This window comes from Siccirubricoccus soli, from assembly GCF_024178315.1.
GTDB classification, from domain to species: Bacteria; Pseudomonadota; Alphaproteobacteria; order Acetobacterales; family Acetobacteraceae; genus Siccirubricoccus; species Siccirubricoccus soli.
This window is the reverse complement of sequence record NZ_JAMZIK010000123.1, coordinates 1-55,682: the sequence shown is the minus strand read 5'-3', so window position 1 is coordinate 55,682 and position 55,682 is coordinate 1. Positions and strand designations below refer to the sequence as shown.

General features: G+C 72.1%; 52 protein-coding genes (1 of these 52 running past the window's edge). 13 read left to right on the top strand and 39 right to left on the bottom strand.

What is annotated here, in order from left to right:
* From NJ376_RS19370 to NJ376_RS19350, 5 genes are all read right to left on the bottom strand, one after another.
* Positions 1 to 722: the 5' portion of an isocitrate lyase/PEP mutase family protein gene (locus NJ376_RS19370; RefSeq protein ID WP_252954932.1), read on the bottom strand. 106 nt of this gene lie to the left of the window's left edge; the window shows 722 of its 828 coding nt (coding positions 1-722); it begins with the start codon at positions 720 to 722; its stop codon lies off the left edge, out of view.
* 333 nt (positions 723 to 1,055) lie between these two features.
* Complete coding sequence (locus tag NJ376_RS19365; protein WP_252954931.1) at positions 1,056 to 1,595, bottom strand: 3'-5' exonuclease; 540 nt, start codon at positions 1,593 to 1,595, stop codon at positions 1,056 to 1,058.
* Positions 1,596 to 1,678: 83 nt separating this feature from the next.
* The gene (locus NJ376_RS19360; RefSeq protein ID WP_252954930.1) at positions 1,679 to 2,536 is read right to left on the bottom strand and encodes a MaoC family dehydratase; all 858 of its coding nucleotides are present in this window, start codon (positions 2,534 to 2,536) and stop codon (positions 1,679 to 1,681) included.
* Positions 2,537 to 2,743: 207 nt separating this feature from the next.
* A complete protein-coding gene (locus NJ376_RS19355) occupies positions 2,744 to 3,454 on the bottom strand; it encodes a response regulator transcription factor (RefSeq protein ID WP_252954929.1) in 711 nt (236 codons plus the stop codon).
* Positions 3,455 to 3,619: 165 nt separating this feature from the next.
* Positions 3,620 to 3,952, bottom strand: a complete 333-nt coding sequence (locus tag NJ376_RS19350) for a DUF1491 family protein (protein ID WP_252954928.1) — start codon at positions 3,950 to 3,952, stop codon at positions 3,620 to 3,622.
* A 99-nt stretch (positions 3,953 to 4,051) separates the two neighbouring features.
* On the opposite strand from NJ376_RS19350, the gene NJ376_RS19345 reads away from it, so the two are divergent.
* The gene (locus NJ376_RS19345) at positions 4,052 to 4,273 is read left to right on the top strand and encodes a hypothetical protein (RefSeq protein WP_252954927.1); all 222 of its coding nucleotides are present in this window, start codon (positions 4,052 to 4,054) and stop codon (positions 4,271 to 4,273) included.
* A gap of 229 nt (positions 4,274 to 4,502) precedes the next feature.
* Here the strand turns inward: NJ376_RS19345 and NJ376_RS19340 are convergent, their stop codons facing one another.
* Positions 4,503 to 5,042, bottom strand: a complete 540-nt coding sequence (locus NJ376_RS19340) for a cytochrome b (RefSeq protein ID WP_252954926.1) — start codon at positions 5,040 to 5,042, stop codon at positions 4,503 to 4,505.
* A gap of 47 nt (positions 5,043 to 5,089) precedes the next feature.
* Between NJ376_RS19340 and NJ376_RS19335 the strand changes: the two genes are divergently transcribed.
* Entirely contained in the window at positions 5,090 to 6,070 is a 981-nt protein-coding gene (locus NJ376_RS19335) for a hypothetical protein (protein WP_252954925.1), read from the top strand.
* On the opposite strand, the gene NJ376_RS19330 is transcribed toward NJ376_RS19335, so the two are convergent.
* From NJ376_RS19330 to NJ376_RS19305, 6 genes are all read right to left on the bottom strand, one after another.
* Complete coding sequence (locus NJ376_RS19330) at positions 6,030 to 6,827, bottom strand: ChbG/HpnK family deacetylase (protein WP_252954924.1); 798 nt, start codon at positions 6,825 to 6,827, stop codon at positions 6,030 to 6,032. The genes NJ376_RS19335 and NJ376_RS19330 overlap by 41 nt on opposite strands.
* 177 nt (positions 6,828 to 7,004) lie before the next feature.
* Positions 7,005 to 7,850 (bottom strand): VOC family protein, encoded by an 846-nt coding sequence (locus tag NJ376_RS19325; protein WP_252954923.1) that lies wholly within the window; start codon positions 7,848 to 7,850, stop codon positions 7,005 to 7,007.
* Between the two features lie 2 nt (positions 7,851 to 7,852).
* Positions 7,853 to 8,842, bottom strand: a complete 990-nt coding sequence (locus NJ376_RS19320; protein ID WP_252954922.1) for a ketopantoate reductase family protein — start codon at positions 8,840 to 8,842, stop codon at positions 7,853 to 7,855.
* Positions 8,839 to 9,834, bottom strand: a complete 996-nt coding sequence (locus NJ376_RS19315) for a ketopantoate reductase family protein (protein WP_252954921.1) — start codon at positions 9,832 to 9,834, stop codon at positions 8,839 to 8,841. Before NJ376_RS19315 ends, NJ376_RS19320 begins: the two co-directional genes overlap by 4 nt.
* On the bottom strand, positions 9,831 to 10,619 hold the full coding sequence (locus tag NJ376_RS19310; protein ID WP_252954920.1) for a creatininase family protein: 789 nt from the start codon (positions 10,617 to 10,619) through the stop codon (positions 9,831 to 9,833). The genes NJ376_RS19315 and NJ376_RS19310 overlap by 4 nt, the downstream gene beginning before the upstream one ends.
* A complete protein-coding gene (locus tag NJ376_RS19305; RefSeq protein WP_252954919.1) occupies positions 10,616 to 11,800 on the bottom strand; it encodes a M20 metallopeptidase family protein in 1,185 nt (394 codons plus the stop codon). Before NJ376_RS19305 ends, NJ376_RS19310 begins: the two co-directional genes overlap by 4 nt.
* A gap of 691 nt (positions 11,801 to 12,491) precedes the next feature.
* On the opposite strand from NJ376_RS19305, the gene NJ376_RS19300 reads away from it, so the two are divergent.
* From NJ376_RS19300 to NJ376_RS19285, 4 genes are all read left to right on the top strand, one after another.
* Positions 12,492 to 13,094 carry a hypothetical protein gene (locus tag NJ376_RS19300; RefSeq protein WP_252954918.1) on the top strand — a complete coding sequence of 201 codons (603 nt, stop codon included), beginning with the start codon at positions 12,492 to 12,494 and terminating at the stop codon, positions 13,092 to 13,094.
* Between the two features lie 27 nt (positions 13,095 to 13,121).
* Positions 13,122 to 14,621 carry a tripartite tricarboxylate transporter permease gene (locus NJ376_RS19295; protein WP_252954917.1) on the top strand — a complete coding sequence of 500 codons (1,500 nt, stop codon included), beginning with the start codon at positions 13,122 to 13,124 and terminating at the stop codon, positions 14,619 to 14,621.
* Positions 14,622 to 14,833: 212 nt separating this feature from the next.
* Positions 14,834 to 15,592, top strand: coding sequence for an SDR family NAD(P)-dependent oxidoreductase (locus tag NJ376_RS19290; protein ID WP_252954916.1), 759 nt, complete (start codon positions 14,834 to 14,836; stop codon positions 15,590 to 15,592).
* A gap of 352 nt (positions 15,593 to 15,944) precedes the next feature.
* Positions 15,945 to 16,100, top strand: a complete 156-nt coding sequence (locus tag NJ376_RS19285; protein ID WP_252954915.1) for a hypothetical protein — start codon at positions 15,945 to 15,947, stop codon at positions 16,098 to 16,100.
* Positions 16,101 to 16,414: 314 nt separating this feature from the next.
* Here the strand turns inward: NJ376_RS19285 and NJ376_RS19280 are convergent, their stop codons facing one another.
* Positions 16,415 to 17,329 carry a S1C family serine protease gene (locus tag NJ376_RS19280; RefSeq protein WP_252954914.1) on the bottom strand — a complete coding sequence of 305 codons (915 nt, stop codon included), beginning with the start codon at positions 17,327 to 17,329 and terminating at the stop codon, positions 16,415 to 16,417.
* 108 nt (positions 17,330 to 17,437) lie between these two features.
* Between NJ376_RS19280 and NJ376_RS19275 the strand changes: the two genes are divergently transcribed.
* Positions 17,438 to 19,084, top strand: a complete 1,647-nt coding sequence (locus tag NJ376_RS19275; protein ID WP_305880000.1) for a Na+/H+ antiporter — start codon at positions 17,438 to 17,440, stop codon at positions 19,082 to 19,084.
* A 315-nt stretch (positions 19,085 to 19,399) separates the two neighbouring features.
* Here the strand turns inward: NJ376_RS19275 and mscL are convergent, their stop codons facing one another.
* Positions 19,400 to 19,861, bottom strand: coding sequence for a large-conductance mechanosensitive channel protein MscL (gene mscL / locus NJ376_RS19270; protein WP_252954913.1), 462 nt, complete (start codon positions 19,859 to 19,861; stop codon positions 19,400 to 19,402).
* A gap of 103 nt (positions 19,862 to 19,964) precedes the next feature.
* Between mscL and NJ376_RS19265 the strand changes: the two genes are divergently transcribed.
* Positions 19,965 to 20,372 carry a VOC family protein gene (locus NJ376_RS19265; protein ID WP_252954912.1) on the top strand — a complete coding sequence of 136 codons (408 nt, stop codon included), beginning with the start codon at positions 19,965 to 19,967 and terminating at the stop codon, positions 20,370 to 20,372.
* Between the two features lie 212 nt (positions 20,373 to 20,584).
* Positions 20,585 to 21,112, top strand: a complete 528-nt coding sequence (locus NJ376_RS19260; RefSeq protein WP_252954911.1) for a hypothetical protein — start codon at positions 20,585 to 20,587, stop codon at positions 21,110 to 21,112.
* 95 nt (positions 21,113 to 21,207) lie between these two features.
* Here NJ376_RS19260 and NJ376_RS19255 read toward each other — a convergent pair whose 3' ends face one another.
* From NJ376_RS19255 to NJ376_RS19230, 6 genes are all read right to left on the bottom strand, one after another.
* Positions 21,208 to 22,512, bottom strand: coding sequence for a TRAP transporter large permease (locus tag NJ376_RS19255; RefSeq protein WP_252954910.1), 1,305 nt, complete (start codon positions 22,510 to 22,512; stop codon positions 21,208 to 21,210).
* A gap of 4 nt (positions 22,513 to 22,516) precedes the next feature.
* Positions 22,517 to 23,050 (bottom strand): TRAP transporter small permease, encoded by a 534-nt coding sequence (locus NJ376_RS19250; RefSeq protein WP_252954909.1) that lies wholly within the window; start codon positions 23,048 to 23,050, stop codon positions 22,517 to 22,519.
* A 1-nt stretch (position 23,051) separates the two neighbouring features.
* Positions 23,052 to 24,023: a TRAP transporter substrate-binding protein gene (locus tag NJ376_RS19245; protein WP_252954908.1), complete on the bottom strand. Its 972-nt coding sequence runs from the start codon at positions 24,021 to 24,023 to the stop codon at positions 23,052 to 23,054.
* Positions 24,024 to 24,192: 169 nt separating this feature from the next.
* Positions 24,193 to 25,185, bottom strand: coding sequence for a TRAP transporter substrate-binding protein (locus NJ376_RS19240; RefSeq protein ID WP_252954907.1), 993 nt, complete (start codon positions 25,183 to 25,185; stop codon positions 24,193 to 24,195).
* Positions 25,186 to 25,262: 77 nt separating this feature from the next.
* Positions 25,263 to 27,644, bottom strand: a complete 2,382-nt coding sequence (locus NJ376_RS19235; protein WP_252954906.1) for a PAS domain S-box protein — start codon at positions 27,642 to 27,644, stop codon at positions 25,263 to 25,265.
* 573 nt (positions 27,645 to 28,217) lie between these two features.
* Positions 28,218 to 28,655 carry a CBS domain-containing protein gene (locus NJ376_RS19230; RefSeq protein WP_252954905.1) on the bottom strand — a complete coding sequence of 146 codons (438 nt, stop codon included), beginning with the start codon at positions 28,653 to 28,655 and terminating at the stop codon, positions 28,218 to 28,220.
* A gap of 239 nt (positions 28,656 to 28,894) precedes the next feature.
* Between NJ376_RS19230 and NJ376_RS19225 the strand changes: the two genes are divergently transcribed.
* Positions 28,895 to 29,128, top strand: coding sequence for a hypothetical protein (locus NJ376_RS19225; RefSeq protein ID WP_252954904.1), 234 nt, complete (start codon positions 28,895 to 28,897; stop codon positions 29,126 to 29,128).
* A gap of 325 nt (positions 29,129 to 29,453) precedes the next feature.
* Positions 29,454 to 31,490, top strand: coding sequence for a DUF4139 domain-containing protein (locus tag NJ376_RS19220; protein ID WP_252954903.1), 2,037 nt, complete (start codon positions 29,454 to 29,456; stop codon positions 31,488 to 31,490).
* Positions 31,491 to 31,830: 340 nt separating this feature from the next.
* Here NJ376_RS19220 and NJ376_RS19210 read toward each other — a convergent pair whose 3' ends face one another.
* The 7 genes from NJ376_RS19210 to NJ376_RS19180 all read right to left on the bottom strand — a co-directional run bounded on the left by NJ376_RS19210 (position 31,831) and on the right by NJ376_RS19180 (position 39,996).
* On the bottom strand, positions 31,831 to 33,765 hold the full coding sequence (locus NJ376_RS19210) for a hybrid sensor histidine kinase/response regulator (RefSeq protein ID WP_305879999.1): 1,935 nt from the start codon (positions 33,763 to 33,765) through the stop codon (positions 31,831 to 31,833).
* Positions 33,766 to 33,892: 127 nt separating this feature from the next.
* Positions 33,893 to 34,906: a D-2-hydroxyacid dehydrogenase gene (locus NJ376_RS19205; protein WP_252954902.1), complete on the bottom strand. Its 1,014-nt coding sequence runs from the start codon at positions 34,904 to 34,906 to the stop codon at positions 33,893 to 33,895.
* A 162-nt stretch (positions 34,907 to 35,068) separates the two neighbouring features.
* Entirely contained in the window at positions 35,069 to 35,854 is a 786-nt protein-coding gene (locus NJ376_RS19200; protein WP_252954901.1) for a class II aldolase/adducin family protein, read from the bottom strand.
* Positions 35,855 to 36,144: 290 nt separating this feature from the next.
* Positions 36,145 to 36,411: a hypothetical protein gene (locus NJ376_RS19195; protein ID WP_252954900.1), complete on the bottom strand. Its 267-nt coding sequence runs from the start codon at positions 36,409 to 36,411 to the stop codon at positions 36,145 to 36,147.
* Between the two features lie 93 nt (positions 36,412 to 36,504).
* On the bottom strand, positions 36,505 to 37,953 hold the full coding sequence (locus tag NJ376_RS19190) for a sensor histidine kinase (protein WP_252954899.1): 1,449 nt from the start codon (positions 37,951 to 37,953) through the stop codon (positions 36,505 to 36,507).
* Positions 37,954 to 38,074: 121 nt separating this feature from the next.
* The gene (locus tag NJ376_RS19185) at positions 38,075 to 38,755 is read right to left on the bottom strand and encodes a winged helix-turn-helix domain-containing protein (protein ID WP_252954898.1); all 681 of its coding nucleotides are present in this window, start codon (positions 38,753 to 38,755) and stop codon (positions 38,075 to 38,077) included.
* Between the two features lie 155 nt (positions 38,756 to 38,910).
* Positions 38,911 to 39,996, bottom strand: a complete 1,086-nt coding sequence (locus tag NJ376_RS19180; RefSeq protein WP_252954897.1) for a trypsin-like peptidase domain-containing protein — start codon at positions 39,994 to 39,996, stop codon at positions 38,911 to 38,913.
* A 149-nt stretch (positions 39,997 to 40,145) separates the two neighbouring features.
* On the opposite strand from NJ376_RS19180, the gene NJ376_RS19175 reads away from it, so the two are divergent.
* On the top strand, positions 40,146 to 41,135 hold the full coding sequence (locus tag NJ376_RS19175; protein WP_252954896.1) for a Bug family tripartite tricarboxylate transporter substrate binding protein: 990 nt from the start codon (positions 40,146 to 40,148) through the stop codon (positions 41,133 to 41,135).
* Positions 41,136 to 41,167: 32 nt separating this feature from the next.
* Here the strand turns inward: NJ376_RS19175 and rsmA are convergent, their stop codons facing one another.
* The 6 genes from rsmA to NJ376_RS19145 form a co-directional block, all read right to left on the bottom strand.
* Positions 41,168 to 42,010 carry a 16S rRNA (adenine(1518)-N(6)/adenine(1519)-N(6))-dimethyltransferase RsmA gene (rsmA, locus tag NJ376_RS19170; protein ID WP_252954895.1) on the bottom strand — a complete coding sequence of 281 codons (843 nt, stop codon included), beginning with the start codon at positions 42,008 to 42,010 and terminating at the stop codon, positions 41,168 to 41,170.
* Positions 42,011 to 42,036: 26 nt separating this feature from the next.
* Positions 42,037 to 43,335 carry a peptidylprolyl isomerase gene (locus NJ376_RS19165; protein WP_252954894.1) on the bottom strand — a complete coding sequence of 433 codons (1,299 nt, stop codon included), beginning with the start codon at positions 43,333 to 43,335 and terminating at the stop codon, positions 42,037 to 42,039.
* 288 nt (positions 43,336 to 43,623) lie between these two features.
* A complete protein-coding gene (locus NJ376_RS19160) occupies positions 43,624 to 44,382 on the bottom strand; it encodes a lysophospholipid acyltransferase family protein (RefSeq protein WP_252954893.1) in 759 nt (252 codons plus the stop codon).
* Positions 44,379 to 45,014 carry a YdcF family protein gene (locus NJ376_RS19155; RefSeq protein ID WP_252954892.1) on the bottom strand — a complete coding sequence of 212 codons (636 nt, stop codon included), beginning with the start codon at positions 45,012 to 45,014 and terminating at the stop codon, positions 44,379 to 44,381. The genes NJ376_RS19160 and NJ376_RS19155 overlap by 4 nt, the downstream gene beginning before the upstream one ends.
* Positions 45,011 to 45,904, bottom strand: coding sequence for an FtsX-like permease family protein (locus NJ376_RS19150; protein WP_252954891.1), 894 nt, complete (start codon positions 45,902 to 45,904; stop codon positions 45,011 to 45,013). The genes NJ376_RS19155 and NJ376_RS19150 overlap by 4 nt, the downstream gene beginning before the upstream one ends.
* Positions 45,897 to 46,580, bottom strand: coding sequence for a cell division ATP-binding protein FtsE (locus NJ376_RS19145; protein WP_252954890.1), 684 nt, complete (start codon positions 46,578 to 46,580; stop codon positions 45,897 to 45,899). Before NJ376_RS19145 ends, NJ376_RS19150 begins: the two co-directional genes overlap by 8 nt.
* Positions 46,581 to 46,667: 87 nt before the next feature.
* Here NJ376_RS19145 and NJ376_RS19140 point away from each other — a divergent pair, with 87 nt between their 5' ends.
* Positions 46,668 to 47,063, top strand: a complete 396-nt coding sequence (locus NJ376_RS19140; protein ID WP_252954889.1) for a zinc-ribbon domain-containing protein — start codon at positions 46,668 to 46,670, stop codon at positions 47,061 to 47,063.
* A gap of 244 nt (positions 47,064 to 47,307) precedes the next feature.
* Here NJ376_RS19140 and NJ376_RS19135 read toward each other — a convergent pair whose 3' ends face one another.
* The 6 genes from NJ376_RS19135 to infB all read right to left on the bottom strand — a co-directional run.
* Positions 47,308 to 48,708: an NAD(P)H-dependent flavin oxidoreductase gene (locus NJ376_RS19135; protein ID WP_252954888.1), complete on the bottom strand. Its 1,401-nt coding sequence runs from the start codon at positions 48,706 to 48,708 to the stop codon at positions 47,308 to 47,310.
* Positions 48,709 to 48,868: 160 nt separating this feature from the next.
* Positions 48,869 to 51,085: a polyribonucleotide nucleotidyltransferase gene (pnp, locus tag NJ376_RS19130; protein WP_252954887.1), complete on the bottom strand. Its 2,217-nt coding sequence runs from the start codon at positions 51,083 to 51,085 to the stop codon at positions 48,869 to 48,871.
* 570 nt (positions 51,086 to 51,655) lie between these two features.
* On the bottom strand, positions 51,656 to 51,928 hold the full coding sequence (gene rpsO / locus NJ376_RS19125) for a 30S ribosomal protein S15 (protein ID WP_252954886.1): 273 nt from the start codon (positions 51,926 to 51,928) through the stop codon (positions 51,656 to 51,658).
* A gap of 49 nt (positions 51,929 to 51,977) precedes the next feature.
* Positions 51,978 to 52,943 (bottom strand): tRNA pseudouridine(55) synthase TruB, encoded by a 966-nt coding sequence (gene truB / locus NJ376_RS19120; protein ID WP_252954885.1) that lies wholly within the window; start codon positions 52,941 to 52,943, stop codon positions 51,978 to 51,980.
* Positions 52,944 to 53,021: 78 nt separating this feature from the next.
* Entirely contained in the window at positions 53,022 to 53,447 is a 426-nt protein-coding gene (gene rbfA / locus NJ376_RS19115; protein WP_252954884.1) for a 30S ribosome-binding factor RbfA, read from the bottom strand.
* 156 nt (positions 53,448 to 53,603) lie between these two features.
* On the bottom strand, positions 53,604 to 55,682 hold a 2,079-nt coding region (gene infB, locus NJ376_RS19110; protein WP_252954883.1), incomplete at its 5' end, for a translation initiation factor IF-2.

Genomic DNA, 55,682 nt, shown 5'->3' with positions numbered 1-55,682 from the left:
GCGGCATAGGCGGCGCGCGCCAGGGCGCCGCCGACCGAGACGCGGCGCACGCCGGCGGCCGCCAGCTCCGCCAGCGGCACCAGCCCGCTGCGCGGGCCGGCCAGCACGTTCACCGGCTTCGGCGCCACCGCCTGCACCACCCGGCGGATGGCGTCCATGTCCGGCAGGGCGGGGGCGTAGAGGCAATCGGCGCCGGCCTCGGCGAAGGCGGTGAGGCGGCGGATCGTGTCCTCCAGATCCGGCCGGCCATGGAGGAAATTCTCGGCCCGCGCCGTCAGCACGAAGGGCCGGCCCAGCCCCCTGGCCGCGGCGACGGCCGCCTGCACCCGGGCCAAAGCGGCGTCGAACTCATGGATCGGCGCGGCGGGGTTGCCCGTCGTGTCCTCGATGGTGCAGCCGGCGAGGCCGGCCTCTCCGGCGGCGCGCACCGTCAGGGCGCAGTCCTCCGGCGAAGGGCCGTAGCCATCCTCGAGGTCGCCAGAGACCGGCAGATCCGTCTCGGCCAGGATGGCGGCGGCGTTGCCCACGGCCATCTCCCGCGTGATGGCGCCATCCTGCCGCCCGAAGGTCCAGGCGGCGCCGGCCGAGGTGGAGGCGAGCGCCACCGGCCCGAGCGCCGCCAACAGCCGGGCGGAGCCGGCATCCCAGGCATTGGGCAGGACGAAGCAGCCTGCGGCATGCAGGGCGACGAAGCGCTCGGCACGTTCGGCGAAACTGGTCATGGTGCGTATTCCTCCCGCAAACGGTTAGAGCCGGGGCATAGCGAAGGGATGGCCCCGGCCTGGCTGGCACCCTGCCATGATGCCCCGCCCCGGCGTCCACCGGTTCGGGCGTGGACGAAAGGATCGACCGGACCCCAGTCCCAGGACGGCCGGACCGCGCCGCCGATCTGCGGCCTGGGCGCCCCCGCCTCCGCCAGCCATGCCGAAACCGCGCCCAGGCCAGTGTCCTGCCCGCGACGTTGACTGGACCCAGCGAAAGGGGCGGACGAGCATGCTACTAAATGAAAGCCTCGCAGCCGAACACGACATCCGCGAGGCTTCGGGATCGGGACCCTAGCCATCCCCTGGCCCGTTGGTGATGCCGTGCAGCTGCATCAGGGCGGGCGGCAGACCATGCAGCGCGCGCAGGATCTGCACGGCCAGCCAGGCATCCTCCAGCGCGCCATGCAGCGTCCCCTCCCGCCCCAGGCCGCATGCGGCGGCGGCATGGGCCAGGCCGGCGCGGCGGCCGGGGCGGGCCCGGCGCCAGGCCTGCAGGGTGCAGAATTCCGCGCCCCAGGGGGCGGGCAGGTGCAGCCGCTCGAACTCGCCGCCCAGCATCCGCCGGTCGAAGGCGAGATTGTGGGCGCAGCCCATGGCGCCGGCGAAGAAACCGGCGATCTCCCCGGCATGGGCGGCGAAGGGCGGGTGCAGCGCCAGGAAGGCGTCGGACATGCCGTGCACCCGGGCGGCGCCCCAATGGCAGGGAATGCCGGGGGCGAAGGCCAGGTGCAGCGTCGCCTCCGGCTCCAGCGCCGCATCCAGCCGCACCGCGCCGAGGGAGACGACGCGGTCGCCGCAGCCGACCCCGGTGGTCTCCGTATCGAAGACCACGACGGGACCACCCGCCCAGACCAGAGCGGACGGTTCCAGGGCGGACGGCCCGGCCTCCGCCGCGGCGCTTCCCCGGCGGTGCATCAGGCGAAGCGGAACAGCCCGTTGCTGACCACCACCTTGTCCCGCTCCACCACCCGGGCGCGGAAGGCGGCGCCGCCTTCCTCCTGCCAGATCTCGGTGCGGATGGTCTCCCCGGGATAGACGGGCGAGGAGAAGCGGAGGTCCATCCGCCCGAAGCGCGCCGTGTCATAGCCGCAGAGGGTGCGCAGCAGGGCGTGGCAGACCGTGCCGAAGGTGCAGAGTCCGTGCAGGATGGGCCGCGGGAAGCCGGCCGCCTTGGCGATGGCGGGGTCGATGTGCAGCGGATTCAGGTCGCTGTTCAGGCGATAGACCAGCGCCTGCTCCGGCCGGGTGGCGAGGTCGAGCGTCAGGTCCGGCGCCCGCTCCGGCTCCGGATGCGGCCGCTTCACCGGGCCGTCCGGCCCGCCGAAGCCGCCATCGCCGCGGAGGAAGCTGGTGGAGGTGGCGGTGGCCAGCACCTCGCCGCTGGCGGCATCGATGATCTCGCGCTCCGAATACATCAGCGCGCCCTTGCCGGCGCCGCGATCGACCAGGCCGGTGACGCGGGAACGGCCGATGATCTCGCCCTCGGTCGGCAGCGGCTTGTGCAGGACGAGGCCCTGCTCGCCATGCACGATCTTCACCCAGTCGATGCCGGTGTCCGGGTTGCGGGACCAGAAGCCGGGGGAGCCGAGCACCACCGGCATGGAGGGCATGACCTTCAGCCGCGGCTCATAGACGAAGTCGAGCTGCTGCTCGTCCATCGGATCCTGGCCGAGGCCGATGGAGAAATTATACAGCGCCACATCCTGCCAGCGGAGCGTCTGGCGGACCTCCGGGATGGGGTAGTTGAGCAGCTTTTCGTAGACGATGGGCATCGGCATTCCCCCGGTTATGGGCGGGCAGTTTCCCCGCAGCCATCCGAAGGGGCAAGGCCGGGCCGGAGCGGGACCGTTCAGGGGGACGCCTGGCCCGGGGGAAGGCCCGGCGTCACCTGGTGCCCTGTCGCGGCCATGCCCTGCGAGGCCCGGGGGTCCGGCGCCTCCGGGGCTCCCTCGACGCCGCATGGCGGCGCCGAGGGAAGGTCAGGCCGCCTGGGCCAGCGGGTCCAGCTTGTAGCCGCCGCCCTCGGTCAGCAGCAGCCGGGCGCGGCTCGGATCCGGCTCGATCTTCTGCCGCAGCCGGTAGATGTGGGTTTCCAGCGTGTGCGTGGTGACGGCGCTGTTGTAGCCCCACACCTCGTTCAGCAGGATCTGCCGCGGCACCGGCCGACCGCCGGCGCGGTACAGGAATTTGAGGATGTTGCTTTCCTTGTCGGTCAGCCGAACCTTGCGGTTCCGGGCCGGCTCCAGCAGCAGCCGGGCGGCCGGGCGGAACATGTAGGGCCCGATGGTGAAGACCGCGTCCTCGGAATTGTCGAAGACGCGAAGCTGGGCGCGGACCCGGGCCAGCAGCTCATGCAACCGGAACGGTTTGGCGATGTAGTCATTCGCCCCGGCATCCAGGCCGCGGACGATGTCCTGCTCCTGGTCCTTGCCGGTCAGCATGATGACCGGCATCTTCCGGCCGTCCCGCCGCAGCTTGGCGCAGAAATCGCGGCCGTCGCCGTCCGGCAGGCCAATATCCAGCAGGATGGCATCGTAACGAGCATCCGCGCTGGACAATTTCTGCTCCGCTTCCTTGGCGCTTTCGGCCTCGTCGGCGGCAAAGTCGCCTTCCAGACTGAGCTGCTCCGCAAGTGTCGCGCGGAGCGCGGCATCATCCTCGACGATCAGGATAGGGCGGGGGGATGCCATGAAGCCTCCGGACAGACAGTAGGTTGCAAGAAAACGTGGGCTCGGCGCGGATGTTCCGCCGCCGTGGTTTGCACGCCGCGATTGAAACCATTGGGCGAGAAAACGCACCTCACGGGCGCGTATAGACAGCTACACAATATTGCGATAACGGGACAACGACTTGTGTTACAATACCTTCCCCTCAAACGGAGGTTGTAAATCCGGAGCGTCGAATTCCACTACCCACAGATCTGGGTCCCGCCGCAACTGCCGGTCTATATAGGCATCGGCGGCAGCCTGATCGACCGGGGCCTGCCCGCTGCCCCGCATCCAGGCCGGGCGGCCCGCTGCATCCCGCACCTGGCTGAGCACCACCAGCCCGTCCCGCCCCCGCAGCACGCAGAGGATGCCGCCCGAATCCGGGTCCCCCTTGCGCAGCACGGCACCGCTGCGGCCGGCGATATCCGCCAGGCGCAGCGCCATCGAGACCCAGATTCCAGCCTTCACGCGGGGTTCCATGGCCGCATAGGACTCCGCCGGGGGCAGGAAAGGCAAGCCCCATCCCCGCTTGCCCAAGCGCCCGGGCTTTGTCACATCTGCCCCGGCGTAGGAGTTCCCATGGACCAGCGGAAGATGAGTGAAGGGCAGCGCGCCTATGAGGCGAAACGCGCCGCCCGCGCGGGAATGAGCCTTGAGCGCTGGCTCGACCAGAAAGCGAAGGAAGCCGAGGCGGAGCGCGCCACGGCAGCGAAGGCGGTCGCCCCCGCGGCCGGGGCGGCGGAGAAGAAGAAGCCCGGCTTCTTCGCCCGGTTGATGGAGAAGGCGCAGAAGCCGCTCTGAGCCCTTCCCGCCCGGCGGCTCCGTGGGCCCCTGGAGCCGTCGCATTCCGGAGGCTTGGGCAGGGCTTCCGCGGCCGGATCGCGGGAGGGGACCGGGTAGCGGTGGGTTCGACAGGCGCGCCGACAGGACTCGCTGGCCGCGGCGCGGCGCCGGGCCGTCCCGGGATGCGGGCGTTCGGAGCCTGGCATGGCCAGCCATGGCGGGCAGCGCTGGCGGCCAGGGCATTACCCTACACCATGCGCAGCAGCAGCCCGTCCCGCCGGATGGCCTGGTGGAACACCACGCCGCCGACATGCAGGACCAGCAGCACCAGGATGGTCCAGCCGCCGATGGTGTGGAGCGTCTGCAATTGGCCGGCCAGGGCCTCGTTCGCCTCCATGAATTTCGGCAATTCGATGAAGCCGAGATAGGCGGTGCGCCCCTGCAGCGGGAAGCCCCAGGCATTGGTGGCGAAGAAGCCGAGCAGCGGCTGGAGCAGCAGCAGGGCGTAGAGCGCATGATGCACCGTGTTCGCGGCCAGGCGCAGCGGCGCCGGGATGCTGCCCGGCAACGGCGGCGCCCCGCGGCTCAGCCGCCAGAGCAGCCGGGCCAACACCACCAGGAACAGCGTCACCCCGGCGGATTCGTGGATGGCGTAGAACACCATCTTGGTGGCGCCTTCCTGCTTGTCCGTGACGTGCTGGATGACGAAGCCCACCGGCAGCGCCACCGCCATCAGGACCACGGTGACCCAGTGGAACCATTTCGAAACCGGGCTGTAACTCTCCATCCTGCCCCTCCCCCGATGCCGTCATGCTGCCACAGGGCGGCCCAGCCTTGCCCGACCTGATCGCCGCCCATGCTGATTGGAGCATCGACCCGCGCAAGCGCTGGCTGAGTCTCGCCCGGCGCCAGGGCCGCACCTGGCGGGCGGAGGTGCCGCGGCCGGTGGGGGCGGTGGCGGCGCTGCTGCCGGGGCTGCTGGCGGAGGGGGCGCCGGTGGCGCTCGGCCTGGACCTGCCGCTCGGCCTGCCGCGTGCCTATGCGGCGGGGTGCGAGGAGGCAGATTTCCCGGCCTTTCTCGCCGGGCTGGCGGCGCGGCCGGAATTCTTCGCGGTGAATGCCGGGCTGGAGACGGTCTGCGCCGCCAGCCCCTTCTACCCGGCGCGCGGGGTGCGGGGGATGACGCGGGCGGCGCATGCTGCGGCGCTGGGTTTTGCCGGGCCGGAGGGCCTCTCCCGCTGGTGCGACCGGGCGACGGCGGAGCGGCCGGCGGGCGCACCGCTGTTCTGGACGCTGGGCGCCAACCAATCGGGCAAGGCGGCGATCGCCGCCTGGCGGGACTGGCTGGTGCCTGCCCTGGCCACCCAGGGGCCAGGGGGCGCGCCGGTGCGGCTCTGGCCCTTCCAGGGCGGGCTGCACGCCCTGCTGGCGCCGGGCGTGGCGGTGCTGGCGGAGGTCTATCCGGCCGAGGCGCTGCGCCATTGCGGGCTGAAGCTGGCAGGCAGCAAGCGCGCCCAGGGGCCGCGCCTGGCCCTGGCCCCGGCGCTGCGGGAGGCGATGGCGGCACGACGCGTGGTGCCGAATGCGGGGCTGGAAGCCACCATCGCCGCCGGCTTCGGCACCGATGCGGCGGGGGAGGACCGGTTCGACTCGCTGATCGGGCTGCTCGGCCTGATCGGCGTGCTGGACGGGACGCGGCCGGATTTCGTGCCGGAGGATCCCTGGATCCGGCGCTGGGAGGGCTGGGTGCTGGGGCAGACGGCGCTGCCACGGCTCAGCCCGCCCGTTGCCGGTCTCGCAGCTGCCGGTAGCTGATGCGCTGGATGCCCTGCGCCTCCAGCAGGGCGGTCAGGGCGGGGTCCGCCATGCCGGCAGCATCCGCGGCGCGCAGCTCGGCGAAGCGGGGCGAATAGGCGCGCAGCTCCGGCCCATCCTCCACTGGATGGGCGAAGATCTCGGTGATGCCGGGCTGGAGATTGGGCGCGGCCTCGCGCAGCACCTCCGCCGCCGGGCGCGGCCAGGGGTAGAGCATGTGGTCGTTGCACAGGACGCCGCGCGCGGCGGCGCGGGCCCGGGCGGCCTCACCGCCGATCCTGGCCTCCGCCGCGCCCAGGATGCGGACGGGCAGGCGGTGGGCCGAAGCAAGGTCGAGATAGACCTCGAACAGATCCTCCCGCATCTGCAGCACGTTCATGTGCAGGTCGAGATGGGTGACGTCGACGCCCCAGGCGAGGGCGGCCGCGATCTGCGCCGCGCCCTCGGCCTGCGCCTCGGCGGCGTCCAGCGCGGCGATGGCGGCTTCGGTGGTAGGATGGCAGAAGCCCGCCGCATCGCGCAGCGAGGCGCCCGCGGTGAGCGGGCGCCAGCGACAGGCCGGGTATTCGCTGGTGTAGGTGAGGTGGATGCCGAGCGGATAGCTGCGGCAGAGCTGCACCGCCTCCGGCGCCCAGGGGCAGGGCACCATGAGCGAGGCGCTGGTGGCCACGCCCCGCGCCAGGGCGCGATGGATGGCGAGGTTGGCGGCGTGGCTGACGCCGAGATCGTCGCAATTGATGATCAGGAGACAGGACATGCGGCTCAGCCTTTCGAGACGGACACTGCACTCTCTCGCATTCGGCAACCATGCGCTTGGGCCTCGCAGGTCGAACCTGCAGACTCAAGGCTTCCAGGGGCCGCGCGGCCCTTTGCGGGGTTGGACGCGCTGCGTCCAACGTGAGAGGAAGGGGCAGAGCCCTTGCTCAGCACCGCCTCAGGCCACGAAGTCGATGGTCGTATTCACCGCCACCTTCGCCGGCACCCGCAGGATGCCCGCCGCCATCGCCGCCTGCACCCGCGCCATCATCAGGCAGCGCGCGGCTTCCGCCACATCCTTCACCTTCAGCCCCAGCAGCGCCATGTAGTCGCCGCGCCCCGCCGGGTTGGGCGCCGCGTTGCCGAGCTCCGCCGCCACCGCGGCATGCGGCGCGGCTTCCACCGCCGCATCCTTCACCCTCAGCACGGCGCGCCCGTCCTCGCGCATCGTCACCGCCTCGGCGCCGAACATGCGGCGGAACTGCGCCGCCTGGCGTTCCGGGTCCCGCACCGAGAGCAGCACGCGGGCAATGCCCAGCGTGCCGTTCGGATGCTCCTGCCATTCGGGGCGCCAGACATGCTCCGGCGTCATATGCTCGCACCAGTAGAGGCGGCCATCGAAAGCGGCGGCGCGGTCCAGCCGCACCACCTTGAACTTCGCATCGCCCTGGGTGCCATCCGGCAGTTCGACCGGGCGATTGAAGGATTGCGCCGGCTGCGCCGGCACGCCATTGGCGCGCAGCCGCGCCTCCAGCGCCTCCGACTCCCCGTCCCAGGCGCGGAAGACCAAGCCGTTCAGCCCCTGCGGGAAGGGCGCAATATCCGGCCGCAGCTTGCCGCCCGGCACGTCGGTGCCCAGCAGCTCCAGATAGTCCGTGCCGAACACCGCAAGATGGTTGGCCGAGCCCAGGCTGTGCTTCCCCATCGGCGTCAGCTGGAAGCCGAGGCGGCGGAAGGTCTCCGCGCCCTCCGCCATCCGGTCGCGGACATCGACGACGACGTGGTCGATCTGCAGCACGCCCATGCTCAGCCATTCCTTCGCTTGTAGAGCCCAGCCGCCTCCGCGGCCTGGGCCATCATCGCGACGAAGAGCTCCAGCGTCGGCACCTTCACGCCCTTCTCCCGCGCCAGGCGCAGCGGCACCTGGTAGAGAGAGTCGACCTCCATCGGCCGCCCTGCCTCCAGATCCTGCAGGATGGAGGGCTTGTGCGGCAGGGTGGCGGAGAGCGCGATCCAGTCCTCCGCCGTGCCCCGCAGCGTCCGGCCATGCGCGAGGGCGATCGCCATGCCTTCCTCCACCAGCCGGGTGCAGGCAGCGCGCAGCACGGGATCCGACAGCATGTCCTGCATGTGCCGCCGCGTGAGCATGCAGGCAGGACCGGAGGAGAAATTGTTCAGCAGCTTCGCCCAGACATCGCTGCGGATGTCCTGGCTGACGCTGCAGGCCATGCCGCCCGCCTTGAAGGCGCGCGCCAGCGCCTGGGCGCGGTCGCTCACCCTGCCGTCAGGCTCGCCGAGGATCAGCTTGCTGGTGCGGCTGGTCACTTCGACGACACCGGGCGCCTTCACATTGCAGGCAGAATAGATCACGCCGCCGATGGCGCGCTGCGGGCCGATGGCGTTCCACACGGCGTCGCCCGGATCGACCTCCGGCACGCGGCGACCGTCCTCCGGCCCGCCATGGGCGTGGAAGTACCACCAGGGAATGCCGTTCATCACGAAGGCGACGGGCGTCTCGGGCCCCAGCAGGGGCGCGATGCCGACGGCGACGGAAGGCAGGGCCGGCGCCTTGGTGCAGACCAGCACCGCATCCTGCAGCCCGAGCGCGGCGGGGTCGGACTCCGCGCGCGGCTGCACATGCATCTCCCGGTCGGCGGCCAGCACGCGGAGGCCATGGGCGCGGATCGCCTCGAGCTGCGCGCCGCGGGCGACGACCGAGACCTCCGCCCCGCCGCTGGCCAGCCGCCCGGCAAGGTGGCCGCCGATGGCGCCGGCGCCGTAGATGCAGATCTTCACGCTTCCGCCCCTTCCGGCAGGGCGTAGAGCCCGGCGGAGATGGCGGCGCGCGTCGCCAGCGCGACGATGCGGGTGAGGTTCGGCACCGCCACGCCGTTGCTGCGCGCGATGTGCAGCGGGGCGCGGAACATGGTGGCGACCTCCATCATCTTGCCCGCTTCCAGATCCTGCAGGATGGAGGGCTTGTGGGCGAGCTTCGCCGAGCGCTCGATGCGCGCTTCCGGCGCATCGCCTGGAATCTCGATGCCCTCGGAGGCAGCGATGGCGGTGACCTCCCGCATCATCTCCACCGCCAGGCCGCGCACCGAGGTGCTGCCCAGCACATCCGCCATGCCGGCGCGGCCGAGGATGCAGAGCGGGCCGGAGACGAGGTTGCCCATCAGCTTGGTCCAGACGGCCTTGCGGATATCCGGCACCACCGGCGCCGGCAGGCCGCCCGCGGCAATCGCCGCGCCCAGCCGCTCCACGCGGGGGGTGAGGCTGCCATCCAGCTCCCCAAGGATGACGCGGCCATCGGCGGTTTCCACATGCACCACCCCGGGCTCCAGCACCTCGCTGGCCGAATAGACCACGCCGCCGATGGTGCGCCGCACGCCGATGGCGGTGCGCACGGCATTGCCGGGGTCGAGCTCCGGCAGGATCTCGCCCTCGCGCGGGGTGCGGGCGCGGTACCACCAGGGGATGCCGTTCATCACGAAGGCGACGGGCGTCTCGGGCCCCAGCAGCGGCGCGATGGTGGCGGCGACGGAGGGCAGGGAAGGCGCCTTGGTGGTGACGATGACGTAGTCCTGCGGGCCGAGCTCCGCCGGATCCGCCGCCGCGCGCGGCCGGCACCGCAGCGTGCCGTCCGGGGCGTGCATCGTCAGCCCCTTGGCGCGGATGGCCTCCAGGATCGCGCCGCGGGCGAGGACGGAGACCTCCGCCCCGCCCTTGGCGAGGCGTGCGGCGATGACGCCGCCGATCGCCCCGGCGCCGAAGATGCAGACCTTCATGCGATGTGTTCCTTCAGCCGCGCCAGCATGGCGGCGCCAGCGGTGACGATGCGTTCCACGATGCGCGCGCCATGCGCGGCATTGCCCGGCCGGCTGTCGGCGCAGGCGACGCCGCCCGGCGCCACCTCCTCCACCTCGGTCGGCAGGGTGAAGGCGACGCCCTCGATCCTCACCGTGGCGAAATCCGCGACCGGCAGGCCGTAGATCGGCGGCACGGCCTGCTTCTCCCGCGCCTTCTCCGGCCGGCAGAGATCCGGCCGCAGATGCTGGGCGACGGACCAGACCGGGTCGCCGCCATGGCCGAAGCTTGCCGCCGCGCCGCCGAATTCCTGATGCAGCGCGCCGGCGACGCGCCAGAGATGCAGCACGGGCAGGCGCAGGTCATGCTTCCGCCGCAGCACCCGCACCGCCGCATCGCAGGGCGCGATGGAGCCGGCATGGCCGTTCACCAGCAGGATGCGCCGCGTGCCGGTGCGGATGAGGTTGCCGCACACCTCCTCCACCACCGTCTGCAAGGTGGCAGGGGTCAGCACGATCCCACCCGGGACGAACGAAAAGAAATCCTCGCCGCCGAAGGGGATGGGGGGCAGCACCAGCGCATCCGTGCCCGCCGCGCCGGCGGCTTCGGCGATGCGCAGCGCGATCTCCTCGGCCAGCAGGAAATCGCCCATCGGCGCCTGCGGCCCGTGCGTCTCCAGGCTGCCGAGCGGCAACAGCACGGAAGCGCCGGCGGCGAGGCGGGCGGCAACCTCGGGCGCGGTCAGCTCGGCGATGCGGCGGCTCACGCCAGAATCTCGAGCGCGATGCGCGACAGCGCCTGCACGCCAAGCCCGATGCAGCGCTCATCCGGCTGGTAGTCGTGATTGTGCAGATGATCGCGGCGCCCAGGCGCGCCGCTGCCGATGCGGAGCTGGAAGGCCGGCACGCGCTCCGCGAACTCCGCGAAATCCTCGGCGCCCATGCTCGGCTTGCCCTCCGCCACCACCTCGCCGAATTGTGCGCGGACGGCGGAGACGGCCGGGTCCAGCACGCTGTCCGCATTGATCAGCGGCGGTACGCCGCGGCGATAGGCCAGCGCGCAGCGGACGCGGTGCATCGCCTCCAGCCCTGCCGCCAGGCGCTTCAGCGCGGCCTCGGCGGTGTCGCGCGCCGCCGTGCTCAGCGTGCGCACCGTGCCGCGCAGCTCCACGCTCTCCGGGATGATGTTGGGCGCGGTGCCGCCATGGATCATGCCGATGGTGACGACGGCCGGGTGCAGCGGGTCGATCTCGCGGCTCACCACGGTCTGCGCATTGGCGATGAAGGCGCCGGCGGCGACGATCGGGTCGATCGCCACTTCCGGATGCGCGGCATGGCCGCTCTTGCCGGTGATGACCAGGTCGAAGCGGTCCGCCGCGGCCAGGGTGGCGCCGCGGACATAGCCGAAGCGGCCGACCGGCATGTCCGGCTGGTTGTGGAAGCCGAGCGCCATGTCCACGCCTTCCAGCACCCCATCCGCCACCATCGCCGCGGCGCCGCCCAGCGCCTCCTCGGCCGGCTGGAAGACCAGCTTCACCCGGCCGGCCAGCTGCGGCGCCAGCGCCTTCAACACCTCGGCAACGCCGAGCAGCGTCGTCGTGTGGATGTCGTGGCCGCAGGCATGCATCTTGCCGTCCACCTGGCTGGCGAAGGGCAGGCCCGTCGCCTCATGGATCGGCAGCGCGTCCATGTCGGCGCGGATGGCCAGGGTCGGGCCCGGGCGCCCGCCCTCGATCACGCCGACGACGCCGGTCCTGCCGATGCCTGTCCGGTGCGGGATGCCCATCCGGGCCAGCTCCGCCGCCACGATGCCGGCGGTCCGCACCTCCTCGAAGGCCAGTTCCGGATGGGCGTGGATGTCGCGGCGCAGCTCGACGAGGCGTGGCTCCAGCGCCTCGGCCGCGGCGCGGATGCGGGTTTCAGGGTCGTTCAGCAGCCGGTCGGCCATGGGATATCCTGCGCGGATGGGGTCGGGCGGCGAGGATTACGGGAAGCCTACTGGGATACAAGAGCCGGATTGTCGCAGCGCAACAAAGCCTTGCAACGCCTTGCGGGCCGCGGCGCCGCTTGCCCGTTGGGACAATCCCATGCCATAGGACCGCCACATCCGACCGGGGGGAAGATGTCCGGGACGCTGCCGCGCGAAGCTGTTGTAGCGGGCGGTGCCGCACAGGCGGCACTGTCGCCGCTGGCGTGCGGCCAGGCCGGTTCCGTTCGGCCGCTGCTTCTTCCCCGCGCCGCCGGCGGCATCGCGTGTTTCGTCACGCTTGCCCGCACGCCCGAGTTGCATCCCCGCTTCAGGCAGGCGAGGGGTGCCGGCAGGCGCCGCCCGGCACGGAATGCGGCCATGGCCGGCCCTGCCACTATGGCAGGGCTGCGCCGCGGCCTACGGGGCGGGATGGCCAGGCGCTGCCGTCCCGCCGAAGCCGTAGCCTTCCCCGGCGCCGCCCCGGCCCGCGGGATGCTCCCCCTCCGGGCCCCTGGGGCCGAATTCGCATGAGGCGGGGCGCGCCTTCCCTCTTCCCTGGTTACGCCAATGGCTTGACCGGGGCAGCATGCCAGGGTGTCGTTGCAAGGAAAGCCGGAACCCGGGCCCTACTACGCCCGGGCCCTGCCTGGGAGCCGAGGAAAGTCGACAAATGAAACTCAACGCAAAGGATATAGCCTCCGGGGCCTTTCTGGTCCTGCTGGCCGTCATCGGCCTATGGCTGAACCAGGAGCACGCGCTCGGCAGCGCGCGGCGCATGGGCCCGGGCTACATGCCCATGCTCGTGTTCTGGGTGCTGTTCGCCCTCGGCGCGATGGTGCTGGTCCTGGGCCTCTTCAGCGGACCGGACCCGCTGGAGAAATGGACGGGCAGGGATATCCTGGCCCTCGTCCTTGGCGTCGTGGTCGGCGCGGTGGTGTGGAAGGTCGCACCCGGCTTCGGCGGCTTCTTCGAGAACACCTACAACGCCGTCGGCATCGGCATGATGGTCGGCTTCCTGGTGGCCTGCATTTCCAGGGGATGGGCGCTGATCGGCTTCATCTGTGCCGCCATGTGCTTCTTCTCCCTGCTGCTCGAGCAGGGCGGGCTGATGCTGTCGCTGGTCGGCACCATCCTGATCGCCTGCACCGCGGAGCGGGAACACCTGCAGCGGCCGCTCGGCGTGCTTGGCATGATCATCTTCCTGCTCGCGCTCAGCTGGTGGGTGTTCATCAAGCAGCTCGACATCCGCGTGGCCGTCTGGCCGCAGTTCTGACCAGCGCCGGAAAGGGACAGAACGGCCATGGATATCTTTGCCAATCTGGCGCACGGGTTCGCCGTCGCGCTCAGTTTCCAGAACCTGCTCTTCGCGCTGATCGGCGCGCTGATCGGCACCGCCATCGGCGTGCTGCCGGGCATCGGGCCGGTTGCCACCATCTCCCTGCTGCTGCCGATCACCTTCGGCCAGCCGGCGACGACGGCCATCATCATGCTCGCCGGCATCTATTACGGCGCGCAGTATGGCGGCTCGACCACAGCCATCCTGCTGAACCTGCCGGGTGAGATCAGCTCGGTCGTCACCACGCTCGAGGGCTACAAGATGGCCCGCAACGGGCGGGCTGGCGCGGCGCTGGCCACCTCGGCGCTCGGCTCCTTCTTCGCCGGCTCCTGCGCCACCCTGCTGGTCGCCGCCTCGGGCCCGGTGCTGACCTCGGTCGCGCTGTCCTTCGGCCCGGCCGACTACTTCTCGCTCATGCTGCTCGGCCTGATCATCTCGGCGGTTCTGGCGCAGGGTTCGGTGCTGAAGTCGGTTGCCATGGTGGTGACGGGCGTCGCCCTCGGCCTCGTCGGCACCGACGTGCAGACCGGCCAGCAGCGCTTCACCTTCGGCATCCCCGAGCTGTCCGACGGCCTCGGCTTCGCCGCCGTCGCCATGGGCATGTTCGGCATCGCCGAGATCATCCTGAACCTCGAGAAGCCGGAAGCCCGCAGCGTCCTCAAGACCAAGGTCGACAGCCTCTGGCTGACCAAGGAGGAGTGGAAGCGGGCGACGCCCTCCGTGCTGCGCGGCACCCTGGTCGGCTCCGTGCTCGGCATCCTGCCGGGCGGCGGCGCCTCGCTCTCGGCCTTCGGCTCCTACATGATGGAGCGGAAGATCTCGAAGGGCCGGCACCTGTTCGGCCAGGGCGCCATCGAGGGCGTGGCCGGTCCCGAGGCGGCGAACAACGCCGCGGCGCAGACCAGCTTCATCCCGCTGCTCACCCTCGGCATCCCGTCCAACGCCGTCATGGCGCTGATGGTCGGTGCGCTGATCATCCAGGGCATCCAGCCCGGCCCCCGCATGGTGGAGGCCCAGCCGGACCTGTTCTGGGGCCTGATCGCCTCCATGTGGATCGGCAATGTCATGCTGCTGATCATCAACCTGCCGATGATCGGCATGTGGGTGAAGCTGCTGCAGGTGCCGTACAAGTTCCTCTACCCGGCGATCCTGGTGTTCTGCAGCATCGGGTCCTACTCCATCAACAACAACGTCTTCGACGTATACATGACGGTGGTGTTCGCCGTGTTCGGCGTGATGTGCGCCAAGCTGAAGATGGAGCCGGCGCCGCTGCTCATCGGCTTCGTGCTCGGCCCGATGATGGAGGAACACCTGCGCCGCGCCATGCTGCTCTCCCGCGGCGACCCCATGGTGTTCGTGCAGCGGCCGATCAGCGCCACCATGCTGGCGATCGCGGCCGTCGCCCTCATCGCCATGCTCATGCCGAACCTGCGGAAGGGCAAGGAAGCGGCGATGGCGGGCTAGGCTCTCGCGGCGTTGCAGGCGCAGCGCCGCGGGACCCCCGGGGCCGCTCGATGGGCGGCGCTCCGCACAGCCGGCCAGGGCGAAGCCCCGGCCGGCACCGGGCAGCCGGGTGGCGGGCCGGAACTTCAGGGAATAGCCGCTCCGGGAAGCCGGGGCGGCTTTTCTTTTGCCGGGGTGGGCCGCAGGCTGGGGCGGTCAGCGCGGAGGACCCCATGGACCTGCAGCTCACCGGGCGCGTCGCCCTCATCACCGGCGCCTCGGCCGGCATCGGCCGCAGCATCGCGCGCATGCTGGCCGGGGAGGGCTGCCGCGTCGCGCTCCTCGCCCGGCGCCGCCACCTGCTGGAGAGCCTGGCGGCGGAGCTGCCGGCCAGCGCCGAGCCGCTGGTGGTCGTCGAGGACATCACCGACCCCTCTGCCGCACCGCGCATCCGCGATGCGGTGCTCGGCTGCTTCGGGCGGCTGGACATCCTGGTGAACAATGCCGGCGGCAGCCGCCCCCAGCCGCCCGGGGAGCTGGGGGACGAGGCGGTATGGCAGGAGGCGATGGAGCTGAATTTCCACGCCGCCCGCCGCCTCACCCACGCCTTCATCCCGGCCATGCAGGCGGCGGGCTTCGGCCGCGTCATCAACCTGACCGGCCAGGACGAGCCGCACAACGTGAACCCGGCCAATGCCCCGAACGGCGCCACCCATATCTGGGCCAAGGCGCTGTCCCGTCAGGTGGGGCGGGATGGCATCACGGTGAACTCCATCCCGCCCGGCCGCATCCGCTCCGAACAGATCGATCTGCGGGTGATGCCGACGGAGGAAAGCCGCCGCGCCTGGGCGGAGAAGGAAGTGCCGGCCGGCTATATTGGCCAGCCGGAGGACCTGGCGGTGCTGGCGGTGTTCCTCGCCTCGCCCCTGGCCCGCTACATCACCGGCCAGGTCATCCATGTGGATGGCGGGACGCGGCGCTACAGCCACTGATAGGGGCCTCCACCGCGGCCCGCCCTGGCGATGGGACGCTCACGCAGGGCGGTGGCGAAGCCGCGGCGGCAGGAGGGCCGGGGGCGGCCGGGCGGGGCCCTGGCCGGCATGGGCGGGGCCAAGATGGGCGGCGCCCTGCCCAGAGATCCGTTCGCGTCCCATCCGAACCGGCCGCTCATCATCTTCCGAGGCCGGGTGCCGCGCGCCGCATTCCAGGCCGTGCGGCCGCGGGACCCAGGGGCCGCATGGGCTCGCATGGCGCGGCGCCGCTGCCGCCCCGCCGGATTGCGCCAGCGCAAGGCACATCGGCCAGGCCGACCTATGCTGCGAAGCCTTGACCAAGGAGGCGGCGATGTGGATCCGGGCAATCCTGGTGGTGGCGGGCGCGCTGGCGGCCCTCGTCGTGGCGCGGGACGCCCCGAACTTCCTGGTGGTGGAGGCGATGATCGGCGTGGCGCTGATCGCCGCCGTGGTCCTCCTCCTGGCCCTGGTCAACCGGCGCCGCTGAGACCGGCACCGGCGGCCCCATGGCGGGGCCACGCGGCGGGCGGCGCCTGATCCAGGCTCCGCAGCCGCCGGAGGACGGAACGGCACCATCCAGGGCAGCGCCACCGCGCCCGTCCTCGATGCGCGGCAACCGGCATGGGGCAGGATGGGCGCCGGCAAAAGCCGGGGCGCCGCGCCACGAACCGGAGATGGAAGCTTCGCCCCGGGTGCCGGAGCGGAGGGCGCGGGCCTCCCGCCGGAGGCTGCACCTGCCCCGCCGGTTTCAGCCCCGAGGGTCCGAACCCGCCGCCTCTCCGGGGTCCGTGGGGCGGCCCCCTACCCTTCCCGCTCCCCCGGCACCACGCGCAGCCGGCGCGGGTCGCCGCGGCGGAGCAGCAGCACCTCCGCCGCCGTCCCCACTCGTTCCCCGGTCAGCCAGCGCAGCAGGGCGTCCACCCCGGTCACCGGCGCGCCGCCGATCTCCAGCAGCAGATCGCCCGGGGCGATGCCGGCGCGGTCCGCCGGGCCGCCGCGCTGCACGGCGGCCACCAGCACGCCGCTCTCCTGCGCCATGCCCAGCGCCCGGGCGAAGCGGCGGGGGATCGCCTCCCGCTGCCCGGTCAACCCCAGCGCCGCTCGCCGCACCCGGCCGAAGCGGGCGAGCTGGCCCAGCACGAGCTGCGCGGTGTTGCTCGCCACCGCGAAGCAGAGCCCCTGGGCCCCGGCGATGATCGCCGTGTTGATGCCGATCACCCGGCCGAGGGAATCCACCAGCGCACCCCCGGAATTGCCCGGGTTCAGCGCCGCATCGGTCTGCACCAGATCCTCGATCGGCCGGCCGCCCCGCCCTGCCAGGCTGCGCCCCAGCGCGCTGATCACCCCGGCCGTGACGGTGGAGGAGAAGCCGAGCGGATTGCCGATGGCGACCGCGAGCTGCCCGACGCGCAGCGCCGCGGAATCGCCGAGCGTCGCGGCCGGCAGGGAGTCCGCGCTCTCCGCCCGCAGCAGCGCCAGGTCGGTATCCGCATCCTCGCCCAGGATCCGGGCCGCCAGGGGGCGGCCCTCGGCGGTCGTCACCCGCACCTCCTCGGCGCCGGCGACCACATGGGCGTTGGTCAGCACCAGCCCGTCCGGGGAGACGGTGACGCCGGAGCCGCCCCCGGCGCCCCGCTTGCCGCGCACCGCCACATGCAGCACCGCCGGCCCCGCCCGCTCCACCGCCGCGGTCACGGCGCGGGAATAGGCGTCCAACAGTACATCGTCATTGGGGGGGAGAGGGGCATCAAGCATGGCGAAGCAGCAGGTGGTTACCCGAACAGCCCCCTCGCAACCCCGCCATGCGGCCGGGTAGAAGCGTGCATGGCCCTTGCCGAACTCCTCCTCGCCCTGACAGCCGCCTGCATCGGCTTCGCCGTGCTGGCCCGGCACCTGAACCTGCCCTACGCCGTCATCCTGGTGCTGGGTGGCATGCTGCTGGCCCTGCTGCCGGGTCTGCCGGTCGTGCCGCTGGACCCGGAATTCGCCCTCGCCTTCTTCCTGCCGCCGCTGCTCCAGGGCAGCGCCTTCCGCACGGATTGGCGGGCCTTCCGGCGCAACCTGCGGCCCATCCTGCTGCTGGCGGTGGGCGCGGTGATGTTCACCGCGCTCTGCATCGGCATCGCCGCCCGGATGCTGCTGCCGGACCTGCCCTGGGCGGCGGCCATCGCGCTCGGCGCCATCGTCGCGCCGCCGGACGCGGTGGCGGCCGCCGCCGTGCTGCAGCGGCTGCGCCTGCCGCGCAAGATCGTCACCATCCTGGAAGGCGAGAGCCTGATCAACGATGCCTCCGCCCTCGTGCTCTACAAGCTGGCGGTGGCCGTGGCGGTCACCGGCGCCAATGTGGCGCCGGCGGAGGCAATCCTGACCTTCTTCGCCCTTGGCCTCGGCGGCATCGTCATCGGCTGGCTGGTGGCGCAGGCGGCGATCCTCGTGCTGCGCCGGCTGGCCGACCCGATGCTGGAGACGGCGACCACCTTCCTCGCCGCCTATGCCGCCTACATGACGGCGGAGGCGGTGCATGTCTCCGGCGTGATGGCGGTGGTGACGGCCGGGCTGGTCTATGGCCAGGCGCAGCACACCCTCCTCACCTCGCAATCCCGCCTCGCCGCCGGGGCGATCTGGGACTTCGTCGAATTCCTGCTGAACAGCCTGGTCTTCGTGCTGATCGGGCTGCAGCTCAACCATGTGCTGGGGCGCATCGCCGGCATCGGCACGGGGCAACTCGCCACCCTTGCCCTCGCCATTTCGGCGGTGCTGATCCTCTCCCGCTTCCTCTGGGTCTATCCCGCCACCTGGCTGCCGCGGCACATCGCCGCGGTGCGGCGGCACGACCCGCTGCCGAGCGGGCGCTACACCGCCATTGTCGCCTGGGCCGGCATGCGCGGCGTGGTGAGCCTGGCTGCGGCCCTGGCCCTGCCGGAGGATTTCCCGGCCCGCGACCTCATCGTCTTCCTCGCCTTCTGCGCCATCCTGGCGACGCTGGTGCTGCAGGGCACCACCCTGGAATGGCTCATCAAGACCCTGCGGGTGGAGGTGCCGGCGCATGATGGCGGCATCGACCCGGAGGTGGCGGAAGCCCGGCGCATCGTCGGCGCCGCTGCCCTGGCGGAGGTGGAAAGCCGGCTGGACGACCCGCTGGAAGGCGCCATCGCCGCCGACCTGCTGCCGGAGTTCCGCGAGCGCGCCGGGCACCAGGAACGCATTGCCGCGAACGGCGCGGCGGCGGCGGCGGAGCGTGCGGCGCGGCGGCGGATCCGGCTGGCGGCGATCGAGACCTCCCGCCGCATCCTCCTCGCCCACCATGCGGAGGGGCTGCTGACCCAGGAGGTCCTGGCGCATATCGAGCAGGAGCTGGACCTGGAGGAGCTCCGCATCCGCCAGGTGCTGGGCGATGAGCGGACGGAGGCGGAGAAGGCGAAGTCCATGAAGCAGCGGGGCCCGATGCTGGCGCTGGCCGGCCACGCCTGATACCCGGCTTGGGAATTCCTCACCTTCCGAGCCGGCCATCATGCGCAGGGTTGGCGTGGCGGCCGCGCGCCTTCTGACCGACATCGGCCAGTAGCTGGCGCGGCCGGTATGAGCCGGCGCAAGGCGCCGCCCGTAGGGACCCGATGCTGGCAGGAGCGCGCAGGTCAGCGACGGGAGGCAGGTGGTCGGTGACGGTCAACTGCCGCCGGGATGAGAGCGACGTCGCAGGGCGACGAAGCCCGGGATGGTGGCCGCGGCGACAGACCGCCAGGCATCACACGAAAGGCGCGCCTCCCGCGGCCGCGCCGCGGACGGTCAGCCCTGCCTCGGCGCGCGCTGCGCCTTCAGCTCGTCGCGGATCTCGGCCAGCAGCTTCTCGGTCGGCGTCTCCACCGGCGGGGCCTTGCCCAGCTCGTTCAGGCGGAGCTTCGAGAGCGCCTTCACCACCCAGAAGATGGCGAAGGAGACGATCAGGAATTTGATGATGGTGTTGATGAAGCTGCCGATGGCGATTACCGCGGCCCCGCCCTGCCGCGTCGCGGCGAGCGAGGCCTGACGCTCGCCGTTCAGCACCAGGAAGATGTTGGAGAAATCGACGCCGCCGATGGCGAGGCCGATGACCGGGTTGATGATGTCCTCGACGAAGGAGGTGACGATGGTGGTGAAGGCCGCGCCGACCACGAGGCCGACCGCGAGGTCCACCACCGAGCCGCGCATGATGAAGGCCTTGAACTCGCGTAGCCAGGCGGGTTCGCGAAGGGAAATCGGAGATTGCATGGGCAGAAAGCCTCCAGTCAGGGAGACGAGCCTAAACCAATGCGGTTGCCCTTCGCCGACTCACGCTCTTGCGAGCAAGGCCGCACAGAAGGGATGCTGCGCCATGTCGCCGCCGCCGGAATTCGCTCAGCAGATCATCTTCCTCTACGCCGCGGACGCCGCGGCCTGCCGTCGCTTCTATGCCGAGGTGCTGCGCCTGGAGCTGGTGCAGGACCAGGGCGACGTCGCGATCTTCGCCGTGGCGGGGCAGCGCGGCTTCCTCGGCATCTGTCCGGCTCGCGGAGCGCGGGAGCTGACCGATCCGCGCCGCGAGGGCGGCGCGCTGGTGACGCTGGTGAGCGACGCGGTGGAAGAATGGCATGCCTGGCTGCTGGCGCAGGGCGTGCAGCCGGAGGCGCCACCCACGCGCAGCCCGCGCGGCATCACCCATGTCTTCTTCCGCGACCCGGCCGGCTACCTGCTGGAGATCCAGCGCTTCGATCGAGCGGATTGGCCGAAGCCCGGCGCCTGACACGCGCCGCCGACGGGGCCGGCCGGCATCGCACAGCGGCCGGGCGGGGCGCGCGGGGCCCGTGCCAGGCCGGCGGCCATGCCGCGGCACGACGCATCGGCATACAGGCCGTTGATATGACTCGCCGGCGCTCGCAACCAGACCGGCCTGCGGACGTTCCGGAAGCCGTGGACGGGCGAGGCGCCCGCCCGGCAGCAACGGAGACGCGGCAGATGAGCTGGAAACTGGTTGGCGCGGCGGCGCTTGCCCTCGCGCTTGGTGCTTGCGGCAGCAACAGCCAGGACCGCACCACGGGCGGCGCGGCGGCGGGCGCCGCCACGGGCGCGGGCATCGGGGCGTTCGGCGGGCCGGTGGGCGCGCTGGCGGGGGCGGCCATCGGCGGGGGCGCGGGCGCCATCACCGGCGCCACCACCTCGCCGCGCGACGTCAATCTCGGCACGCCGCCCTGGAGCAATCCGGAAGTCCGCACGCCGGTCGACGACAACCGGCGCACCACGCGGCGGTCGCGCTCGCGCTCCCAGGAAGCGGCGGCGCGGCGCCAGCACCAGGCGGACCAGGACCGCGCCTATATGGGCGGCGGCATGGTCGGCTCGCCAGAGGCCGGCAGCCCGGCGGCCCCGGCGCCTGCCGCCGGCAGCGGCCCGGCCCCCGGCTACACCCCGCCCCCGGCCAGCGGCATGAGCAGCGGCACGGGCGGCACCACGCCGTCCGGCAGCAGCGCGCCGACGGCGCCGCGGTAAGCCATACCGGGCGGGAGGGGCCTCCCCCTCCCGCATCTCCCATGCCACACGGCGGGGCTACGACAGCCCCGCCCGGAACGCCGCCGGCCGGCGCCTCAGCGCGAGAGCAGCCAGTCCGGCAGGCCGGTGACGAGCGTCACCGGGAACAGGGTGCAGAGCACCACCGTCAGCACCAGCATCAGGAAGAAGGGCAGGCTGGCCATCGCCACCTCGGTCTGCTCCTTCCCCGTCATGGTCTGCATGACGAAGAGGTTGAAGCCGACCGGGGGCGTGATCTCCGCGATCTCCACCAGCAGCACGATGAAGATGCCGAACCACACCAGGTCGAACCCCGCATGCTGCACCAGCGGGATGACGATGGAGGTGGTGAGGACGATCATCGAGACGCCGTCGAGCGCCGTCCCCAGCAGCACATAGACCACGGTGAGGATGGCGATCAGCCCATAGGGGCCGAGGTTGAGCGAGGCCGCGCCCTGGGCCAGCGCCGCCGGGATGCCGGTCAGCGCCATCGCCTTGGTCAGGAAGGCGGCGCCGGCCAGGATGAACATGATCATGCAGGAGAGCCGTGTGGCGCCGCGCAGGCTGTCGAGGAAGCTCTGCCAGGTCAGCGTCCCGGTGACGGCGGCGAGGATCAGGCTGCCGAGCACGCCGAAGGCCGCCGCCTCCGTCGCCGTCGCCCAGCCGACGAACATCGAGCCGATGGTGGCGACGATGAGCAGGGCGCAGGGGATGAGCTGGGCGCTGGCCCGCAGCTTCTGCCCGAAGGACATCGGCGGCTCCGGCCGCGGCTGCTTGTCCGGGTTCAGCTTCGCCCAGATGGCGATGTAGGCGCTGAACAGCAGCATCACCAGCAGGCCCGGGATGCAGCCGGCGATGAAGACGCGGATGATCGAGACCTCCGCCGCCACCGCATAGACCACCATGATGATGGAGGGCGGGATGAGGATGCCGAGGGTGCCGGAGGTGGCGAGCGAGCCGATCGCCGTCCGCTCGTCATAGCCGCGCTTCTTCAGCTCCGGCAGCGCGATCTTGGAGACGGTGGCGCAGGTGGCCGCGGAGGAGCCGGAGACGCTGCCGAAGATGCCGCAGGCGAGGATGTTCACGTGCAGCAGGCCCCCCGGGACGCGCCGCACCCAGGGGGAGAGGCCGTTGAACAGCTCCTCCGACAGCTTGGTGCGGAACAGGATCTCGCCCATCCAGACGAACATCGGCAGGGCGGCCAGCGTCCAGGACCCGGTGCTCTCCCAGAAGGCGGAGGCGAGGAAGAGCCCGGGCGAGGGGTGCACGAAGACCATCGCCACATAGCCGACGGCGGCGAGCGACATGGCGATCCAGAGCCCGGCGCCGAGCAGCAGGCACAGCAGCACGAGCAGGAGCAGCGCGAAGGTCAGCAGATCCACGAGCCTAAACCTCCGCCGAGAAATCGCCGGCGGCGGCACGTTCCTCCGCCGCCACCACATAGCCGGGCTTCTGCCCGCGCAGCACCGTCGCCAGCTCGTCCAGCACCGCCACCAGCAGCAGGGCGGAGCCGGCGGGCATGGCGATCTTCGGGATCCAGAGGGGGATGGGCACGGTGCCTTGCGCCACCTCCTCGATCTCGTAGCTGAACATCATGTCCTGGAAGACCCAGCGGGTGATGTAGGCCAGCAGCGCCGCGGCCAGCACCAGCACCACCGCCTCCGCCCAGCGCCGCACGGGCGGCGAGAGCCGGTCCAGCAGCATGCCGACGCGGATCAGCTCCCCCCGCCGGAAGGTCGCGGCCAGGGCGAAGAAGGTGGTGCTGACGCAGAGATAGGCGCTGATGTCGTCGGCGGCGGGGAATTGCATCTGCATCTCCCGCAGCACCACCTGCGCCATCATCACCAGGAAGATCGAGAGCAGCGAGAGCGCCGCGAGGCCGGCGCCCGCGGCATAGAGCGCATCCAGCAGCCGCCGCATCTCAGCCGGCCCTGTAGGCGTCGAGCGCCTTACGGCCATCCGGCCCGGCGCGGCCGACCCATTCCTCGGCGATGGCGTTGCCGACCGTGGCGAGGCCGGCGAGCAGCTCGGGCGAGGGCTCGGCCACGGTCATGCCGCGGCTGGCGAGCTGCGCCTGCAGCGCGGCCGCGGCCTCGTCCGACATCGCCCAGCCCCGCGCCTCGGCCCGCGCCGCCGCCGCGCGGATGGCCTGCTGCTGCACCGGCGGCAGCGCCTCCAGCGCCCGGCGCTGCATGAAGACGGTGTTGATGGTGCGGGAGAGGCCGATCGGGGTGAAGACCCGGGCATAGTCCCAGGCCTGGGTATCGACGCCGGTCTGGGCGCTGGTGACCATGACGTTGATGATCCCGGCGGCGAAGGCCTGCGCGATCTCCGCCGCCTGCACCAGGGTCGGCGCGGCGCCGAGCAGCGTGGCGAAGCGGTTGGTCATGACGCTGAAGGTGCGCATGCGGGTGCCGCGCAGCGCCTCCACCGTCGGCACCGGGGCGTTGGTGTAGAAGCCGGAGGGCGGCCAGGGCACCTCGTACAGCACGGTCAGCCCCTGCCGGGCGAAGCGCGCCTCGACATAGGGGCGGGCAAGGTCGCGGAGCTTGCGCGCCTGCCCCGAGGTGGTGGCGAGCTGGGGAATGCCGTCGATCTCGAAGAACGGGTCCTCGTTGCCATAGGCGCTGATCAGGATCTCCCCGACCTGCACCTGGCCGGTCTGCACCCCGCGCTTGATCTGCGGCATCGGCAGCAGGGAGCCGTTGGTGTGGATCTGGGTCTGGACGCCGGTGGCCTGCGCCACCTCCTCCAGGAAGGTCTTCAGGTTGCGGGTGTGGAAATTGTTGTCGGGATAGGCGCAGGCCGCCTGCCAGCGGGACTGGGCAGCGGCCGGGGCGATGGCGGCGCAGGCGGTGCCGGCCGCCATCAGGCCGCGGCGGGTGAGGATCATGCAGGAAGCCCCCCTGGTCTTCTCGGTCGGGCGGGACATTGCGCCCCCGCTTCCGGGGGGCGCAAGGGGCGGCGGGTCGCCGCGCCGCGCCGGCAGCCACGCCCTGCCCGCGCCGGAGGCAAGGCGTGCCGCTTTGCCGGTCAGGTCCGCCCCGCTCCGGCGCCGCGGCTCAGCCCGCCTTCAGCGCGTTCACCAGCTTGCGGCCATCCTCGCCGGCGCGCTGGATCCACTCCTCCACCATGGTGGCGCTGATCTGCTGCAGCCCGGCCATGACATCGGGCGACAGGGTGCCGATGGTCAGCCCCTTCTCAGCCAGGCGCTGCTCGGAGCTGGCCTGTGCCTCCCGCGCATAGCCCCAGCCGCGATCCTCCGCCTTCTTCGCCGCCGCCAGCAGCGCCTCCCGGTCCGCCGCGGCCAGCCCCTCCAGCGCGCGGCGGGAGACGAGGACGGCGTTCTTGGTCATGGAGAAGCTGCTGGGGGTGAAGACCTTGGCGTAGTCCCAGGCGCTGGTGTCCACGCCGGTCTGGGCGCTGGTGACCATGGCGTTGCAGATGCCGGTGGCGAAGGCCTGCGCCAGCTCCGCCTGCTGCACCAGCACCGGGCTGGCCTGGATCAGCGCGGCGAAGCGGTTGGTCATCGGGCTGAAGGTGCGGAAGCGGCTGCCCTTGAAGACATCCAGGCTGGTGATCGGCACCTGGGTATAGAAACCCGCCGAGGGCCAGGCGACGGTGTAGAGCAGCGAGACGCCCTGGCGGGCGAAGCGCTGCTCGATGAAGGGACGCTGCAGCTCCGCCATGCGCCGGGCGCCGTTGAAGTCCGGCACCAGGAAGGGCACCGCGTCGGCGTCGAAGAAGGGGTCCTCGTTGGAATAGGCGGTCAGCAGGATCTCGCCGAGCTGCACCTGGCCGGTCTGCACGCCGCGCTTGATCTGCGGCATGGGCAGCAGCGCCGCATTGCTGTGCACCGTGACGCTGACGCGGCCGCCGGTCGCCTGCTCCAGCTCGCCGACGAATTCGCGGATGTTGCGCGTGTGGAAATTGCCGTCCGGGTAGGGGGTGGCCATCTGCCACTTCGCCTGGGCGTGGGCGCCGGGCGCGGCCAGCAGGGCGGGCGCCGCCAGCCCGGGCGCGAGCAGGAGGGTACGGCGGGACGTGCGGATCATGGGAAGCTCCCCGTCATCGTTCTGGACCAGAAGTGAGGGCAAATGCCGTGCCGCGGCCGGCCGGGCACCGCGGAGAACTACTCCAGCGCGTCCAGTGCTGCCGGCTCCTCCGCGCGGGTCAGGCTGAAGGGGATCTCCAGCTCGCAGGCAAGGCCGGTGGGCGCCCAGTCGAGCTGGACCTCGCCGCCGAGCTGGCCGCGCACCACCCTCTCCAGCACGCGGGAGCCGAAGCCGCGCTGCTGCGGCGGCCCGGCCAGCGGCGGCCCGCCGCTTTCCGTCCAGCGCAGGCGGAGCCGCCCGGCCGGCCCGTCCTTCACCTGCCAGGTCACCGCCACATGCCCGGCCGGCACCGAAAGCGCGCCATGCTTCACCGCATTCGTCGCCAGCTCATGGATCACCATGGCCAGGGGCTGGGCCTTGCCGGGGGGCAGCACCAGGGGCGGGCCGTCCAGGTCGGCGCGCTGGCCGGCGAGGAAGGGCGCCAGCTCGCCCCGCAGCATGGCGCGGAGGGAGGCGCCGTTCCACCGCTCCTCCGCCAGCAGGGTCTGGGCCCGGGCCAGGGCAGCGACGCGGCCTTCCACCGCCCGGGCGAAGCTCGGCACATCCTTGGCGCGCGTCAGCCGCAGCATGGTCTGCACCACGGCCAGGGCGTTCTTGGCGCGATGGTCCACCTCCCGCGCCAGCAGCCGCTGCCGCTCCTCCGCCGCGCGGCGCTCCGTCACGTCCTGGCCGATCTTGAGGAAGCCGCGCACGCCGCCATCGGCGCCGCGCAGGGCGGTGTTCGATCCCTCGATATAGACCTGCGAGCCGTCCTTGCGCTGGTGCCAGCGGATGTCCGGCGCCGTCCCCTCCCGCCGTGCGGTCTCGAGCTCGAGCTCGGGGGCGCCGCATTCGCGATCCTCCGGCGTGAAGGTCAGGGCGATGTGCCGGCCGATCGCCTCCTCCGCGCTCCAGCCGAAGATCCGCGCCGCGCCGCCCAGCCAGGTGTCGATCCGGCCCCTGGCATCGGTGGTGAAGATGGCGTAGTCGCGCGCATTCTCGACGACGAGGCGCAGCCGCTCCTCCCGCTCCCGCAGCGCGGCCTCGGCCTGCGTCCGGTCGTGGATGTCCACCGAGGTGCCGTACCAGGCGAGGACCTCGCCGCTGCGCGGGTCGCGATGCGGCTCCGCGCGGGCCAGGAACCAGCGATAGCTGCCGTCACGGGCGCGGATGCGGTGCTCGGAAAGGAAGGTGACTCCACGCTGCCGTGCCGCCTTGAAGGATTCGAGGGTTTGCGGCGCATCCTCCGGATGGAGATGGCAGCGGATCGCGTCGGGCAGCGTCAGTGCCTGATAGTCTGCGCCAGTATAATCGAACCAGTACCGATTGACGAAGGTGACCCTTCCCGTCGCGTCGGTGATCCAAACCACCTGCGGCACGGCATCCGCCAACAGCCGGAAGCGCGCCTCGCTGGCGCGCAGCTGCGCCTCCGCCCGCGCCCGTTCCAGCGCCGCCCAGCTTCGCTCCGCCGTGGCTTCCGCAAGCTGCAGCTCTGTCGGGGTCCAGCGCCGCGGCGCCGGCTCCTGCAGGCTGAGCACGGCGCGGAGCTTCCCGCCACGAATGAGGGGCACGGCAATGATGGCCCGGGTGCCGAGACGGGCCCAGGCGGTCTCCGCCGCCGCGCCCGCCGTTCGCGGATCGGTCCGGCAATCCATCACCACCAGGCTGCGCCCGGCCCGCAATTCGGCAACCGCATCCGGGCCGAACCCGACGAGGTGCCGGACCTCGCCAGGCTCGACGGCCCGGCCGTCGCGGCGCCATTCCTGGGCGATGGTCAGCTCTTCCTCCGCTGCGTCCACCTGACCATAGCAGGCGCGGCTGACGCCGAGCAGGCGGCCGAGCGCCTCGACGGCGACGCGCCCCAGCTCCTCCGGCTCCACCACCTCCCGCAGCCTGGCCTCCAACTCCAGCAGGAAGGCCTGGCGTCGCTCGGCGAGCACCTTGCCGGTGGTCTCGATCACCGTGTCGAGGAAGCCGCCAACCTTCCCGGCGGCGTCCCGAATCGGGCTGTAGCAGAAGGTCAAGAAGACTTCCTCCGGATAGCCGTTCCGCTCGATGGTGAGGGGGAAATCCTCGATGAAGGTGGCTTCCCCGGCCAGGGCGCGCGCGGCGATCGGCCCGATCGCCTCCCACGCCTCCTGCCACACGGCGCTGAAGGGCTGGCCGAGCGCTTCCGGCTTGGCGCCGAGGATGGGGCGGAAGGCATCGTTGTAGAGGGTGACGAGCCGTGGCCCCCAGGCGATGCAGGCCGGGAAGCGGGAGCCGAGCATCATGCTGACGGCGACGCGCAGCGCCTGCGGCCAGGCCCTGGGCGGGCCGAGCGGGGTTGCCGCCCAGTCGTGGCGGCGCATCATCTCCCCCATCATGCCGCCACCGGTCAGGAAATCGGTGGCGACGCTCAGGCCCTCAGCCGGCGGCATGTGGGCCGGCCACCGGCGCGCAAGGCCCGCCTGGGCAGGGGGAAAGCAAGTCCGGGAGGGCGCGGCACATGCCAGGAAGAGCGATGCGGCGCCCGGCCCTGTCAATGCAAGCCAGGCACAACTCCTTGTGCGCGACGGTGGCAGCGCTACCGGCGCGAGGCATCGGCCCGGTGGGGGCGTTGTTCACCGCGAGGCAACCGCCGATGCCGCCAAACAGCCGCTCCGTCATCGCCGCTTCCAGCCGGCCGGCCATGGGGCCGAGATTGCTGTAGTGCCCAGAGGCCTCGATGGCTCCCAGCTCGGCGGCCAGCCGGTTCAGCCGCGGCGGCGCGGGGCGGAGGAAGGGGATCGGCAGGGATTTTGCCACGGGGCCATCCCTCGGGTGCTTCTGCCCGAACAGGGTTGCGAGCGCCCCCGCCGGCAGGGCCGGCGGCGGCGCCCGGGCACCGCAGCACGGCGTCGGGAAGGGAAGGGCTAGGGGCGGGGTCCGGCGTCCCCCCGGCGCCTGCCATGCGCGCCCCGGCCATGCGCCGCAGCCGGCCCGGCTCGCAGCGCCCGGCGCCGGCCGCGCGCTCAGCCGGCGGAGACGACGTAGTCCTTCAGCGCCTCCGCCTCCTGCTCCGCCGCCTCGATCCGCGCCTTCACCAGGTCGCCGATCGAGACCAGGCCGAGCAGGGCGCCGCTGCCGTCCAGCACGGGCAGGTGGCGGACGCGGTGCTGGGTGATCAGGGCCAGGGCCTCGGTCACCAGCGTCTCCGGCCGCACCGTCACCAGCTCATGCGTCATGAATTGGGAGACGGGCAGGCCGGTGGTGCCGGGGCCATGCCCGGCCATGCCGCGGATGATGTCGCGCTCGCTGATGATGCCGAGGATGCGGCCCGCCTCATCCTGCACCAGCGCGGCGCCGATCCGGTGCGCGTCGAGAGTGCGCGCGACGGCGAGGATGCTGTCCTCCGGGCGTACGGCGATGACCGTGCTGCCCTTTACCTTCAGGATCGATCCGATGATCATGCCGTTCTCCTCCCGTGGCCGGATGGAGTCGCTGGCCGGACGGCCAGCTTGACCCGGCCTGGCCGCAGGCTGCGCCCCCGGCCTTCGTCAAGGCAAGAGGAACCGCAACGCGCCGCCCCCGGCGGCGGGATGCGGGGCGGTCGCGCGGCTCCCATAAACGTGACCGCGAAAATGGCTCGGATGAATCAACTCCCGGACGCATCCATGGTCCCTTGTCGCCCGTCTGGAGAAAGTCTTGGATGGTCATCAATCTCCGCGCCTCAGCGGATGGGCAGTGTTGTCAGGTCACCGGCCTTGGGCTGCGGGCCGCCTTCCGGCTGGAGGGCCTGCCGCCGGATTGGCAGGACCGCGCCATGCGGCCCGCCGCACAGGCGGCGTTGAGCCAATGGCTGGCGGCCTATGGGGTGCGCGGGGAGCCGGAGCCGCGCCCGCCGGAGGAGCTGCGCCGGCTGCTGGAGGAGGCGGGCGGCTAGGTAGCCCCTCCCCCGCAAAGCCGCGGCGCGGCCCTGCGGGAGCCCCGCATCCACTGGTTCCCAAGACCCGGCACGTCCTGGAAGGGCACCACGCGGCGGCGGGTCGAGACCGCCGCATCCTGAACCTGCCCCGCCGGTGGCCGGCCCTTGCGGATCCCGCCCCCGCCCTCAGCTGCAGGCCGGTCGGCGCAACCAGCCCGGTTTGGCGCCGCCCTGGCCGTGGCCCGGGCCAGGCCTCGCCGAACCCTTGCGGGGCAGGCTGCCGGTGCCGTGCTGCTGCCCCATTTGCCGCTACCCTGTCGCCGCACCCCGCCATGAGGTTCCGATGCGCCGTGCCCTGCTGCTCGCCTGCCTCGCCCTTCCCGCCGCCCTGGCAGCGGGGGCGGAGGAGCTGCCCGTCCGCGCCGTCACCCTCTCCAATGCCGGGCTGATCCAGATCGAGCGCGCCGGCAGCCTGGCACCCGATGCGAGCGTCACCTTCCGCGCCCCGGCCGAGGATGTGGACGACATCCTGAAATCCCTGGTGCTGCGCGACCCGGGCGGGGTGGTGGAAGGGCTGCGCCTGCCGGCCCAGGATTTGGAGGCCGAGGCCTTCCGGGGCCTGCCCCTCCGCTCCGAGGATTTCGCCAGCCGCGTCGCGGTGCTGCGGGCGCTGCGCGGCCAGGCAGTGGAAGCCGGCGGCAGCACCGGCCGGATCGCCGATGCCGAGGAGGCGGAGGGCGGGCTGCGGCTCTCCCTCCTCACCCCCCAGGGGCTGCGCCTGCTGCTGCTGCGGGAGGGCGAGGAGGTGCGGCTGACCGACGCCGCGCTGGCCGCCCGTCTCGCCCGCGCGGCGGAGGCGATGGCCGCCAGCCGGACGGCGGATGAGCGGCAGATCGAGATCCGGCTGCGCGGCGCCGGCGCGGCGCGGGAGGTGGGCTTCGCCTATGTCGCCGCCGCGCCGCTGTGGAAGCCGAGCTGGCGGCTGCTGGTGCCCACCAGCGACGGTGAGGCGCGGCTGCAGGGCTGGGCGGTGGTGGAGAACCGCTCCGGCGCCGATTGGGACGGGGTGCGGCTGGCGCTCGTCTCCGGCAACCCGGCCGCCTATCGCCAGGCGCTCTACGCCCCCATCCGGGTGACGCGGCCGGAGCTGCCGGTGCGGGTGGCGGAACAGGTGACGGTCACCGCCGATACCGGCGCCCGGCCGGTGGCGGAAGCCCAGGCCCAGGCGGAGCGGGCGGGCAGCGCGCCGGCCCGGGCGATGCGCGCGGCACCCGCCCCGGTCGCCGCCGCACCGGCTCCAGCCCCGCCGCCGGTGGCGAATTTCTCCGACGGCGTCGCCGCCCTGCCGGCCGCCACGGCCGCCGCCTCGGCCGGGCGGGTGGCCTTCACCCTGCCGGCGCCGGTGGCGCTGCGGGCCGGGGAGACCGCCAACCTGCCCTTCCTGGACACCACCCTACCGGCCGAGCGGTTGTGGTGGGTGCAGGATGTCAACGCCCGCAACCCGCTGAACGCGGTGCGGCTGCGCAACACTGGCAGCAGCGTGCTGCCGGATGGGCTGGCCGCCGTCTATGGCGCGGCCGGGCCAGAGTCCGGCGCCTATCTGGGCGATGCCGAGATCCGCGCCGTGGCGCCCGGCGAGACCCGGCTGCTCGCCTTCGCCCGCGACCGCGACGTGCTGCTCAACAGCGCGACGGCGAGCGGCGAGCGGCCGGTGAGGATCGAGTTCCGCCGCGGCGTGGTCGTCATCGGCACGCTGCGGCGGGAGGAGGTGGCGCTGGCCATCGACCCGCGCGGGGCGCGCGGCAAGCTGGTGGTGGACCTGCCCCGCCGCCCCGGCGCCACGCCGCGCTTCCCGGTGGCGGCGGAGGGCGATTTCGGCCTGCGGCACGAGGCGGTGCTGGACGGCAGCGCCACCACGCTGCGCTTCGCCTTCGAGCGCGAGGGGCGGCAGGAGGTGCCGCTCTGGGATGCCGGCCTCAGCGACCCGATCCTGCTGCGCTGGCGGGAGGTGGATGTGGAGCGCGAGCAGCGCCGCCTGCCGGGCGGCCCCGGCATGCTGGAGACGCTGCGCACGGTGCTGGAGCGGCTGCGCGCCGATGCCGCCGGGCGAGTGGAGCTGGAGGCGGTGGCGGCCGGGCTGGCCGAGGCGCGGCGGCGGCTGGAGACGGCGCGCGGCGCCATCCGGCAGTACCTGGCGGCCGAGGCGGTGCTGACCCGCGCCCGCGCCGCGGTGGAGGACCGCACCGGGGCGGAGCGGGAGGAGGCGCGGCGGCGGCTGAACCAGGCGAGCCTGGCGGCCGAGCGCGCCGGCAGCGCCGCGGACGCGGCCTGGGAGGCCTGGCAGCAGGCGGTGCAGGCGGTGGTGGCCCGCACCGGCTAGAGCATTTTCAAGCCAGGCGGAATCGCCCGGCGACTCGGAAAATGCGGGAAAACAAAAGGTCAGAGCGGTTTCGCGCTGGAACGGTCAGCGCGAAGCCGCTCTAGAGCAGATCGCGTTCAGATGGAATCATCTGGACGCGTGAAGATGCTCGCAAAACGGCCCAGAGCATGCTGCGTGAGCGCAAGCGAACGCAGCATGCTCTAGCGCAGCCTCCGGCCTGATGAATCACGGCGTGATCCATCAGGCCGGAGATCAGCTGCTCTGGATCTTGCTCCAAGGCCCGGCATCGCGCCCCCCGGCGGCGGCCAGGGCCGCCGGGATGAGGCACCGGTGCGCGCGCTCAGGCCGGCTGGGGGTGCGGCTCGCGCAGCGCCAGGTCGATCGCGCCGGCCAGTTCGATGGCGGTAAAGGGCTTCTGCAGCACGGAGAATTCGCCGTTCGGCACGTCCAACGTTGCCAGGTAGCCGGTGGCCAGCAGCACCGGCAGCCCCGGCCAGCGCTGCCGTACCGTGCGGGCAAGCTCCAGCCCGCTCATCCCCCCCGGCATCACCACATCGGAGATGACGAGGTCGAAGCTCTCCCGTTCCAGGTGGCGCAGCGCGGCGGGCGCGTCGGCGCAAAGCACCACGCTGTGCGTGTCGCCCTCCAGCATGTCCACCGTCAGCCGGCCCACCGCCGGGTCGTCATCCACCAGCAGGATGCGCAGCCCGGGCTGCGGCGCCACCGGGCCTTCCAGGAGTTCGCTCCCGGCCGCTGGCGCCATCGCATCCTCGGTCAGGCCGGGCAGCAGCAGCGTGATCTCCGTCCCCTCGCCCACCTTGCTGTCCACCGTCACTCGGCCACCCATCTGGCTGACGAAGCCGTGCACCTGGCTCAGCCCCAGCCCGGTGCCCTTGCCGACCGGCTTGGTGGTGAAGAAGGGCTCGAAGATCCGGGTCAGCACTTCCTCCGGAATGCCCGTACCGGTATCGCGCAGGCTGACGGCGACGAAGCGGCCCTTCAGCCCCTGCGGCTCGCCCCGCAGCAGGCGGTTGGCGGCACGGATATGCAGTTGCCCGCCCTGCGGCATGGCGTCTCGCGCATTCACCGCGAGGTTCAGCAGCGCCACCTCAAACTGCGCCGCATCGATGCGCACCGGCCAGAGATCGGGCGCCAGCTCCACCTCCAGCTTGACGTTCGGCGGCAGGGAGCGGCTGAACAGCGCCACCGCCTGCTGCACCGACGCGGCCGGATCCACCACATCCACCCGCAGCGGGGCGCGGCGTGCGAAGGCGAGGAGCTGGGCGGTGAGGTTGGCGCCGCGCGCGGCGGCGTTGCGCATCTCCGCATGGATCTCCGGCAGCCGGGGGTCGCCCGGCGGCAGGCGTTCGGCAAGGCCGAGGCCGGAGCTGATGACCTGCAGGATGTTGTTGAAATCATGGGCCACGCCGCCGGTGAGCTGGCCCAGCGCTTCCAGCTTCTGCGACTGGGCGAGCTGGGCGCGCGCCTCCTCCAGCGCCAGCTGGCTCTCGCGCCGCTCGGTCAGGTCGCGGGTGACCTTGGCAAAGCCGACAAGCGTGCCGTCATCGTCGCGGATCGGCTCGATCAGCACGCTGGCCCAGAAGCGGGTGCCGTCCTTGCGCAGGCGCCAGCCCTCGGCCGTGAACCGGCCGGTCGCCTTCGCCTGGGCGAGGGCGCGGGCGGGGATGCCGGCCTGCCGGTCCTCCTCCGTATAGAAGCGGGAGAAATGGGTGCCGATGACCTCCGCCGCCTCATAGCCCTTGATGCGACGAGCGCCGGCATTCCAGTTGGCGATGGTCCCGTCCGGCTTGAGCATGAAGATGGCGTAGTCCGTGACGCCCTGGACCAGCAGGCGGAGGCTGCGCTCGCTTTCCAGCAGCGCCTGCTGCGCCGCGCGCTGCTCCGTCATGTCCCGGGTGATCTTGGCGAAGCCGATCAGCCTGCCCTCACGGTCCCGGATGGCATCGACGACCGCGAAGGCCCAGAAACGGGTGCCGTCCTTGCGCAGGCGCCAGCCCTCGCTCTCATAGCGCCCGTCCCGCCTGGCCTGCTTCAGCGCGTGTTGCGGCAGGCCGCGCTCCCGGTCCTCCGGCGGGAAGAACATGGCGTAGGAGCGGCCGAGAACCTCCTCCGCGCCATAGCCCTTGATGCGTTCCGCACCGGCATTCCAGGTGCTGACGCGCCCTTCCGGATCCAGCAGGTAGATGGCGTAATCCACAACCGCTTCGACGAGCAGCCGGTAGATCTGCTGGTCGGGGGTGGGAGAATCGTGCATTTCAGCGGCATTCTTTCCATGGAGACCACTGCCGGCCAGCATATCGGCATCGGTCCCGGGTCGGGGTAAGGCGCAGGCCTGGCAGCCGCCAGTGACCAGGCTGCCCGCCCCATTAAGTGCTAGAATATCACAAGCCAGGAAAAGCCGCCCCTGGCCATCTCGCCGAATTGCGCAGGGCTTGGCCGCGTGCCCAGCGGGACAGGTTGTCGCAGAAGATCTCCGCCACCCGTGCCGGCAGCCCGTCGCTGGCAGCGGCGCTGTGGGGGGAGACGATGACATTCGGAATATCCCAGAAGGGACTCTCCGGCGGCAAGGGCTCCATGGCAAAGACATCGAGGAAGGCGCCGGCCAGATGCCCGCTCTCGAGCGCGGCGAGCAGCGCCGCCTCCTCCACCACCCCGCCGCGGGCGACGTTCACCAGGTGCCGCCCGGGCGGCAACAGGGCCAGGGCGCGCGCATCGACGATGTTGCGCGTCGTCTCGGTCAGCGGGCAGGCGAGGATCAGCCAATCGGTCCGCGGCAGCAGCGCCGGCAGCTCGGCGAAGCCCGCCACCGCGTCGAAGCCCGGCGGCGGCCCCGCCGCGGCATCCCGCCTAAGCCCGGTGGTGCGGAGGCCGAAGGCGCGGCAGAGCCGGCCGATCTCCTGCCCGATCGGGCCGGTGCCGAGGATGAGGGCGTGCTGGCCTTGCACGTCGCGCGGCTCGGGGTCGCTGTAGAGCGGTTCCCAGGCGTGCCGGCGTTGCGCCGCGGCGGCGCGGGGGAAGCCGCGGGCCAGTGCCATCAACCCGGTGACGGCGGTCTGCGCCACGGCCGGGGCGCTGGCGCCGGCGGCGTTGGTCAGCGTCAGGCCGCGCGCCAGCATCTCCTGGTACACGGCCATGTCGGTGCCGGCGGAGAAGGTCTGCACCCAGCGCAGGCTGGGCGTGGCCTGCAGCAGCTCGATGAACCGGAGAAACCGCGCATTCAGGCGGTGGCGGGTGCCGCCCTGAAAGAGATCGCGGGTGATGAAGGCGATCTCGATGCCGGTGGTGTCGGGCAGCGGCCCCTCCGGCGCCACGGGCACCAGCTCCGCCGCCGGCACCGCGGCCAGGATGCGCGCGCCATGCCGTTCGGCCGCGACATCCGAAAGAAGCACCCGCATCCGCAGCCCTACCTCCAACTGCCGGGCCACCGGCCCCGCGACTTCAAGCGGATCGCCCGGTGTCCTGGCGCGGCTTCGCCGCGCCAGGCTGTGACGCATCCCCGGCCCTGCAGCGACAACCGGGGCCCCCACGGAACTGCGCAGCAGTTTCGTGGGGAAAAATCAGTCCCGGTAGCTCGGGTCGATCCGGTCCAGCTTGCGCAGCAGCGCCGGCCAGTCGAGCACGCCGAAGGGGCGGCGGACATGCGGCTGGTAGTTCATGTAGGTCTTCTCGACGATCTCGGGCGCCACCTTGATCATCGGGCTGTTGCAGGACATCGCGGCAATCTGCGTCTTGCAGGACAGTTCCAGCCGGTGCAGCGCGTTGAAGGCTTCGGGGATCGTCTTGCCGACCGTCAGCAGGCCATGGTTGCGCAGGATCATGGCGTTGTTGTCGCCGAGGTCGTGCACCAGCCGTTCCTGCTCGGACAGGTCGAGCACCACGCCGTTGAAGTCGTGGTAGCTGATCTTGGCGAAGCGCATGCTGGTCTGGGTGTTCGGCAGCAGCCCGCATTCCAGGGTGGAGACCGCCATGCCGGCCCAGGTATGGGTGTGGGCGACGCAGGCCAGGTCGTGCCGCGCCTTGTGGATCGCCGAATGGATGACGAAGCCGGCGCGGTTCACCCCGTATTTCTCGCCGGGGAAGTCCGGCGCCAGGAGGATGTTGCCGTCATAGTCGATCTTCATCAGGGAGGAGGCGGTGATCTCCTCGTACAGCATGCCGTAGGCGTTGATGAGGAAGGCGTCCTCGCCCGGCACGCGGACGGAGATGTGGTTCGCGATCAGGTCGCTCATGTGGTAGAGATCAACCAGGCGATAGGCGGCGGCGAGATCGACGCGGGCCTGCCACTCCTCCGGGCTCACCTTATGGCGCATGGAGGGGATGCGGTATTCGGTGCTGTCGAGCATGGACGGTTTCCTTTCCTCTGGCGGCTGAGTCAGTGGCCCTCAAGGGCGGGCGGCGGCATCCGGAGCTTCGGCCTTCCCGTGGAACCGCGGCGCGGCGTCGCAAGGCCTGCGCTGCCTTCCCCGGGCCTTGCACCGCCTGCCGCGGCAGGGCGGCGGCCCGGCCGGTTCCGGGCGTTGGCGGCGCACCCGCCTTCGGTCGCAACAGACACTTCGCCCACGGCCCGTTCCTTGCTGGGACGGAAAGCTTAGGGCGCTCCGCTACCCCCCTCAACCCCGGGCGGGACGGGCGGCTACTGCGCCTGGGCCGCCTGCGCCGCCCGCACCGCGCGGCGCAGCTTGGCGATGCCGGTGCGGACATGGCCGGTATCGCAGAGGCGGCGGCCCTCGGCTGCCAGGCTCCGGCTCGGCTCCCGCTCCGCCGCCGGCAGGCTGGCCAGCCGTGCCGCGAGGCTGCCGCAATATTCCACCGTATCGGTCGTCAGGCGTGGTCCCGGCTCCGCCGCCACCGGCAGGGCCAGAAGCTGGGCAAGCATCAGCAGGGCGAGCGAATGTCGCATCCGGCAGGAATATGGGGCGGGCTGCCTGTTGCCGGGATGGGCCAGGGATGATGTTTCCGTCATCGCTCGTCCATCATCGCATGGTCATCCGCCTCAAGGCGCCGGCAGGCGCATCACCACCCGGAGGCCGGGCGGAACCTGGCCGGGCATCGCATCCTCCAGCCGCACCTCGCCCGCATGCAGATGCGCCACCGCCTGCACCAGAGAGAGGCCGAGGCCGGAGCCGGGCGTCGCCCGCGCCTTGTCGGCCCGGAAGAAGCGCTCCCCCGCATGGCGGCGGTCCTCCGGCGCGATGCCGGGGCCATTGTCCGCCACCGCCACCTCGATCGCCAGGCCGAGCCGGCGGGCGGTGAGGGTGATGACACCGTCCGCCGGGGTGAATTTGATGGCGTTGTCCAGCAGGTTCGCCACCGCCTGCAGCAGCAGGTCGCGATCGCCGATGATGTCGAGGCTCGGCGGCAGCTCGGCGGTCAGGCGCTGGCCACGGGCTTCCGCCATCGCCTCGTAGATCTCCGCCGCATCGGCCAGCACCGCCGCCAGGTCGAAGGGGCCGAAGGCGGCGCGGCGGGCGCCGGCCTCGGCCTCCGCGATGCGCAGCAGGGCCTGGAAGATGCGGCTGATGTTGTCGAGATCGGCGATGCCCTGCTCCACCGCCGCCCGCAGCGCCTCGGCATCCGGCGCCGTGGCCAGCGCGTCCTCCAGCTTGGCGCGGGCACGGGCGATGGGGGTGCGGAGGTCGTGCGCGATGGCGTCGGAGACGCCACGCACGCCTTCCATGAGGGTGCCGATGCGGTCCAACATCATGTTCAGCGTCTGCGCCAGGCGGTCGAATTCGTCCTCCCGCCCCGAAAGGGCGACGCGGGAGGAAAGGTCGCCGCCGGCGATCGCCGCGGTGGTGAGGAAGGTGGGGCGCATCCGCGCCTGCAGCGCCGCGCGGATCAGCCAGGCGCCGATCAGCGCGAAGATGGCGACGGCGGAGGAGGCCCAGACCACGCCCTCCGTCAGCAGGCGGCGGAGCTGGCTGCGCTCGGACTCGTCCCGCCCGACCAGCAGGCGCAGCCCGGGCAGGTCCACCCGGTGCAGCCGGGCTTCCGCCGCCAGCCCGTCATGCAGCACGCGGGTGCGGAACCACGCCACTTCCGGCGCCATGTTGGGCGGCCAGCGGTCCAGGTTGCCGGCGAGGCGGCGGTTTCCCTCCGCCTCCATCAGCAGGTAGATCGACTCGTTCTCGACATCGACGGCGAGGCGTTCCTCGATGGCCTCGGCGAGTCCGGTGACGCCGGCTTCGCGCCAGCGCTCGGTCAGGGCCACGGCATCGGCGCGGACGGCGGCGTCGGTCTGCCGGTCCAGCGCGCCGGCCGTCGCCCACCACAGCACCGCGACCAGCGCCACGGCGGCGCAGGCGAACATGGCGGCGAAGAGCACGGCGAAGCGGAAGCCGGCGGATTTCAGCAGCCGCGGCGGGCCGAGCGGGGCGCCGGGCAGCGGGGCCTGCTCCGCCGTGCGCCGCGGCATGGCGCTGCGCGGCCGCAGCGCGTTCACTTGGCTTGCCGCCCGGCACGCAGCCAAGCTGTTTGCCGCCCGGCACGCAGCCGCCACACCAACCCTGCGTGCCGGGCGGCGCGGGGCGTTGGTGAAACCGGCCTGACAGGCGGGGCGGCCGTCACGGCTCCGCCCGGATCATGTAGCCGGCGTTGCGCACCGTATGGATCAGCGGCTTGTCGAAGCCCTTGTCCAGCTTCTGCCGCAGCCGGCTGACATGCACGTCGATGACGTTGGTCTGCGGGTCGAAGTGATAGTCCCAGACCTTCTCCAGCAGCATGGTGCGCGTCACCACCTGGCCGGCGTGGCGCATCAGGTGCTCCAGCAGGCGGAATTCCCGCGGCTGCACGTCGATGCGCTTGCCCGCCCGGGTGACGGTGCGGGAGAGCAGGTCGAGTTCCAGGTCGGCGACGCGCAGCCTTGTGGCCGGCGCGTCCACGGAAGGGCGGCGGGCCAGCGCCTCCACCCGCGCCAGCAGCTCGGCGAAGGCGAAGGGCTTGGTCAGGTAGTCGTCGCCGCCGGCCTTCAGCCCCTTCACCCGCTCATCCACCGCGGAGAGGGCGGAGAGGAACAGCACCGGGGTGCGGTTGCCCTGGCTGCGCAGGGTTTCCACCAGCCGCACGCCGTCCACGCCGCCGGGCAGCATGCGGTCCAGCACCAGCATGTCGAATTGCTCGGAGGCGGCGAGGAAGAGCCCGTCCCGGCCATTCGGCGCGTGTTCCACCGTATGGCCGGCTTCCTGCAGGCCCTTCTTCACGAAGCGGGCGACCTCGGCATCGTCCTCGACCAACAGAATGCGCATCTTCCTTCTCCGCCGAAGCTCGTGCTTCTGCCGCGCCGGCAGCAAGCCGCCACACCAACCCTTGCCGCCGGCGCGGCCGGGAAACCGTCTGAGGGGCCTCCCACCTGCAAACGGTCCCCCCACGCCCGGCGCCGCGGGGAGCCCGGCCCCCGGGCCTAACCCTGCCCCGGCCGCCGCCCCACCTGTACAGGAACTTCCCGCTCCCGTCCGTCCCGCACCACGGTGAGCCGCACCGTCTGGCCCGGCGGCACCGCCGCCACGGTCCGCACCAGGGCGCGGGAGGTGTCCACCCGGTCGCCATTGATCGCAATGACGATATCGCCCTGCCGCAGCCCGGCCCGGCCGGCCGGGCTGTTGCGCTCGATGCCCGCCACCAGCACGCCGCGCCGCCCCTGGCGCTGATCCTCGGAGACCAGATCCTGCACCGCGACGCCGAGCCAGCCGCGCTCCACCCGTCCCTCGCGCCGCAATTGCTCGATCACCGGCCGGGCGAGGTCGGAGGGGGTGGCGAAGCCGATGCCGGCGGAGGCGCCGGAGGGCGAGTAGATGGCCGTGTTGATGCCGATCACCTCCCCCACCGCGTTGAACAGCGGGCCGCCGGAATTGCCGGGGTTGATGGCGGCGTCGGTCTGGATGAAGTCGTCGAAGGGCCCGGCCCCGATCTCCCGCCCCCGCGCCGAGATGATGCCGGAGGTGACGCTGCCGCCGAGGCCGAAGGGGTTGCCGGCGGCCAGCACCCAGGAGCCGACGCGCGCCTGGGCGGAGACGCCCCAGGGCACCGCCGTCATGGATCCGCGCGGCTCCACCTTCAGCAGGGCGAGGTCGGTCAGCTCATCCGTCCCGATCACCCGGGCCGGCAGCTCCGTGCCGTCCTGCAGCGAGACGACGACGCGGCTGGCATTCCCCACCACATGGTTGTTGGTGACGATGTAGCCCGTGGGGTCGATGACGAAGCCGGAGCCCGCCCCCGTCACCTCCTGCCGCCGGCCGCGCTGGCGGTCGCGGAAATAGCGCTCGAAGGGCGTGCCGCGCAGCTCCGGCGGCAGCTCCACCGAGCGTTGCTCGGCGGTCACTGCAATGTTGACCACGGCCGGCAGCACCCGCTCCGCCAGGTCGGCGAAATCCGGCAGCAGGCCACGCTGGGCGGAGGCCGGGTAGGGGGTGGTGGCGGCGCTGCAGCCGGCCAGCAGCAAGGCCAGGGCTGCCTGGCCGAACAGGCGACGGGACGGCAGGGCGGACATGCGATGCAAGGGTCCTGACAGGAGGGCAGCCGCGGCGGGGGGGCCGCGACTCCGCAGGGAATGGCTTCAGAGTGTGGGCGGATGGATGCGCTCCTTCAACCTCCGCCACGGCGGCGTTAGCCTTGTGCGCTGGGAAATGGAGGGACGCCATGCGGATGGATCGGCGCAGGCTGGTGCAGGCGGGGCTCGGCCTGTCGGGGCTCGGCCTGGCCCGGGGCGCCCGGGCCCAGCCAGGCTGGGCGCCGGAACGGCCGCTGCGCTGGATCGTTCCCGCCCCGCCCGGCGGCGGCTTCGACCTGATCGCCCGGCTGCTGGCCCAGGGCCTCTCGCCCCGGCTCGGGCAGCCCATCGTCATCGACAACCGGCCGGGCGCCGGCACCGGCATCGGCGCGGAGGCCGTGGCCAAGGCGGCGCCGGACGGGCTGACCTTCGGCAGCGCCGACAACGGCACGCTCGTCTACAACTCAGTGCTCTACCGCCGGCTCGCCTATGATCCGGAGAAGGATTTCCGCGTCGTCGGCACCACCGCCCGCTTCCATCTGGTGCTGGCGGCGCGGGCTGGCTCCGCCATCGGCTCGGCGGCGGCGCTGGTGGCGCAGGCCAAGGGGGCGGCGGAGCCGATGCAGTATGGCTCCCCCGGCGCCGGCCTGCCGCACCACCTGGCGATGGAGCGGCTGGCGCGGGAGACCGGGGCGAAGCTGACGCCGGTGCATTACCGCGGCCTGGCGCCGATGATGACCGACATGCTGGCCGGCACGATCGAGGTGGCGGTGGTCGACCTCTTCGCCGGGCGGGAGCATCTCTCCGCCGGCCGCTTCCGTCCCCTGGCGGTCTGCTCCGAGACGCGGCTGCCGCAGCTGCCGGGGGTGCCGACGGTGGCGGAAGCGCTGGGGCTGGCAGGGTTCGAGGCCTATGCCTGGCAGGCGCTGATCCTGCCCCGCGCCACGCCGGATGCCCCGGTGCTGCGGCTGCGGCAGGAGCTGGTGGCGGTGCTGCAGGACCGGGGGGTGGCCGCGGCGATGCGCGAGCAGGGCCTGGACCCGCTACCCGGCGGCGAGGCGGAGTTCGCCGCAAGGCTGTGGCGGGAGAAGACGGTCTGGGTGCCGCTGATCCAGAGCCTCGGGATCACGCTGGATTGAGGCGGGGCCGGGGTGGCGGCCTCGTCACATCCTCATGGCGCGCCTGATTTGGCGGCCTGATCCCGCGCCAGCAGCAGCCGCGCCATGCGGTCGAATTCCGCCACGCTCAGCGTCTCCGCCCGCCGCGCGCCGTCGATGCCGGCCGCCGCCAGCAGCCCCTCGGCATCGCCCAGGGCCTTCAGCGCGCCCCGCAGCATCTTGCGGCGCTGGCCGAAGGCGGCGGCGGTCAGGCGCTCCATGGCGCGGAACAGTTTCTCGCCCGGATCCTCCGGGTGGGGCTCCAGCCCCACCACGGCGGACCAGACCTTGGGCGGCGGGCTGAAGGCGCCGGGGGGCAGGCGCAGCAGCAGGGCGCAGCGGCAGCGCCACTGCGCCAGCACGCCGAGCCGGCCATAGGCCTCGGTATCCGGGGCGGCGCAGATGCGCTCCGCCACCTCCTGCTGGAACATCAGCACCATGCGCTCCAGCGCGGCCGCCTGGCGCAGCCAGCCCACCAGCAGGGGCGTGCCGACATTGTAGGGCAGGTTGGCGACGATGACGCGCGGCGCCGGCAGCAGGGCGGCCACGTCCACCCGCAGCGCATCTGCCTCGACCACCCGCAGCCTTCCGGGGAAACCCGCTTCCAGCTCCGCCAGGGCGGCGACGGCACGCCGGTCCAGCTCCACCGCCGTCACCTGCGCGGCCGGCGTCGCCAGCAGGGCGCGGGTCAGGCCGCCCGGGCCGGGCCCAACCTCCAGCACCTGCCGGCCGGTCAGGTCCCCGGCCTGGGCGGCGATCCGGCGGCACAGCGCCTCATCCAGCAGGAAGTGCTGGCCGAGCGACTTCCGCGCCTCCAGCCCGTGCCGGGCGATGGTCTCGCGAAGGCTGGGCAGCATGGGGCCGGTCAGCGTCGCCTCCGGGGTCAGCTCCGCATCTCGATATTGCCGCGCCGGCGCAGGTCGCGCTGCAGCTGGCGGGAGAGGTTCTCCACCCGGTCGCGCAGGAGTTGGCTTTTCACCTGCTGGGCATTGGTCTCGGCGAGGTTCCGCTGCTCCCGGCTGCACAGCATCATCACCAGCACGCCTTCCGGCGTCAGGATGGGCTGGGCCGGCCGGCCGGAGGGCAGGCCGGCCAGCAGGCTGCGAAGCTGAGGCGGGTTCACCGTCTCCAGCCGGATCTCGCCGGGATCCGCCGGGCGGTCGCTGCCGCCGCCGCGGGCGGCCTGCTCCACCGCGTCACAGCTCCGGGCGGTGGCGGCAAGGCGCTGCGCCTTCTCCACCTGGTCGCGCTGCTGCTGCGTCGGCGCATTCGGGTCCAGGGTGCCGGCGAAGGGGAAGAAGGCCTGGCGGATGCTGATGAGGGTGGCGATGTCGCGGCCGCTCTCCCGCTTCTGCCGCAGCGCGACGATCTGGTAGCCGCCCGGCACCCGCACCGGGTTGCTGATGGCGCCGGGAGGCATGCGCTCGATCAGGTCGCCCACCTCGGAGTCCACCTCCTCCTTCCGCACCCAGCCGATATCGCCGCCCTGCAGCGCGCTCTGCGCCTGGCTGAACTGGGTGGCGGCGACCGGGAAGGGGGTGCCGGCGCGGAGCTGGCGGATCACCTCCTCGACGAAGCGGCGGGTCTCCGGCTCGGTGGTCGGGTCGTCCACCGGGATGAAGATCTCGGACACCAGGTATTCCGGCTGGCCGATCCGGGCGCGGATGTTGCGCAGCGCCTCATCCACCTCGGCCTGGGTCGGCTCCGCATCCGGCCCCAATTGCTGGCGCAGGACGCGGCCCCAGCCGATCTGGGTGCGGATCTGGTCGTAGAGCAGGCGGGGCGCGACGCCGACCTGGGCGAGCTGGGCGCGCAGCCCGCCGGCGGGCAGGTTGTTGCGCCGCTCCAGGTCCTGCACCGCCTCCGCCACCTCGGCATCCGAGACGGGGATGCGGCGGCGCTGGATCTCCTGCGCCCGCAGCTTCTCATCGACGATGAGGCGGGTGACCTGCGGCCGCATCCGCTCCAGCGTCTCCGGCGAGACGCCGATGCCGGCGTTCAGCGCGAAGAGCCTGGCGCGGCCGATGATGTCGGCCCGGCTGACGACATCGCCATTCACCACGGCGACGATGCGGTTGGCCTGCGCCGCCTGCGGGGGCTGCGGCGGCATTTGCGCCCCGGCCGGCGGCGCGGCCGCGAGCAGGGCGAGGAGAGCCGGGGCAAGGAGGGCGTGGCGCGACATGGCCGTTCCTTAGCGGGAGGCTGGGCTGTGGGCTACTGCGGATTGCGCCGTGGTCCACCGCTGAGCGGGCTTTGTCCACATCGTCCCGGCTGGGCCGCACGCTGCGGCACTGCAATGCGGCCCCGGCCGGGCGCCGCCGTCGGGGCGGCACGGAACATTGCGCGACCATTGCATATAATGGAGCAAGTTCAAGGACTTAATGAGTCTCAATGGCTGTGGAGAAGCTTGTCCTACTCCATCCCCATCGCGGATTCTCGCGCCTTCGCAGCAGCTTGGGCGGGATCGCTCCTACTGGCTGCGAAGAGCAGCCAGAGCATTGTCCACGGAGTTATCCACAAGCCGTCCGGCCAGCAGGCGGTCGGTCTCGCCCTCCACCGCGGTCTCCAGCGCGGTCAGCAACGCCTCCCGCCGCAGCCCCTGCGGCAGGGGGGGCAGGATGGCGACGGTGATGGTGCCGGGGCGCTTCAGGAAGGTCCGGCGCCCCCAGCAGAGGCCACTATCGGTGGCCACCGGCAGCACGGGCAGGCCGGTGGCCGCCGCCAGCGCCGCCACCCCCGGCTGGTAGGCCACGCGCGCGCCGGGGGCGACACGGGTGCCCTCGGGGAAGATGACGATCTGCCGGCCGGCCGCGGCCGCCGCCCGCCCGGCCTTCAGCAGGGAGCGCATGGCGGTGGCGCCGGCGGCGCGGTCCACCGCGATCATCCCCACCTTGCGCGCCAGCCAGCCATAGAAGGGGATCCACAGCAGCTCCCGCTTCAGCACATAGGCGGTGTCCGGCAGCAGGCGCAGCCAGATGACGGTGTCAAAGGCCGATTGGTGCTTGGCGGCCAGCAGCGCCCCGCCCGGCGGCAAATGCTCGAGCCCCGTCACCCGCACCCGGATGCCGCAGAGGTGGCGGAGCAGCCAGAGGATGGTGGATGCCCACCAGCGCATGGGCGGCAGCAGCCAGCCGCGCGGCGCCAGCAGCAGCGGCTGGGCGAGCAGCGCCGCCGAGGCGGTGATGACGTAGAAGGCCAGGTTGAAGAGGATGGAGCGCAGCCAGATCATCCATTCGGTTCCGGAAACGCGGCGCCGGGCCGGTGCAACCCCGCCCAGGCCGCCAGCAGCTTGAGATACTCGCCCGCGAGCAGGGACCAGGTGCGCCAGCGCCCGCCCGCCTCCCGGTCCCGGAGGCTTGCCGGCACCACCGGGTGCGGCACCAGGAGGACTCCGGGCAAGACCCGCCGCAGCTCCAGCAGGGCGCGCGGCATGTGGTAGGCGGCGGTGACGACGCGCAGCGAGCCGATCCCCTCTGCCCGCGCCCAATCGGCGATCTCCGCCGCATTGCCGCGGGTGCTGGTGGCGCCGCTGCCCAGGGTGACGCGGCCGGCCAGCGCCGCCGGCTCCATGCCGGCGCTGCGGGCGAGGTCCGCCAGGGTGGTCCTGGGAGACGCGCCGGAGATGAGGAGCTTCGCCGCCCGCTCCTGCTGCAGCAGCCGCAGCCCGGTCGCCACCCGCTCCGCCCCGCCGGTCAGCACGGCGATGCCGGCGGTCTCCTGCTCCGGCGCCGGGGGGAAGGCGGCGGCGAGGCGCAGATACCAGGCGAAGCCCGCCAGCAGGGCCAGGGGCGGCAGGATGGCGAGCAACGCCAGCAGCCGGCGCCGCTTGTGGCGGACGCGAAGCAGCGCCGACCAGCTCATGGCAGGCGGCGCAGCCAGCGCCGCACCGTGGCCTGGGCGGTGGCCCAGCCCAGCGCCGCGGCCAGCGGGGGCAGTGCCGCCAGCTCCGGCCAGGGCAGCCGGGCCCAGGGCAGGCCCTGCCAGCCCGTGCCAGGGGCGGTACCGAGCAGCGGCGCGGCAAGGTTGGCGAAGCCCGCCAGCACCGGCACGGCGAGCAGCGTGCCGAGCAGCCCGCCCGCCCCCACCAGCCAAGCGGCGCGGGCGGCGAAGCGGCCGGCGATGTCGGCATCCGTGGCGCCGAGGTCGTGCAGCAGGGCGATGGCGTCCCGCCGCGCCGCGATGCCGGCGCGCACCGCCACGGCCACCACCGTCACGGCAATGCCGGCGACCAGCAGCAGCGCCGCCAGCGCCACCGCCTCCAGGCTGCGCGCCAGCGCCAGCAGCCGCGCTACCCAGACGCCATGCGCCTCCACCGCCGCCCCCGGCACCGCGGCGGCGATGCGGGTGGCGAGCAGGGCGGGCTCCTCCGGCAGCTCCGCCAGGCGCAGCTCGATGACCACGGGCAGGGGCAGGGCGGGCGCCTCGCCCAGCCAGGGGCGGAGCAAGGCGGCGAGCCGCGCCTGGTCCATGGGTCGGGCGGCGGCCACCTCCGGCATCTCTGCCAGGGCTTCCAGGGCGCGGGGCAGGCGGCCATCGGCAGCAGCCGCCGCCGGAAGCTGCACCGTCATCGCCGCCGCGGCGCCGCCCTCCCAGCGCGCGGCCAGCCCCGCCGCCCCCCCTGCCCCGGCGATGGCCAGGGCGGCGAGCAGCGCCATGGCGGCGACAAGGCCGGACAGCAGCCGGGCCGAAAGCGCACGGCGCAGGCCGAGCGGATCCCGCCCGCGGGGGCGGCGCAGCCGGGCTTCAGCCATGGCTCATCAGCCGCCCGGCCCGCAGCCGAAGGGCGGGCGCCGGGAAGGCCTCCACCAGGGATTCGGCATGGGTCGCGACCACCACGGTGGTACCGAGGCGATGCATCTCCTGCAGCAGCGCCAGCACGCGGCGGGCCTGGGCGGCATCCAGGTTGCCGGTGGGCTCATCCGCCAGCAGCAAAGCGGGGCGCATGACGACGGCGCGGGCCAGGGCGGCGCGCTGCTGCTCGCCGCCCGAGAGCGCGGCGGGCAGCGCATCCGCCCGGGATTCCAGGCCGGCCCAGCGCAGCATCTCCGCCACATCGGCCAGCAGCGCCGCCTCCGCCCGGCCGGCGATGCGCAGCGGCAGGGCGACGTTGTCGCGCACGGTGAGGTGCGGCAGCAGGCGGAAATCCTGCCACACCACGCCGATGCGGCGGCGCAGCCCGGGCAGGGCGCGGCGGCGGGTGCGGGAGAGATCGGCGCCCAGCACCTCCACCACCCCGCTGGTCGGGCGCTGGGCAAGCTGCATGAGGCGGAGCAGGGAGGATTTCCCTGCCCCGGATTCCCCGAGCAGCCAGTGGAAGCTGCCCGCAGGCAGGGTGAAGGTGAGATCCTGCAACGCGGCCCGGCCCGCGCCGGACGAGCGCCCGGGCGGATCGGCATAGTGCAGGCCCACACCGGCAAAGCGGACCATGCGGCGGACAATGCCGCCCGATGGGCGCGGCGCCAAGGGCGGAGACCATGCTTGCGGCGCAAAGCGAGCAGCGGCAGAGTCGTTGCGATGCGATCCGCCTGCCCCTCCTGCGCCGCGGTCTATGAGGTGCCCGACGCGCTGCTGGGGCGCGGGCGGAAGGTGCGCTGCGCCCGCTGCGGCGAGGCCTGGATGCTGCGGCCGGCCAGCCCGCCGTCGGAACCGGAGGCGGCCGCGCCGCCGGAGAGCCCGGCCCTCGCGGCGCCACCACCTGCCCCCATGCCGGAACCCGCCTCGCGGCCCGCGCGGGTGATCGCGACGCCGCCGCGGCAGGCGGCACCGGCGGGGGGGCTGCTGCTGGTGGCGGCCTGGGTCGGCTCCCTGCTGCTGCTGGCGGGGGGCGTGGCGGCGGCGTGGATCTTTCGGCAGGAGGTGATGGCGGCCTGGCCGCCCGCGGCAAGGCTGTTCGCCGCGCTCGGCGGGTAGCGGCGGGCGGGACGGCGCCGGCCTGCGGCTCGGCGCTGTCCTGCCGCGGCTGGCTGTGCGAGATCCCGGGAGCCGAGAGACTCGACAGGGCCCATGAAGCCGCTGCGCGGCTTGGCGGAAAAAATCCTGAGGGTCCGATCCCGAAATCCTGCGGAGGGCGCCCTCGGGCCACCGGCCTTTGATTGTGAGTGGCCTGCTGGTCCGCTCCGTTCGCCGGAAACCGGCGAACGGAGCGGGCAGGACACTACCGTCCGGTCAGGATCCGCTCGACCAGCTGCTTCGCCGTGGGGATGAAGCCGTTGGAATAGAAGGGGTCGCTGCCGAAGCGGAAAGCGTTGTGGCCGGCGAACATCAGGTTGTTCTCCAGCGCCCCGTCATGCGCCACGTCCTGCAGCGTCTTCTGGATGCAGAAGCTGCGCGGATCGGCCTTCTTGCCGTTGTCGTAGTCCGGCCCATGCTGGGACCAGTTGGAGAAGCGGCAGGCGGAGAGGCAGCCCATGCAATCCACCTGGTCCTTCACGATCTCCCGGCTCTTCTCGGGGGTCACGAAGATCAGCGTGTTGTCCGGGGTGCGCATGGCTTCGGTGAAGCCCTCCACCTCGAATTGCTGGACCCGCGCGAGGTCATGCGCCGTCAGCCAGACCTTCCGCTTGCGCGGGCCGACGGCGTATTCGGCGACATGGTCCCCGATCGGCTCGGCGGTATAGGCCACCTGGCGCTCGTTGCGCTCCTCCAGCTCCCGCAGGAAGTCGTTGCGGATCGCGGAGGAATAGAAGCCGGTGGGGGAGAAGCGCTGCAGCAGCACGTCGCCGGCCTTCAGCGTCAGCAGCCGCTGCTTCCAGGCGTCGGAGATCGGGCTTTCCTGCGTCAGCAGCGGGCGGGTGCCGAACTGGAAGGCGACGGGGCCGAGCTCGGGGTTGTCGATCCAGTCCTCCCACTCCTCCAGCCACCAGACGCCGCCGGCCATGATGATGGGGACGTCGCCGAGGCCCAGCTCGCGCATCTGCTGGCGCAGCTTGAGGACGCGGGGATAGGGATCCTCCGGCTTCGTCGGATCCTCGGAGTTCGAAAGGCCGTTATGGCCGCCGGCCAGCCACGGGTCCTCGTAGACCACGCCGCCCAGCCAGTCCTTCGCCTTGTGGTAGCTGCGCTTCCAGAGGGCGCCGAAGGCGCGGGCGGAGGAGACGATGGGGTAGTAGTGGACGCCGAATTCGCGGGCGATCTCCGACAGGCGGTAGGGCATGCCGGCGCCGCAGGTGATGCCGTGGATCAGCCCGCGGGCCCCTTCCAGCACGCCGCGGATGACGCGCTCCGCCCCGCCCATCTCCCACAGGATGTTGGCGTGGATGCGGCCCTTGCCGCCGCTGCGCTCATGCGCTTCGCGCGCCTGGGCGATGCCGCCGGCGATGCCGTATTGCACCAGCTCCTCATGCCGCTCCCGCCGCGTGGCGCCGCGATAGATCTGCTGGATGACGCGGCCCTCGGCGTCGTAGCTGTCGGCATTCACCGCCGAGAAGGTGCCGACGCCGCCGGCCGAGGCCCAGGCCCCGCAGGAGGCGCCGTTGGAGACGGAGACACCCTTGCCGCCCTCGACGAGCGGGAGGACTTCGACCCCGCCCATGCGGATTGCATTGATCGCCTTCACGCTGCCTATCCTCGAACCCTGCCACCGCGCCGTCGCATCAGCGCATCGTGATTGAAGATGTGATTGGAGCGAAGCCGTCGCTTCGCCCGGGCGGAAGGGGCCAGGCCCCTTCACCGCATAAAGGGCCAGGCGGGGCCGGGTTGCGACCCCGCCCCACGCCTCACTCCGCCGCTTCGTGGCGGTCCCGCCGCGGCCGGTCGCCGCGCTCGCGCCGCGGGCGGTCCTCGCCGCCCTCGGGCCGGTCCTCGCGCGGCCGGCGGGCGCCGACCTGCTCGGTGATGTCGGCGCCGGTCTGCTGATCGACCACGCGCATGGAAAGCTTCACCTTCCCGCGGTCGTCGAAGCCCAGCACCTTCACCTTCACCGTGTCGCCGACATTGACGACGTCGGTGGTCTTGTTGACCCGCTCATTGGCCAGTTCGGAGATGTGGACCAGGCCGTCCCGGGCGCCGAGGAAGTTCACGAAGGCGCCGAACTCGGCGGTCTTCACCACCTTGCCATTGTAGATCACGCCCACTTCCGGCTCCGCCACGATGCCGCGGATCCAGTCGATCGCCTTCTGCGCGGCCTCGGTGCTGGTCGCGGCCACCTTGATGGTGCCGTCATCCTCGATGTCCACCTTGGTGCCGGTGCTCTCGGTGATCTCGCGGATCACCTTGCCGCCGGAGCCGATGACGTCGCGGATCTTCTCCTTCGGCACGGAGATGACGGTGATGCGGGGCGCGTTCTGCGCCACGTCGCCGCGCACGCCGGAGAGCCCCTTCGCCATCTCGCCCAGGATATGGACGCGGCCATCCTTCGCCTGCGCCAGCGCCTGGTGCATGATCTCGAAGGTGATGGAGGTGATCTTGATGTCCATCTGGAGCGAGGTCACGCCCTGCTCCGTCCCGGCCACCTTGAAGTCCATGTCGCCGAGATGGTCCTCGTCGCCGAGGATGTCGGACAGCACGGCGAAGCCGCGATCCTCCTTGATGAGGCCCATGGCGATGCCCGCCACCGGCCGCTTCAGCGGCACGCCGGCATCCATCAGGGAGAGGGAGGTGCCGCAGACGGTCGCCATGGAGGAGGAGCCGTTGGACTCCGTGATCTCGGAGACCACGCGCAGCGTGTAGGGAAACTTCTCCTTCTCCGGCAGCACGGGGCGGATGGCGCGCCAGGCCAGCTTGCCATGGCCGATCTCGCGCCGGCCCGGGCTGCCCATGCGGCCGGTCTCGTTCACGCTGTAGGGCGGGAAGTTGTAGTGCAGCATGAAGTGCTCGCGGTACTCGCCCGCGAGGGCGTCGATGATCTGCTCGTCCTGCCCGGTGCCGAGGGTGGCCACGCAGAAGGCCTGGGTCTCGCCACGGGTGAACAGGGCGGAGCCATGGGCGCGCGGCAGCACGCCGACCTCGGCAGTGATCGGGCGGACCGTCTTCGTGTCCCGGCCGTCGATACGCAGCCCGGTGTCGAGGATGTTGTTGCGGACGACGTCCGCCTCGAGATCCTTCAGCAGGCCCTTGGCAAGGTTGACGTCGGCGCCCTCGGCCTCCAGCGCGGCGATGACGGCCTTCTTCGCCTCGCCGACCTTGGCCTGGCGGGCAAGCTTCTGGGTCTCCTTGTAGGCCTCGGCCATCTGGGCGCGGCCGAGCTCGGCGATGCGGGCCTTCAGGGCGATCTCGGCCTCGGAGGGCTCGGGCAGCGGCCAGGGCTCCTTCGCCGCCACCTCGGCCAGCTCGATGATGCCCTGGATGACCGGCTGGAAGCCCTTATGGCCGAATTCCACGGCGCCCAGCATGACCTCCTCAGTCAGCTCCTGCGCCTCGGACTCCACCATCAGCACGCCCTCGGCGGTGCCGGCGACGACGAGGTCGAGCTGGCTCTGCTGGCGCTGCGCCATGGTCGGGTTCAGGACGTACTGGCCGTCGATATAGCCGACGCGGGCACCGCCGACCGGGCCGAAGAAGGGAATGCCGGAGAGGGTGAGGGCGGCGGAGCAGCCGACCAGCGCCACCATGTCCGGGTCATTCTCCATGTCGTGGGAGAGGACGGTCGCGATGACCTGAACCTCGTTGCGGAACCCGTCGGGGAAGAGCGGGCGGATCGGGCGGTCGATGAGGCGGGAGACGAGGGTCTCGGCCTCGGAGGGCCGGCCCTCGCGCTTGAAGAAGCCACCCGGGATCTTGCCGGCGGCGAAGGCCTTCTCCTGGTAGTTCACCGTCAGCGGGAAGAAATCCTGTCCCGGCTTCACCGAGCGGGCGCCGACCACGGTGCAGAGCACGATGGTGTCGCCAAGCCGCGCCATGACGGCGCCATCGGCCTGGCGGGCGACCTTACCGGTCTCCAGCGTGAGGAGCTGGCCGCCCCAGGCGATGTCCTTGCGGAAGTAATTCTCGAACATGCGTCGTTCCTTCAGCGGGGCGGCGCACCGGCTTGGCGCGGCGGCCCCGACCGGGCGCATCGGGCGCCCGGAATTGCGGATGTGGCCCGCTGCCCGCAACGCGGGGCGGGCCGATTGGACGCGGTGGGATGCCAGTCTCGGCCGATGGCGGCGCCCCGGTGCGGGACGCCGGGCCCGGCGCTTCGGGCGGCATGGACAGCGGACCACCCTGTGGCAGCCGCCCCCCTTGCGGGGTTCCATGTGGCCGGAAACGCCGACACCACCCCCCTCGGGGGCACGCACGGCTCTGTCCTGTCAGCCCGCCGCGTGCGCGGCGGCGATGGGCCCGGCGGTGCGCCAGCGCGCACAGCCACCCCATCGGCGCCCATATGGCCAATCCTGCGGCGGATTACCATGGAATTCTTGGGAAAGCCGGGCCGTGGTGCCGAGAAGGGCGCTGCCCCTCCCGGGCTTTCCCCGTCAAAGGCCGAAAGGCCTTTGGAAACCGTGAGGTTCAGTCCCGGCGGGCCCGGCCTCAGGGCTTCCGGAAGAGGCATCCGAGGAGGGCGAAGCCCCCTCGGCGCGCCAGGATCAGCGACGCAGGCCGAGGCTGGCGATCAGCTTCTCGTAGCGGCTGGAATCCTTCTTCTTCAGGTAGTCTAGCAGGCCACGCCGCTGGCCGACCAGCACCAGCAGGCCGCGCCGGCTGTGGAAGTCCTTGGCATGGGTCTTGAGGTGCTCGGTGAGGCCGGAAATCCGCTCGGAGAGCAGGGCGACCTGCACTTCCGGGCTGCCGGTGTCGCCGGGCTTGGTGGCGTACTGGGCGATCAGCGCCTGGCGGCGCTCCGCAGACAGAGCCGACATCGGGTTGTTCTCCTGTTGGCCGGGCGGCTCTGGGCCACGCTTCGGCGGTTCAACCGACGGCTGCCGGGCTTTCCTGCGCCACCAGGCGTTCCGGCACCAACTGGCCGGACTCCAGGCGGCAAAGCCCGATGAACCGCTCCCCCGCCATGGCGCGGACCAGCCCCCCATCGGGGTTGGCCTCGCCGGGTATTCGGCCCATCAGCTCCACCAGGCTGATCGCCTGGCCGAAGCCGAGCCTTGCGGCCTCCGCCTCCGTGAGGGCCAGCGCCGGGATGTCGGCCAGCGCGGTCGTCACCGGCAGCAGAAGCTCCGGGGAAGGGGGCGGGGTATCGCCCGTGCCACGCAGCTTGTCCAGCGGAATCGCATGGGATTCGTGGAAGGGGCCCACCCGCATGCGGCGCAGCGCGGCGATGTGACCGACGGTGCCGCAGGCCTTCGCCAGGTCCCGGGCGAGGGAGCGCATATAGACCCCCTTCCCGCTCTGGACGAGGAAGATGGCGGTATCGGCGTCCGGCCGCTCGATCAGCTCGAACCGGTCGATCCGGGCGGGACGGGGGGCGAGTTCCACCACCTGGCCCTCGCGGGCGAGGTCATAGGCCCGCTCGCCAGCGACCTTGATGGCGGAATAGATCGGCGGAACCTGCATGATCTCGCCGCGGAAGGCGGGCAGGGCGGCCTCGATCTCGGCATCGCTGGGGCGGGCCTCCGAGGTGGCGATGACCTGGCCATCGGCATCGTCGGTGTCCCGCGCCTCGCCGAAGCGGAGGGTGAAGCGGTAGGATTTGGTGCCGTCCATGACATAGGGGACGGTCTTGGTGGCGGCGCCGAAGGCGATGGGCAGCAGGCCGGTGGCGAGCGGGTCCAGCGTGCCGCCATGGCCGCATTTCTGCGCCTGGAACAGGCGCTTGACGATGTTCACCACATCGGTGGAGCCGATGCCCGTGGGTTTGTCGACGATCAGCCAGCCATCGATGGGGCGGCCCTTGGGTTTGCGGTGGCGGTGGCGCTGGGTCATTCGCTCGGTCGGTATTGCGGGAAGGGCGGCTTCATAGGGCTTCGCGCAGCCGGCGCCAGCGGAAATCAGCGCCGCGGCTCAGCCTTCCTCCGCCGCATCATCCCCTGGCCGCGAGGCAAGGTCCCGCGCCACCTCCGGCTGGCGCAGCGCGCGGTCGATCTGCATGGCGTAGTCAAGCGCGGTATCCGGCTGGAAATGCAGGTCGGGCGCGAATTTCAGCCGCACGGCGCGAGCCACCTGGGTCCGCAGGAAGGGCGCGGCGCGCTTCAGGGCGCGGAATTGCGCCTCCGGCAGATCCTTGCCCAGGCCGCTGACGAAGGCGGTCATGTGCTTGAGGTCGGGGGAGGCGCGGACCTCCGTCACCGTCACATGCGCGCCGGCGAGGTCCGGGTCGCGGAAATCGCCGCGGGCGAGCACGGCGGCGAGGGCATGGCGCACCTCCTCCGCCACGCGGAGCTGGCGCTGGCTGGGGCCGCTTCCGGCCTCCTGCTGTCTCCTGGCCATTTGGCCTTGCACCTTTCAAAAGCAAAGGGCGCGGCACCCTGCGGCGCCGCGCCCCGGAAAACCGGAGGGGTGGCGCCGGCTAGGCCGCCGCCACCGTCGCGCCATTGCACGGCGGCACGAAGCCGCCACACCAACCCTTCGTGCCGGCGTGGTTCGTCATGCCGCCGCCACCGTCTCCACCTCGTAGCACTCGATCTGGTCGCCGACGCGGATGTCGTTGTAGTTGGCGAAGGACATGCCGCATTCGTAGCCGTTGGTCACCTCGCGGACATCGTCCTTGAAGCGGCGCAGCGTGCTGAGCTCGCCCTGGTGGATGACGACGCCGTCGCGCAGCAGGCGTACCCCGGCGCCGCGCCGCACCACGCCTTCCGTCACGCGGCAGCCCGCCACATTGCCCACGCGCTTGACCTCGAAAACCTGGAGGATCTGCGCGTAGCCCAGGAACTTCTCGCGCTGGACCGGGGCGAGCTTGCCCTTCACCAGCTTCTCGATGTCGTCCGAGACCTCGTAGATGATCGAGTAGTAGCGGATATCCACGCCGTCCCGCTGCGCCATCTCCCGCGCCTGCGTCGTGGCGCGGACGTTGAAGGCGACGAGCACGGCGTTGGAGGCCTTGGCGAGCTGGATGTCGCTTTCGGTGATCTGGCCGACCGCCGAATGCAGCACCCGGACCCGCACCTCATCGTTGCCCAGCTTGCCGAGGGTGACGCCGATCGCCTCGGCGCTGCCCTGGACATCGGCCTTGACGACGACGGCCACTTCCTTCTGCTCGCCCGCCTGCACCCGGGCCAGCATCTCGGCCAGGGTCCCGCGGGCGGCGCCGGCGGCGGCGCTCGCCTTCTCCCGCAGCTTGCGCTGGCGGAATTCGGAGATCTCGCGCGCCCGGGCCTCGTCCTCGACGGCGACGAAATTCTCGCCGGCCGAGGGCACCCCGGACAGACCGAGGATCTCGATCGGCAGGCTGGGGCCGGCGGTCTTCAGCTGCCGTCCCTTGTCGTCCAGCATGGCGCGCACCCGGCCCCATTCGGCGCCGGCCACGACGATGTCGCCCTGCTTCAGCGTGCCCTTCTGGACGAGAACCGTCGCCACAGGGCCGCGGCCGCGGTCCAGCTTGCTCTCGATGACCGTGCCTTCCGCGGCGCGGTTCGGGTTGGCGCGCAGGTCGAGCACCTCGGCCTGCAGCACGATCGCCTCGAGCAGCTTGTCGAGATTGATCTTCTGCGTGGCCGAGACCTCGATCTCCTGGGTCTCGCCGCCCATGCTCTCGACCACCACCTCGTGCTGCAGCAGCTCCTGCCGCACGCGGTCGGGCCTCACGCCGGGCTTGTCGATCTTGTTCACCGCGACGATGAGCGGGACATTCGCCGCGCGGGCGTGGTTGATGGCCTCGATGGTCTGCGGCATCACACCGTCATCCGCCGCCACCACCAGCACCACCATATCCGTCACGGAGGCGCCGCGGGCGCGCATGGCGGTGAAGGCGGCGTGGCCCGGCGTGTCGATGAAGGTGACGCGTTCGCCGGACGGGATCTGCACCTGGTAGGCGCCGATGTGCTGGGTGATGCCGCCGGCCTCGTGCGCCGCCACATCGGCCTTGCGCAGCGCGTCCAGCAGGCTGGTCTTGCCGTGGTCGACATGGCCCATGATGGTGACGACCGGGGGCCGCGGCTCGAGGTCGGTATCCTCGTCCGTCGCGCCTTCCAGGCCGATCTCCACGTCGCTCTCGGCCACGCGCTTCACCCGGTGGCCGAATTCCTGCACCACCAGCTCCGCCGTGTCGGCATCGATGGTCTGGGTCAGGGTGGCCATCACGCCCATGCGGAACAGCGCCTTCACCACCTCGCCGCCCCGGGCGGCCATGCGGTTGGCGAGCTCCTGCACGGTGATGGTCTCGGGCACCACCACGTCGCGCACCACGCGCTCCGCGCCGCTGCGCAGCCGGGCCAGCTCCTGCTGGCGCCGCTCGCGCTCACGCGCGCGGCGGAGGGAGGCGATGGAGCGCGTGCGCTCGTCCTCGCCCTCGATCGCCGCCTGCACGTCGATCCGGCCCTCGCGCCGGCCGACGCCGGGCAGGCCCTTCTTGACCGGGGCAAGCACCGGCTTCTTCGGCGCCGCGACCGGGCCGCCGGGACGGCGGAGGGCGCCGCCGCGGCGGGCATCCTCCTCCTCCTCCGCGGTGCGGGCGCGGAGCGTGAGCTTCGGCGCCTGGGCACCGGGCGCGGCCGCCGGGGCGGC

Coding starts and splice junctions, on each gene's coding strand:
- NJ376_RS19360 (WP_252954930.1), bottom strand. CDS start 2,536: ATGCCCATCGTCTACGAAAAGCTGCTCAACTACCCCATCCCGGAGGTC.
- NJ376_RS19355 (WP_252954929.1), bottom strand. CDS start 3,454: ATGGCATCCCCCCGCCCTATCCTGATCGTCGAGGATGATGCCGCGCTC.
- NJ376_RS19350 (WP_252954928.1), bottom strand. CDS start 3,952: ATGGAACCCCGCGTGAAGGCTGGAATCTGGGTCTCGATGGCGCTGCGC.
- NJ376_RS19345 (WP_252954927.1), top strand. CDS start 4,052: ATGGACCAGCGGAAGATGAGTGAAGGGCAGCGCGCCTATGAGGCGAAA.
- NJ376_RS19340 (WP_252954926.1), bottom strand. CDS start 5,042: ATGGAGAGTTACAGCCCGGTTTCGAAATGGTTCCACTGGGTCACCGTG.
- NJ376_RS19330 (WP_252954924.1), bottom strand. CDS start 6,827: ATGTCCTGTCTCCTGATCATCAATTGCGACGATCTCGGCGTCAGCCAC.
- NJ376_RS19325 (WP_252954923.1), bottom strand. CDS start 7,850: ATGGGCGTGCTGCAGATCGACCACGTCGTCGTCGATGTCCGCGACCGG.
- NJ376_RS19315 (WP_252954921.1), bottom strand. CDS start 9,834: ATGAAGGTCTGCATCTTCGGCGCCGGGGCGATCGGCGGCGTCATCGCC.
- NJ376_RS19305 (WP_252954919.1), bottom strand. CDS start 11,800: ATGGCCGACCGGCTGCTGAACGACCCTGAAACCCGCATCCGCGCCGCG.
- NJ376_RS19300 (WP_252954918.1), top strand. CDS start 12,492: ATGAAACTCAACGCAAAGGATATAGCCTCCGGGGCCTTTCTGGTCCTG.
- NJ376_RS19295 (WP_252954917.1), top strand. CDS start 13,122: ATGGATATCTTTGCCAATCTGGCGCACGGGTTCGCCGTCGCGCTCAGT.
- NJ376_RS19290 (WP_252954916.1), top strand. CDS start 14,834: ATGGACCTGCAGCTCACCGGGCGCGTCGCCCTCATCACCGGCGCCTCG.
- NJ376_RS19285 (WP_252954915.1), top strand. CDS start 15,945: ATGTGGATCCGGGCAATCCTGGTGGTGGCGGGCGCGCTGGCGGCCCTC.
- NJ376_RS19275 (WP_305880000.1), top strand. CDS start 17,438: ATGGCCCTTGCCGAACTCCTCCTCGCCCTGACAGCCGCCTGCATCGGC.
- mscL (WP_252954913.1), bottom strand. CDS start 19,861: ATGCAATCTCCGATTTCCCTTCGCGAACCCGCCTGGCTACGCGAGTTC.
- NJ376_RS19265 (WP_252954912.1), top strand. CDS start 19,965: ATGTCGCCGCCGCCGGAATTCGCTCAGCAGATCATCTTCCTCTACGCC.
- NJ376_RS19260 (WP_252954911.1), top strand. CDS start 20,585: ATGAGCTGGAAACTGGTTGGCGCGGCGGCGCTTGCCCTCGCGCTTGGT.
- NJ376_RS19250 (WP_252954909.1), bottom strand. CDS start 23,050: ATGCGGCGGCTGCTGGATGCGCTCTATGCCGCGGGCGCCGGCCTCGCG.
- NJ376_RS19245 (WP_252954908.1), bottom strand. CDS start 24,023: ATGATCCTCACCCGCCGCGGCCTGATGGCGGCCGGCACCGCCTGCGCC.
- NJ376_RS19240 (WP_252954907.1), bottom strand. CDS start 25,185: ATGATCCGCACGTCCCGCCGTACCCTCCTGCTCGCGCCCGGGCTGGCG.
- NJ376_RS19235 (WP_252954906.1), bottom strand. CDS start 27,644: ATGCCGCCGGCTGAGGGCCTGAGCGTCGCCACCGATTTCCTGACCGGT.
- NJ376_RS19230 (WP_252954905.1), bottom strand. CDS start 28,655: ATGATCATCGGATCGATCCTGAAGGTAAAGGGCAGCACGGTCATCGCC.
- NJ376_RS19225 (WP_252954904.1), top strand. CDS start 28,895: ATGGTCATCAATCTCCGCGCCTCAGCGGATGGGCAGTGTTGTCAGGTC.
- NJ376_RS19220 (WP_252954903.1), top strand. CDS start 29,454: ATGCGCCGTGCCCTGCTGCTCGCCTGCCTCGCCCTTCCCGCCGCCCTG.
- NJ376_RS19210 (WP_305879999.1), bottom strand. CDS start 33,765: ATGCACGATTCTCCCACCCCCGACCAGCAGATCTACCGGCTGCTCGTC.
- NJ376_RS19205 (WP_252954902.1), bottom strand. CDS start 34,906: ATGCGGGTGCTTCTTTCGGATGTCGCGGCCGAACGGCATGGCGCGCGC.
- NJ376_RS19200 (WP_252954901.1), bottom strand. CDS start 35,854: ATGCTCGACAGCACCGAATACCGCATCCCCTCCATGCGCCATAAGGTG.
- NJ376_RS19195 (WP_252954900.1), bottom strand. CDS start 36,411: ATGCGACATTCGCTCGCCCTGCTGATGCTTGCCCAGCTTCTGGCCCTG.
- NJ376_RS19185 (WP_252954898.1), bottom strand. CDS start 38,755: ATGCGCATTCTGTTGGTCGAGGACGATGCCGAGGTCGCCCGCTTCGTG.
- NJ376_RS19180 (WP_252954897.1), bottom strand. CDS start 39,996: ATGTCCGCCCTGCCGTCCCGTCGCCTGTTCGGCCAGGCAGCCCTGGCC.
- NJ376_RS19175 (WP_252954896.1), top strand. CDS start 40,146: ATGCGGATGGATCGGCGCAGGCTGGTGCAGGCGGGGCTCGGCCTGTCG.
- rsmA (WP_252954895.1), bottom strand. CDS start 42,010: ATGCTGCCCAGCCTTCGCGAGACCATCGCCCGGCACGGGCTGGAGGCG.
- NJ376_RS19165 (WP_252954894.1), bottom strand. CDS start 43,335: ATGTCGCGCCACGCCCTCCTTGCCCCGGCTCTCCTCGCCCTGCTCGCG.
- NJ376_RS19160 (WP_252954893.1), bottom strand. CDS start 44,382: ATGATCTGGCTGCGCTCCATCCTCTTCAACCTGGCCTTCTACGTCATC.
- NJ376_RS19155 (WP_252954892.1), bottom strand. CDS start 45,014: ATGAGCTGGTCGGCGCTGCTTCGCGTCCGCCACAAGCGGCGCCGGCTG.
- NJ376_RS19150 (WP_252954891.1), bottom strand. CDS start 45,904: ATGGCTGAAGCCCGGCTGCGCCGCCCCCGCGGGCGGGATCCGCTCGGC.
- NJ376_RS19145 (WP_252954890.1), bottom strand. CDS start 46,580: ATGGTCCGCTTTGCCGGTGTGGGCCTGCACTATGCCGATCCGCCCGGG.
- NJ376_RS19140 (WP_252954889.1), top strand. CDS start 46,668: ATGCGATCCGCCTGCCCCTCCTGCGCCGCGGTCTATGAGGTGCCCGAC.
- pnp (WP_252954887.1), bottom strand. CDS start 51,085: ATGTTCGAGAATTACTTCCGCAAGGACATCGCCTGGGGCGGCCAGCTC.
- rpsO (WP_252954886.1), bottom strand. CDS start 51,928: ATGTCGGCTCTGTCTGCGGAGCGCCGCCAGGCGCTGATCGCCCAGTAC.
- truB (WP_252954885.1), bottom strand. CDS start 52,943: ATGACCCAGCGCCACCGCCACCGCAAACCCAAGGGCCGCCCCATCGAT.
- rbfA (WP_252954884.1), bottom strand. CDS start 53,447: ATGGCCAGGAGACAGCAGGAGGCCGGAAGCGGCCCCAGCCAGCGCCAG.